Annotated in this window: 46 protein-coding genes and 1 tRNA gene (2 of these 47 running past the window's edge); 18 read left to right on the forward strand and 29 right to left on the reverse strand. The window is 61.6% G+C overall.

Annotated elements, in window-relative coordinates; translation table 11 throughout:
• The 6 genes in view from IEW17_RS03430 to IEW17_RS03455 are tightly spaced (at most 12 nt apart) and all read right to left on the reverse strand, a layout consistent with a single transcriptional unit that may run on beyond the window.
• Positions 1–293: the 5' portion of a hypothetical protein gene (locus tag IEW17_RS03430; protein WP_229748790.1), read on the reverse strand. 490 nt of this gene lie to the left of the window's left edge; 293 of the gene's 783 nt are visible here — the first part of the coding sequence; the start codon lies at positions 291–293; its stop codon lies beyond the left edge, outside the window.
• A complete protein-coding gene (locus IEW17_RS03435) occupies positions 178–1,248 on the reverse strand; it encodes a hypothetical protein (RefSeq protein WP_188560619.1) in 1,071 nt (356 codons plus the stop codon). The genes IEW17_RS03430 and IEW17_RS03435 overlap by 116 nt, the downstream gene beginning before the upstream one ends.
• A gap of 12 nt (positions 1,249–1,260) precedes the next feature.
• The gene (locus IEW17_RS03440; protein ID WP_188560620.1) at positions 1,261–1,944 is read right to left on the reverse strand and encodes a hypothetical protein; all 684 of its coding nucleotides are present in this window, start codon (positions 1,942–1,944) and stop codon (positions 1,261–1,263) included.
• Positions 1,941–2,570 carry a hypothetical protein gene (locus tag IEW17_RS03445; protein ID WP_188560621.1) on the reverse strand — a complete coding sequence of 210 codons (630 nt, stop codon included), beginning with the start codon at positions 2,568–2,570 and terminating at the stop codon, positions 1,941–1,943. Before IEW17_RS03445 ends, IEW17_RS03440 begins: the two co-directional genes overlap by 4 nt.
• Positions 2,567–2,854 (reverse strand): DNA-binding protein, encoded by a 288-nt coding sequence (locus tag IEW17_RS03450; RefSeq protein WP_188560622.1) that lies wholly within the window; start codon positions 2,852–2,854, stop codon positions 2,567–2,569. The genes IEW17_RS03445 and IEW17_RS03450 overlap by 4 nt, the downstream gene beginning before the upstream one ends.
• A gap of 2 nt (positions 2,855–2,856) precedes the next feature.
• Complete coding sequence (locus IEW17_RS03455) at positions 2,857–3,138, reverse strand: hypothetical protein (protein ID WP_188560623.1); 282 nt, start codon at positions 3,136–3,138, stop codon at positions 2,857–2,859.
• Positions 3,139–3,241: 103 nt separating this feature from the next.
• Here IEW17_RS03455 and IEW17_RS03460 point away from each other — a divergent pair, with 103 nt between their 5' ends.
• The 6 genes from IEW17_RS03460 to IEW17_RS03485 all read left to right on the forward strand — a co-directional run bounded on the left by IEW17_RS03460 (position 3,242) and on the right by IEW17_RS03485 (position 8,782).
• The gene (locus IEW17_RS03460) at positions 3,242–4,141 is read left to right on the forward strand and encodes a S24 family peptidase (protein WP_188560624.1); all 900 of its coding nucleotides are present in this window, start codon (positions 3,242–3,244) and stop codon (positions 4,139–4,141) included.
• 196 nt (positions 4,142–4,337) lie between these two features.
• A complete protein-coding gene (locus tag IEW17_RS03465) occupies positions 4,338–4,535 on the forward strand; it encodes a hypothetical protein (protein WP_229748785.1) in 198 nt (65 codons plus the stop codon).
• Positions 4,536–4,658: 123 nt separating this feature from the next.
• Complete coding sequence (gene fbp, locus IEW17_RS03470) at positions 4,659–5,666, forward strand: class 1 fructose-bisphosphatase (protein WP_188560626.1); 1,008 nt, start codon at positions 4,659–4,661, stop codon at positions 5,664–5,666.
• A gap of 189 nt (positions 5,667–5,855) precedes the next feature.
• Complete coding sequence (locus IEW17_RS03475) at positions 5,856–7,400, forward strand: aldehyde dehydrogenase family protein (RefSeq protein ID WP_188560627.1); 1,545 nt, start codon at positions 5,856–5,858, stop codon at positions 7,398–7,400.
• A gap of 102 nt (positions 7,401–7,502) precedes the next feature.
• Entirely contained in the window at positions 7,503–7,889 is a 387-nt protein-coding gene (locus IEW17_RS03480) for a hypothetical protein (protein ID WP_188560628.1), read from the forward strand.
• A 383-nt stretch (positions 7,890–8,272) separates the two neighbouring features.
• Positions 8,273–8,782, forward strand: a complete 510-nt coding sequence (locus IEW17_RS03485; RefSeq protein WP_229748791.1) for a fasciclin domain-containing protein — start codon at positions 8,273–8,275, stop codon at positions 8,780–8,782.
• 124 nt (positions 8,783–8,906) lie between these two features.
• On the opposite strand, the gene IEW17_RS03490 is transcribed toward IEW17_RS03485, so the two are convergent.
• From IEW17_RS03490 to IEW17_RS03500, 3 genes are all read right to left on the reverse strand, one after another.
• Complete coding sequence (locus IEW17_RS03490; protein WP_188560629.1) at positions 8,907–10,859, reverse strand: T9SS type A sorting domain-containing protein; 1,953 nt, start codon at positions 10,857–10,859, stop codon at positions 8,907–8,909.
• Between the two features lie 219 nt (positions 10,860–11,078).
• Positions 11,079–11,840, reverse strand: coding sequence for a PASTA domain-containing protein (locus tag IEW17_RS03495; RefSeq protein WP_188560630.1), 762 nt, complete (start codon positions 11,838–11,840; stop codon positions 11,079–11,081).
• 139 nt (positions 11,841–11,979) lie between these two features.
• On the reverse strand, positions 11,980–14,679 hold the full coding sequence (locus tag IEW17_RS03500) for a D-alanine--D-alanine ligase family protein (RefSeq protein ID WP_188560631.1): 2,700 nt from the start codon (positions 14,677–14,679) through the stop codon (positions 11,980–11,982).
• 167 nt (positions 14,680–14,846) lie between these two features.
• Here IEW17_RS03500 and IEW17_RS03505 point away from each other — a divergent pair, with 167 nt between their 5' ends.
• Complete coding sequence (locus IEW17_RS03505; RefSeq protein ID WP_188560632.1) at positions 14,847–16,037, forward strand: phosphoglycerate kinase; 1,191 nt, start codon at positions 14,847–14,849, stop codon at positions 16,035–16,037.
• A gap of 136 nt (positions 16,038–16,173) precedes the next feature.
• On the opposite strand, the gene IEW17_RS03510 is transcribed toward IEW17_RS03505, so the two are convergent.
• Entirely contained in the window at positions 16,174–16,989 is an 816-nt protein-coding gene (locus IEW17_RS03510; RefSeq protein WP_188560633.1) for an MbnP family protein, read from the reverse strand.
• A 487-nt stretch (positions 16,990–17,476) separates the two neighbouring features.
• On the opposite strand from IEW17_RS03510, the gene IEW17_RS03515 reads away from it, so the two are divergent.
• The gene (locus tag IEW17_RS03515; RefSeq protein ID WP_188560634.1) at positions 17,477–22,153 is read left to right on the forward strand and encodes a M4 family metallopeptidase; all 4,677 of its coding nucleotides are present in this window, start codon (positions 17,477–17,479) and stop codon (positions 22,151–22,153) included.
• A 248-nt stretch (positions 22,154–22,401) separates the two neighbouring features.
• On the opposite strand, the gene IEW17_RS03520 is transcribed toward IEW17_RS03515, so the two are convergent.
• The 4 genes from IEW17_RS03520 to IEW17_RS03535 all read right to left on the reverse strand — a co-directional run bounded on the left by IEW17_RS03520 (position 22,402) and on the right by IEW17_RS03535 (position 25,981).
• The gene (locus tag IEW17_RS03520) at positions 22,402–23,142 is read right to left on the reverse strand and encodes a TIGR04283 family arsenosugar biosynthesis glycosyltransferase (protein ID WP_229748786.1); all 741 of its coding nucleotides are present in this window, start codon (positions 23,140–23,142) and stop codon (positions 22,402–22,404) included.
• Between the two features lie 166 nt (positions 23,143–23,308).
• Positions 23,309–23,947 (reverse strand): hypothetical protein, encoded by a 639-nt coding sequence (locus IEW17_RS03525; RefSeq protein ID WP_188560635.1) that lies wholly within the window; start codon positions 23,945–23,947, stop codon positions 23,309–23,311.
• 104 nt (positions 23,948–24,051) lie between these two features.
• Positions 24,052–25,344: a site-2 protease family protein gene (locus IEW17_RS03530; RefSeq protein ID WP_308420594.1), complete on the reverse strand. Its 1,293-nt coding sequence runs from the start codon at positions 25,342–25,344 to the stop codon at positions 24,052–24,054.
• Complete coding sequence (locus IEW17_RS03535; protein ID WP_188560636.1) at positions 25,307–25,981, reverse strand: HAD family hydrolase; 675 nt, start codon at positions 25,979–25,981, stop codon at positions 25,307–25,309. The genes IEW17_RS03530 and IEW17_RS03535 overlap by 38 nt, the downstream gene beginning before the upstream one ends.
• Positions 25,982–26,214: 233 nt before the next feature.
• Between IEW17_RS03535 and IEW17_RS03540 the strand changes: the two genes are divergently transcribed.
• The gene (locus IEW17_RS03540; RefSeq protein WP_188560637.1) at positions 26,215–26,643 is read left to right on the forward strand and encodes a hypothetical protein; all 429 of its coding nucleotides are present in this window, start codon (positions 26,215–26,217) and stop codon (positions 26,641–26,643) included.
• Positions 26,644–27,032: 389 nt separating this feature from the next.
• Here IEW17_RS03540 and IEW17_RS03545 read toward each other — a convergent pair whose 3' ends face one another.
• Entirely contained in the window at positions 27,033–30,497 is a 3,465-nt protein-coding gene (locus tag IEW17_RS03545; RefSeq protein WP_188560638.1) for a class I SAM-dependent DNA methyltransferase, read from the reverse strand.
• Between the two features lie 274 nt (positions 30,498–30,771).
• Here IEW17_RS03545 and IEW17_RS03550 point away from each other — a divergent pair, with 274 nt between their 5' ends.
• The 3 genes from IEW17_RS03550 (at position 30,772) to IEW17_RS03560 (ending at position 34,487) form a co-directional block, all read left to right on the forward strand.
• On the forward strand, positions 30,772–30,927 hold the full coding sequence (locus IEW17_RS03550) for a hypothetical protein (RefSeq protein WP_188560639.1): 156 nt from the start codon (positions 30,772–30,774) through the stop codon (positions 30,925–30,927).
• A gap of 821 nt (positions 30,928–31,748) precedes the next feature.
• Positions 31,749–32,183: a VOC family protein gene (locus IEW17_RS03555; protein ID WP_188560640.1), complete on the forward strand. Its 435-nt coding sequence runs from the start codon at positions 31,749–31,751 to the stop codon at positions 32,181–32,183.
• 81 nt (positions 32,184–32,264) lie between these two features.
• Positions 32,265–34,487 (forward strand): tetratricopeptide repeat protein, encoded by a 2,223-nt coding sequence (locus IEW17_RS03560; protein WP_188560641.1) that lies wholly within the window; start codon positions 32,265–32,267, stop codon positions 34,485–34,487.
• A 13-nt stretch (positions 34,488–34,500) separates the two neighbouring features.
• Here the strand turns inward: IEW17_RS03560 and IEW17_RS03565 are convergent, their stop codons facing one another.
• The 11 genes from IEW17_RS03565 to IEW17_RS03615 all read right to left on the reverse strand — a co-directional run bounded on the left by IEW17_RS03565 (position 34,501) and on the right by IEW17_RS03615 (position 45,525).
• Complete coding sequence (locus IEW17_RS03565; protein ID WP_229748787.1) at positions 34,501–34,872, reverse strand: DMT family transporter; 372 nt, start codon at positions 34,870–34,872, stop codon at positions 34,501–34,503.
• Positions 34,869–35,867, reverse strand: coding sequence for a sterol desaturase family protein (locus tag IEW17_RS03570; protein ID WP_188560643.1), 999 nt, complete (start codon positions 35,865–35,867; stop codon positions 34,869–34,871). The genes IEW17_RS03565 and IEW17_RS03570 overlap by 4 nt, the downstream gene beginning before the upstream one ends.
• A 169-nt stretch (positions 35,868–36,036) precedes the next feature.
• Entirely contained in the window at positions 36,037–36,927 is an 891-nt protein-coding gene (locus IEW17_RS03575) for an N-acetylneuraminate synthase family protein (RefSeq protein ID WP_188560644.1), read from the reverse strand.
• 68 nt (positions 36,928–36,995) lie between these two features.
• Positions 36,996–37,802 (reverse strand): SDR family oxidoreductase, encoded by an 807-nt coding sequence (locus tag IEW17_RS03580; protein WP_188560645.1) that lies wholly within the window; start codon positions 37,800–37,802, stop codon positions 36,996–36,998.
• Between the two features lie 144 nt (positions 37,803–37,946).
• Positions 37,947–39,281, reverse strand: a complete 1,335-nt coding sequence (locus tag IEW17_RS03585) for an aminotransferase class III-fold pyridoxal phosphate-dependent enzyme (RefSeq protein WP_188560646.1) — start codon at positions 39,279–39,281, stop codon at positions 37,947–37,949.
• 34 nt (positions 39,282–39,315) lie between these two features.
• Positions 39,316–39,756: a hypothetical protein gene (locus tag IEW17_RS03590; protein ID WP_188560647.1), complete on the reverse strand. Its 441-nt coding sequence runs from the start codon at positions 39,754–39,756 to the stop codon at positions 39,316–39,318.
• A gap of 2 nt (positions 39,757–39,758) precedes the next feature.
• Complete coding sequence (locus tag IEW17_RS03595) at positions 39,759–40,712, reverse strand: transketolase family protein (protein WP_188560648.1); 954 nt, start codon at positions 40,710–40,712, stop codon at positions 39,759–39,761.
• 161 nt (positions 40,713–40,873) lie between these two features.
• Positions 40,874–41,731, reverse strand: coding sequence for a transketolase (locus tag IEW17_RS03600; RefSeq protein WP_188560649.1), 858 nt, complete (start codon positions 41,729–41,731; stop codon positions 40,874–40,876).
• Positions 41,728–42,555, reverse strand: coding sequence for a cytidylyltransferase domain-containing protein (locus tag IEW17_RS03605; RefSeq protein WP_188560650.1), 828 nt, complete (start codon positions 42,553–42,555; stop codon positions 41,728–41,730). Before IEW17_RS03605 ends, IEW17_RS03600 begins: the two co-directional genes overlap by 4 nt.
• 109 nt (positions 42,556–42,664) lie before the next feature.
• A complete protein-coding gene (locus IEW17_RS03610) occupies positions 42,665–43,741 on the reverse strand; it encodes a CDP-glycerol glycerophosphotransferase family protein (RefSeq protein WP_188560651.1) in 1,077 nt (358 codons plus the stop codon).
• A 260-nt stretch (positions 43,742–44,001) separates the two neighbouring features.
• Positions 44,002–45,525: an OmpA family protein gene (locus IEW17_RS03615; RefSeq protein ID WP_188560652.1), complete on the reverse strand. Its 1,524-nt coding sequence runs from the start codon at positions 45,523–45,525 to the stop codon at positions 44,002–44,004.
• Between the two features lie 230 nt (positions 45,526–45,755).
• Here IEW17_RS03615 and IEW17_RS03620 point away from each other — a divergent pair, with 230 nt between their 5' ends.
• Entirely contained in the window at positions 45,756–46,412 is a 657-nt protein-coding gene (locus tag IEW17_RS03620; RefSeq protein ID WP_188560653.1) for a sce7726 family protein, read from the forward strand.
• 323 nt (positions 46,413–46,735) lie between these two features.
• On the forward strand, positions 46,736–47,773 hold the full coding sequence (locus tag IEW17_RS03625; RefSeq protein WP_188560654.1) for a LacI family DNA-binding transcriptional regulator: 1,038 nt from the start codon (positions 46,736–46,738) through the stop codon (positions 47,771–47,773).
• Between the two features lie 92 nt (positions 47,774–47,865).
• Here IEW17_RS03625 and IEW17_RS03630 read toward each other — a convergent pair.
• Positions 47,866–47,941, reverse strand: a tRNA-Asp gene (locus tag IEW17_RS03630).
• Positions 47,942–48,147: 206 nt separating this feature from the next.
• On the opposite strand from IEW17_RS03630, the gene dinB reads away from it, so the two are divergent.
• The 4 genes from dinB (at position 48,148) to IEW17_RS03650 (ending at position 54,630) form a co-directional block, all read left to right on the forward strand.
• Entirely contained in the window at positions 48,148–49,227 is a 1,080-nt protein-coding gene (gene dinB / locus IEW17_RS03635) for a DNA polymerase IV (protein WP_188560655.1), read from the forward strand.
• A 189-nt stretch (positions 49,228–49,416) separates the two neighbouring features.
• A complete protein-coding gene (locus tag IEW17_RS03640; RefSeq protein WP_188560656.1) occupies positions 49,417–51,549 on the forward strand; it encodes a carboxy terminal-processing peptidase in 2,133 nt (710 codons plus the stop codon).
• Between the two features lie 190 nt (positions 51,550–51,739).
• A complete protein-coding gene (locus tag IEW17_RS03645) occupies positions 51,740–53,974 on the forward strand; it encodes an ATP-binding protein (RefSeq protein WP_188560657.1) in 2,235 nt (744 codons plus the stop codon).
• Between the two features lie 125 nt (positions 53,975–54,099).
• Entirely contained in the window at positions 54,100–54,630 is a 531-nt protein-coding gene (locus IEW17_RS03650) for a hypothetical protein (RefSeq protein WP_188560658.1), read from the forward strand.
• A gap of 39 nt (positions 54,631–54,669) precedes the next feature.
• Here IEW17_RS03650 and IEW17_RS03655 read toward each other — a convergent pair whose 3' ends face one another.
• Both IEW17_RS03655 and IEW17_RS03660 read right to left on the reverse strand, forming a co-directional pair.
• Positions 54,670–56,601, reverse strand: a complete 1,932-nt coding sequence (locus tag IEW17_RS03655) for a CocE/NonD family hydrolase (RefSeq protein WP_229748788.1) — start codon at positions 56,599–56,601, stop codon at positions 54,670–54,672.
• A gap of 156 nt (positions 56,602–56,757) precedes the next feature.
• Positions 56,758–57,671, reverse strand: the 3' end of a protein-coding gene (locus IEW17_RS03660) for an AsmA-like C-terminal region-containing protein (RefSeq protein WP_188560659.1). Its footprint extends 2,386 nt past the window's final position; only the last 914 of its 3,300 coding nucleotides appear in the window; the start codon falls outside the window, past its right edge; the stop codon is at positions 56,758–56,760.

Consider the following 57,671-nt stretch of genomic DNA (forward strand, 5'->3'; position numbering starts at 1 on the left):
CGCAGCGAGTCCACGAAGGCGCGTAGCACCAGCACCAGCAGGCCGACCAGGGCGCGGTCGCCGAGTTGGCGCTGTAGCTGGAACAGCTTGGGGGCAGCGGCAGCTTGGGCCAGGGTGAGACCTACCGACACCTCAGCCAATAGGGCACGGGCTTCGGGGTTGGGGGTGCGGGCCAGCTCACCTATCCCACTTGCTGACGTAACCAGAGCGAGCAGGCCCGCCTCCGGCGTTGTTGGGGCCTGGGTTAGCTGGGTCGTGGCGCTGGACGTTGGGAGCGAGTTTGAGGCGGTTATCTGTAGCATCGTTGAACATGAAGCGTTTGGCGGTGGCTACCCAGTCGGCGCGGCGGGGTGGTTCGCCAGTAATTTTGTCGCGCCAGAGGTTGACGGCCTCGTGGTAGTGGTTGAGGTCGGCCAGGGCGTAGTCGGTACCTTCGAAAGCGGCGATGAACTTGTCTTTGGGGTATATGGCCGATTCCTGGAAGGTGGTTTCGGGCCGGGTCTGTCGACCTCTGCTCTGTCGGCCCCTGCCGGGCACGGGTGGCTCGGTGGCTTGGGCGGTGGCAGCTGCGCGGATGGTTTCGGCCTGCACCCCCTTTTTCTTTGGCGCAACTTTCTTTTTGGGGGCTGCGCCTGGGTCCGGTACTGCACCGTGAGACGGGGCGGTAGCTGGCGCTGTCCTCCGGTTGTCATCGAGAACTTCCGCACTTGAAAGCCCGTCGTCGGAAAATACCCTCTCCCTTTTTTTTTCAGGTGCGGCGGCGCTGTTTACAGTACTGTTTACATCAACTGTTTTACTTAATAAGGAGTGTTGGCTCACTTGTGCGGCAACCTCGGGGCTGGGTTGCCCTTGTTGTGCGGCAACCGGTTGGCCCACCTGTGCGGCAACCTCGGGGGCGGCGGTTGCCTCATTTGTGGGGCAACCTTGGGCCTTTGGTTGGCTCACTTGTGCGGCAACCTCCCCGGTTAGTTCCGTCATCAGGACCCGGCTGCCATTGGTGCTATGGCTGGGTTGGTAGATGAGCAGGCCGAAGGTTTCGAGGGTTCGCAGCGCGGCCGTGTAGGTGTCGCGGTTGCCGATGCGGGCGGCGGCCATCAGCTCGTCCCGGTTCAGGGGGAGGGCAGCAGGAAACCGGGCGCTGTTCCAGGCGAAGAACAGCGCCCAATACAGGGTGAAGTGGTGTGGGCGGCTCTCGGGGTGGGTGAGCAGCTGCTCGTGAGCGGCGCGGGTGTGCTGGACGTAATTCAAGGCGCGGGCTCACTACTCGGCGGCTACACGTTTGGCTTTGCGCTTGGTTACCGGGCTTGGCAGGGTTGCGGGCTGCTCCGATTGCATGACCTCGCCCACTTCCATTTCGCCGATTTGGGGTTGCTGGAACATATCGAGCTGGCGGCCGGCCTCGCTGCACTTGCCACGTAGGGCGGCGTCAATCTCGACCAGGGCTTCATCCACCAGCGTTTTCAGGTCGTCGGTGTGCGGGTAGTGCCAGGCGTCGGATTCTTCGAACTCGTCGGACTGCCCGGCGAAACTGACGTACTGGCCGGTCAGGTTGAGCACTTTGCCGCTTTCGAGCTTGCGGAAACCCATGAGGGTCACGCCGTCTTTTTTGCCGATGATGAGGCCTGTTACGCCGTAGTTGTCGAATTGTGGAGCTGGCAGGTCGTTACCTCCCGCGTTGGGCCAATAGCCGAATTCGTATTCGGCATGCTCGTCAAGCTGCTCGGTCAGGAGGCAGAAATGGGGCACGAGTCGGGCAAAGCAGCGCTCGAGGTCGGGGTGTACCAACTCGGTGCCCTGCATGGTGAACTCGCGGGGCTTGCTCTGTAGGTCCAGCTGCTCGCTGAACTCGGCGGCCAGCAGTTGCTTTTTCACGGTGGCCTTCTGGATGGTGAGAAGGGACTTGTGGGCCTGGGGTCCGACAATGGGGGTAAGCGCGGTGCTCATAGGGTTGGGCTTGTTTGGTGATGGGTGGTGAATACCGCGGCGGCGAATCCTCGCGGGGTCAGGCTGCGGATATTGGCGCGGTTCTTTGAGCCGGGTACCTTGTCGACCATGGAGCCGTGAATGGGGAAAACGGGGCGCTTCTCCGGCATCTGGAAGCCGTGGCCGGTCCACAGGCAGGTGTGCTTGGTGTAGGCTTCGTCGGTGGGGTTGGCCAGCCAGCCAGCGTATTCGCAGGGGCTGAACCGGTGCTCGGGCTCGCGCCAGTAGTGGCGCAACTGGCCTTTGGGGTTTTCGATGAAGTAGGGCGCGCCCAAGCGTTCGCAGAGGTCGGCGGCGGTGCCCACCAGGTCGAGGGCGGCGGCCAGCGCCCGCAATCCTTTCACCCGGAACAGGTGCGCGCCGGCGTTGCTCAGGTCGGTACAGGGTGGGAAAGCGGCGACGAATGCGATGGGGCCGGGGGGCGGGGCGAAGTGGCGCACGTCGCCGCCGACCAGGCAGACGTTGCCCATCCACGTTTCGCCGGCGGGGTGCTGCACGTCGACGCAGTAGCAGGTGTAGCCGGCGGCTGCCCACGGTTCTACGAAGCGGCCGGAGTGGTCGAAAAGGGAGATAACGACCTGGCTCATGCGGCGGCGCGGTGGTAGCGGCGGGGGTACTTATCGAGGACGGAGCGGCGGAAACCCCAGTCCTTTTCGTTGAGGCGCACACCCCCAATCCGGCCGGCGCGGCGGGCGCGTAGCAGGGCATCAATGCTCAGGCCGATGTATTCGGCGGCGGCGCGGGTGCTCAGTACCTCGTCGGGGGGCGCGGTGCTGGCCACGGTGCGGGCCTGCTCGGCGGCTTCGAGGCGGGCAAGGCGGGCGGTGAGGGTGTCCCACTCGGCCGCCGGGACGATGTAGGCGGGCTGCATGGCTACGCTTCGGCTACGAGCTGGCGGGCGCGGTCCTCCACCTGGCGGCGGCGGGTAAACTCGGCTTCTGCCACTTCCAGAAACGTATCGACCAATTCCTTGCGATGGCTGCGGCCGGCAATGGCCTGGTACAAGGCGCTGCGGCTGGTTTTGATGCCGGCGGCCAGGAGACGGGCCAGCGTGTCTTGCACTACGGTGTTGTTGCCACCTAGTTTTTGTAGCACTAACTGTAGCGGGGTAGCCTCTTTTTCGGCCTGCACCCCACCTTTTCTGTTTCGTTCCATGTTCTTTCCCGTAATTGTTGTATCTTGTGGACCAAAGCACCTGCTTTGCTACACAAACATATCCCTAGTTCGGTGTAATTATTGCACCAAAGACGGAAATATTATGGAACGGCTTAGTAATGAAGTAGAAAAGCTCTCGCCGGTTACGGTGCGGGTACAAGAGCTGTTTGACCACTTAGGCTTGAATGCCAGCAGCGCAACGAAGGCCCTGGGCTACAATACCACGAGCAAGCTGTACAAAATCCTGCAAGGGTCGGAGCCGTCACTTCCTACTCTGGTAGACTTTCAGCGCAAATGGCCCGAGTTGTCGTTGGATTGGTTGGTGCTGGGGGAGGGGTCGATGTTGCGCGGGCGGACGGGCGGTGCTGCAGCCACGTCGGACCGGGCCGTGTCCGGTAGGACGGCATCAGCTAAGGGCCTGCCGGTAGTGAACGGCGGCAAGGTGCTGGCCATCACGGTGGACAAGGACGGTAACGACAACTTAGAATTGGTCCCTATCCACGCCCAGGCGGGCTACGCCGTGCAGCACAATGAGGCGGTGTTTGTGCAGGACCTGCCGCGCTACCGGGTGCCGGGATTTGAGCACGGAAAATACCGGGCGTTTGAGGTAGCGGGCGACTCCATGGAGCCCACGCTGAACCACCGCGATATCGTGTTGTGCTCCTACGTCGACAACTGGCGGTTGTTGGTACCCGACGACATGTACGTAGTGGTGACGACGCAAAGCGTCATGCTGAAGCGTATTCGGCAGCGGATTACCGACCTGGATTCGGAAGTGCTGCTGCACTCGGACAACGCGCACCGACGGCCTTACCCGCTGGACGTGGCTGACCTTACCGAGCTGTGGCAGGTGCGGGGCTACCTCTCGACTTACCTGCCCAGTGCGCCCGATGTGACGATAGAACGACTGTGGGAAGTGATTGAGGCGCTAGGCTTCGACAAAGGAGAGGTGCGGCGGCATCTGGACGAAAATGCCCCCAATGCTGCCCCCAACGCCCGATAGCCGGCTGTTAATTGATTGTAAATAAGGTGTTTTGGTTAGATGGTTCATTATCTAACGCGGCCACTTAAAACCCTTTCTACGTCATGTAGGAGGGGTTTTTGCCTTTTGGAAGCAGCCTAATGGCAAGACGGAGTACATCCGAAGCATTTGCGACGGCAAAAGCCCGTGCGACAAGATTGACGTGGAAACTTTGAACGTGCGCGAATACAACGACGGCAAAACGGCCGTTGTGAGTGGCGCCATCCTCATCATCCTGTCCAACCAGTCCGATGGCACCGCTAATCGGGCCCACCTCAAATACGTGGTGGCAGGTGAAAGACAAGAAAAAAAGCTGGCAGGTAGTGCTGTGGCAATCGCAGAAGCAAGCCGGCCGGGTAACTTTAGAGCGCTGTGATGAGCGCGGGCGAAGCATCTTTGCCGCAGTAGTGTTTCAATCGCTGCAATGAAGCGGTAGAGATGCTTCGACTCCGCTCAGCATGACCGTTCAATACTGCATACTCCACTCACTCGTCCACCCATGTCCCAGACCACCGAAAATACCCTGGCCACGCCCGTCGGCACCACCCTGGAGCGCTACATCATGCGCAAGCAGGCGGAATTTCCGTTCGCCACCGGCGAGTTGAGCCAGCTGCTGCGCGACATCGCGCTGGCCGGTAAAATTGTGAACCGCGACGTGAACCGGGCTGGCCTTTCGCGCATCACCGGGGCCATGGGCAACAATAACGTGCAGGGCGAGGCCCAGCAAAGGCTCGATGTGGAAGCCAACATCCGCTTCATTCGGGCGCTGACCAATGGCGGGGAGTGCTGCGCTATTCTCTCGGAGGAGAACGAGGAAATCGTTCAGACCGGCAATGAGCACGGCAAGTACGTGGTGGCGATGGACCCACTCGACGGCTCCTCGAACATTGACGTGAACGTGAGCATCGGCACCATTTTCAGCATTTACCGGCGGGTGTCGCGCATTGGCGGCCCGGCCCGGCTGGAGGACTTCCTGCAGGGTGGACGCGCCCAGATTGCCGCCGGCTACGTTCTGTACGGCTCCAGCACCATGCTCGTGTACACCACCGGGCACGGCGTGGTGGGCTTTACCTACGAAACGTCGCTGGGCGAATTCTTTCTCTCGCACCCGGCCATCGTCATTCCGCAGCAAGGACCGGTGTTCAGCTGCAACGAGGGTAACTGGTTCGACTACCCGGAGTTTGTGCGAACCTTCCTGATGCAGTGCAAAGAGCGCCGCCTCACGGCCCGCTACGTGGGCTCGCTGGTGGCCGACTACCACCGTAACCTCTTCACCGGCGGCATTTACCTGTACCCGCCCACCACGGCCAAGCCCGGCGGCAAGCTGCGCTTGCTCTACGAATGCTACCCGCTGGCCTACCTTATTGAGCAGGCCGGCGGCCTGGCCGTGACCGGGGCCGATGTAGTGCTCGATGTGCCGCCCACCGCTGACCTGCACCAGCGCGCCCCGCTCTTCGTGGGCTCGGCCGAGCTGGTGCGCGAGCTGCAGGCCGTGGCCGCGCGCTAAGTTGAGGGTAGTTACTTTGACCTCTTTATTGCTGGCGCAGACATACGGGTCGCCTGGCCGGTGTACATTGCCAAAACAACTTGCCGGGCTCGCCCTGTTAGTAATGCATCGCTTAGCGGCGGTGGGAACCTGCAGTACCGCGCCCCGCGCTAATCACCAACTGACTCTTTTTTTTAGCTCCCCCAAAATATGCCCAAAATCATTTCGCCCCAGGTTGAGTTTGCCACGCTGCTAGCGCAGGTAAAACAGGCCACTCCGGAGATATTCACGTCCGAAGGCGGCTTTCTTAATCTGCTGGAGGGCCGTTGGCAGGAGCCGGGCAAGCCCCGGGAGTTCCATTCATCAGTAGATGGTACGCTGCTCGGCAGCCTGCCCATGCTGGACCGCGCCATCGCCGTGCGCGCCGTGGTCGCGGCCAAGCAGGAAGCCCCGGCCTGGGCCGCCACCGCCCACGACGAGCGTCGGACCCGCGTGCAGGCCGCCATCGATGCGCTGCGCCCGCACGTCGACCTTATCGGTAAGCTGCTGATGTGGGAAATCGGCAAAACCTACAAGCTGGGTTTTACTGATATTGACCGCGCCGTGGACGGTGCGCAGTGGTACGTCGACAACATCGACTCGCTCCTGGGCAGTCGCACGCCCCTGGGCCTGGTGTCCAACATTGCGTCGTGGAACTACCCCATGTCGGTGCTGCTGCACGCGGTGCTGGTGCAGGCGCTGTGCGGCAATTCGGTCATCGCCAAAACGCCGACTGATGGCGGTTTCATCTCCTTGAGCCTGGCGTTTGCGCTGGTGCGGCGGGCGGGCGTGCCCGTGACGCTGGTGAGCGGGGCCGGGGCCGAACTCAGCGATGCCCTGGTGAAGCATCCGGCCATCGACTGCCTGAGCTTTGTGGGCGGCCGCCAGAATGCGCGCGACATCGCCGATGCCCTGGCCACCACCGACAAGCGCTATATGCTGGAAATGGAGGGCGTGAATGCCTACGGCATCTGGGACTACAGCGACTGGAACACCCTGGCCGACCAGCTCAAAAAGAGCTTCGACTACGGCAAGCAACGCTGCACCGCCTACGTGCGCTTCGTAGTGGAGCGCCGCCTGTTTCCGCAGTTTCTGGAAACCTACACCGAGGCCCTGCGCGGCCTTAAAGTAGGCAACCCCACGCTGGTAGACCACGCCGATGACAAACTGCCGGACCTGGCGTTCGGCCCCGTCATCAACGCCGCCCAGGCCCAGGACCTCGACCGCCTCTACGCCAATGCCCTCAAAACCGGGGCCACGCCCATTTACGAAGGTCGCCTCGATGACAGCCTTTTCCTGCCCGGCCAGGACCGCAGCGCCTACATAGCCCCCCGCGCCCTCGTAAATCTGCCTCGTCAGAGCGAGCTGTACTTCAAAGAGCCCTTCGGCCCGATTGACAGCATCGTACTGGTCGACCGCATCGAAGAATTGGTGGGGGAGATGAACATTTCCAACGGTGCCTTGGTAGCCGCCATCGCCTCCGACAACGAGCCATTGGCCCGGCGCACGGCCCGCGAAATCCGCTCCTTCAAGGTGGGTATCAACAAGCTGCGCTCACGTGGCGACCGCGAAGAAGTATTCGGCGGCCTGGGCGAGTCCTGGAAAGGCGCGTTTGTGGGCGGCAAGCTGCTGGTGGAAGCCGTGACCAACGGCTCGGCTGGCCAGCCCGTGCTAGGCAACTACCCCGAGGCCACGCTGCTGCCCGAAAAAGTGTAGCAGCCAGCGGAATAAGGCTTTAAACAAAGTAGAGACGCAGTAATTTGCGTCTCTACTTTGTTTAAAGCCTTTCTTGTTTCGCGTTAGAATTTTACTGCGCGCATGAATTATACGCTGACGCTGATGAAGCTGCGGTACTGGTTGCTGGTGCTCGCGCTAGTGCCGGGTGCCCCCGCGTGGTCGCAAAAGCCCATGGCTGTGCTCGACTGGCGGGCCCCAACCACGCTCATTACTTACCTGCTGCAACAGCTGCACGCGCAGTACGTGCCCCGGGCGGCCGAGCTAGCCACGGCAGTGCAGTCGGCGGCCGGTACCCGTGTGTATCAGGACAGCGTGCGGGCGTGGTTTCGGCGTTGGCTGCTGGCCGATGCCCAGTCTACTACCAAAGGCCAGTATTCATCGGTGCTGCCCGGTGTGCTGCGCACCTACGACCTGCCCGATTTACAGCGGGTGTTGGGTCGGCGGCTGTTGCTGGGAAGTGGCCGGTAGCTGTTCTGGGATTATTCTGCCGGGCATAATGCGAGGGCAATTGAATCGGCTGAAAGCGTAGCAAAGCTTACTTTCTCGATACCAGGCAGCACCAACTAATATCGCATTGTTGCGTTAGATGAAGATTAGAAGTTCTTTCACTAACACCTACACGTATGAAAACCAAGCCATTTCTCGCCACTTTCGTCCTCGCGGTGGCTCTAGCCACGCCGGTTTTTGCCCAGGATGGGATGAAGACCAAAAGCGACGACGAAAAGACTAAGACCAAAGCCGACGGCATGACCACCAAAACCAAAATGGCGGACGACGGCAAGATGAAAGTCAAAGGCAAGTCGCGAGCCGGCGACAAGATGAAGACCAAAACCCAGCCCCGCAAAGGCGACATGATGGGCAACGGCGGTAGCATGAGCACGACTACGAGCGGGAGTGAAGGCGTGATGGTGGGTGGTGCCATGATGACGGCCAATAAGGACATCGTGGATAACGCCGCCGGCAGTGCCGACCACACCACCCTGGTAGCCGCCGTGAAAGCTGCCGGCTTGGTTGAAACGCTGAAAGGCACGGGTCCCTTCACCGTATTTGCCCCCACCAACGGTGCATTTGATAAGTTGCCCGCCGGTACAGTGGCCTCGCTGCTTACGCCCGAGATGAAGCCTACGCTCACCAAAATCCTGACCTACCACGTGGTACCCGGCCGCCTCATGGCCGCCGACCTTAAAAACGGCCAGATGCTGACCACCGTGGAAGGCGAAACGCTGACAGTGATGGTGGATGGCTCCGGCGTGATGCTGAAAGACGCCAAGGGTGGAATGTCGAAAGTGACCATCGCGAACGCGGTGTCGAGCAACGGCGTAACCCACGTAATTGACACAGTGTTAATGCCCGCTAAATAATAAGCGGGACATTTGATGAGCTCCCAAGCCATTTGGGGCTTTGGAATTGCCTTTCGCTCGTCAAGTATCAATCACAAAAAAGCCCTTCAGGTAATTCTGAAGGGCTTTTTTGTGATTGAAGAAACTACAGAATGGCTAAGCGCCGGCCTATGGTGCGGCCATTAGCTAAGGTCAGGCGCACGGTGTAGATGCCGGCCGCCAGCGCGGGCAGTGGCAGCGTGGGCTGGCCGGCCTGCGCGGCGGGCTGCTCCCATACCACGCGGCCCAGTGCGTCGAGCACGGCGGCGCGGGCAAAGGCCGGCCCGGTGATGGAAACGGTGCCGTGCGCAGGATTAGGGTACACGCTGAAGGCTTCGGTTTCGCGGGTCGCGGCCGAAGCGGTAGCCACGTTGTTGGTCATCACGGGGCGCATCATGGGCGCGCCCCGGTTCAGAGAAGCGGGGTTGGCCAGCCAGGTGCCGAAGTTATCGCGCCGCCAGAAGTAGCCCGCTGGGATAGAACTGTTCAGGTCGAGGCCATACTGCAGGTTGCGGCTCTGCGAGGGCTGGGTGAAGCCCACGTAGAAGGTGCCGGATACGGGCACGGGCTGGTCGAAGGTGACTTCGAAATATTGCCAACCCGCCGGAAACGCCGCCGCGGCCGGGATGGTAACAGTTTTGCTGGCGCGGGCGGCGGTAGCGGGCTGCCCGCTCACATCGTCCCACACGCTGATGGTAACGGACCGGGCCAGCTGGTCGGAGGCCGAAAACACCGGATACAGGCGTAGCGACCGCACGTAGTCGGGCCGGTTGAGGTCGAACCGATACGCCAGGGCCCCCGCCTGCCCCGTCACGTAGGGCACCAGCTGAATAAAATTTTCGGCCGTGCCATCGTCGTAGGCGTAATACGTGCCCAGCTCCACATCGCGGGAAATGGTGTCGTTGGCCAGCGTGCGCGGCGTGGTTTCCTGCGAATTAAGCGCCAGCGTGTAGCGCAGAATCTTGGGGGTGGCCGTGGCAGGCAGCACCGCCCGGTTGGCCGCACCGGTCACGCTGTCCAGGCGCGGGTTCACGGGCGGGAGGTTGCGGGTGTCCTGCAGCCACGTGCCGATTGGGGCAGCCGCAGGCAATGCGCGCACGGTGCCCAGCACGCCGGTGCGCAGGGCCAGCGGCCCGGAATTCAGGTTGGTCACGTTCACGCCGAGCTTGGTGTTGAGCTCACTCGTGGGCGAGGCCGCCGCATTGAACTGCCACACCGGCATGGAGGTGAACCGGCGCAACGGGCTGCGCAACCCACCCGAGGGCGTGTCGCCCCGCAGACCCGCGCTGGTGGCCACGTCCACAAACGTAGTGTCGGCCAGGCCCCGGGTGCGGCCTCTGTCGAGCAGCACGTAATCCACGCTCCAGTTGTCGCTATTGTCCGAGTTATTGCCGCTGGCAATGAACATGAACTGGAAGTTGCCGTGCAGGTATTTGGCCTGATTAAGCAGAATCACCTGCTGCCGGAAGCCGGTGCGCGCCCGCTGGCTGGTGTACACCCACACCGATTCCCAGCGGTCCAGGTTCGTTTTCACAAATAGCTCCAGGCTAACGGTGTTGTTGTTCACGTTCGCGCTCGGAGCCCCCACAATGCTGCCGGCCTGCCAGGCAAAGCTCAGCGCTACCTGGTTGCCGGTGCTGAGTCCACCCAAGTCGATGGGCTGCGACACCAGCGAATCGATAGGGCCATAGGAGCTGGCCACCATGTTGCTGTAGGTGCGGCCGTTGGCTCGCAGGCCGTCGAGGGTGGCGGCTCCGCGCGTGAGGGGGGCCAGGGCCAGGCGGTTGCTCACGATGGCCCCGCCCGTGGGCTTCCAGTTCAGCACTTTTGGCGCGCCTTCGAGCGGTGAGGTAAAATCGTCGAAGAAAGGCAGCGCCAGCGCTGTAGTGCCAGCAGTGCCGCGCAGCTGGGGGCGCACCGCCGCCGCCGGGATAAACTGAGCGCGCCCTGGGTCGGCCGCCAGCGGCCCCGTAATAACAGCCTGGGCCGAGGCCGCACCGGCCGCTGCCAGCAACACCAGCAGCAGCAGTTGGCGCGACGCGTGGAAAAGTGTCATCATGTAGAAGGATTTTGAGAGCCTAACGACGCTGGCGAATTAAAAAGTGCGTTGACAAAGAACAGTACGAATGCAGCACATCCTAAGGAATAAAAGCACGTCATGCTGAGCGCAGCCGAAGCATCTTGCGTGTGGTAGTAAACCAATTGATTGAATTACTGACACACGCAAGATGCTTCGGCTGCGCTCAGCATGACGTGCTTTTTCTAATTGGCGATGAGCTTATTTCGCCACCCAGATATCTACCAGCTGGCCCATGCGGATGGTGGCATCGGGGCCGGGCACGGGGCGCTGGCGCACCACGGTGCCCGGCGTCTGGCCTTCTTCGGCGGGCTGCTCAAATACCTCGCCTTTTTGCAGGCCCTGGCCTACGAGCAGCGTCAGGGCTTCATCCTCGGGCATGTTCACGAGGTTGGGCACGGCGAAAGTCTGGTTGCCCTGGCCGTCGCCCACTACCAAATCTACTTGGGTGCCTTTGGCGATGGATGCGCCAGGCGCGATTTCCTTGCCATTGACGAGCTGCTTGAGCACCGCGCCCGAAGCTAAATCGGGCACCAGCTGCACTTGTCCCGCCACCAGGTCGTAGCTTTTCAGGATGAGCATGGCCGCTTTTGAGGAGTTACCGGTCAGCTTTGGCATCTTGATTACCGGTGGGTTTTTCATGCTCACCTGAATGTAGATTTTGCGGCCTTGCTTCACCTTTTCGCCCGGGGCGGGGTCCTGCACCAGCACCGTGAACGGGCGTAGGCTGGGGCTGTAGCTGGAGTCGTCCACGAAGTAGGCTAGCTTGCGCTCGTCGAGGTAATTTTCCAGGTCGGCCACGTTCATGCCCGTCACCTTGGGCACCGTAATGGTTTCGCCGTGGTGCGTACTCATGGGCAGGTACACATAGAAGAAGCCCAGTACGAGCAGCAGGCCCGCCACGGCGATGAGCACGAGGTGCTTCACGACATCGAGCGGGGTATTAGAGGTAAGGAAAGCCATTGGGAAAGCGTAGGTATTATTTGGGATAATGAAAGCATGTCATGCCGAGCATAGTCGAAGCATCGCTACCGCAATAGTAAACCCAATCAATTGGATTAGTTACGCGGTAGCGATGCTTCGACTACGCTCAGCATGACGGCTATGTGGCTGGTACTGCCCGCGCCGCCCGCGCCTTGCCAAACTCCAGAATCCGGTCGATAAACGCGTAGGGCGTGTAGCCGGCCAGCGCCGTTTGGTGGAAAATGCAGGTGGCGGGCGTCATGCCGGGCAGCGAGTTGACCTCGATAATCAGCACCTCGACCTCGCCTTCCTGGCGCACCCGCACGAAGGCATCAATCCGGGCGTAGCCCTGAATGTCAAGCACCTCGGCCACGCGGCGCAGCACGGCCTTCACCTCGTTGGAGATGCGCTGGCGTTCCGCGGCATCCACATCGTAGCGGGCGGGGGTGATGTTCTGGCCTTCGCCGGCCAGGAATTTCTCTTCCAAACTCAGCACCTCGCCGGTGGCCAGGGCCTCGCTGGCCTCGAATACTTCGATGACGAGCAGGCCGTCTTCATCATAAGAAGTGAGCAGGCCGCCGGTAACTTCCAGAAAATGCGCGGCCCCGTCGCGGCTGATGAGGGTTTCGACTAGAAAAGCATCCTTGCGCGGAAATTCCTCCTTGAACCCCAGGTTCAGGGTTTCGGCTGGGGCGGGCAGCAGGTCTTCCTCGGTGCGGAATATGAGCTGGCTGAAGGCTTCCAGCTCGGCCCGGGTCTTTATTTTCTTCACGGCCGAGGAGCAGCCATCGTCGGCGGGCTTGGCGATGAAAGGGTAGGGGAACTGCGTTTCGAGGCCGCGGTAGAAGCTTTCGGCATCGGCCTGCCACTCCACCTTAGCGGCCATGCGGTGCTCGGCCACGCGCAGGCCGGCATCGCGCAGGCGCTTGTTGGTCTCGAACTTGTTGATTGTGACGCTGCTGCTGGCTACGCCCGAGCCGTTGTAGGGCAGGTTAAATTTCTCCAGCTCCTGTTGCAGGGCGCCGTCCTCGCCAGGGCGGCCGTGCAGGGCGATAAATACTTCATCGGCCAGCTGGGCCAACTCCTCGAATGAGATGCGGCGCGGCTGGGCCAGTGCCTGTCCGGCGTAAGTGCTGGTGATGGTGCCGGCCTCGCGGCGGATGCGCGCCAGGATGGGGTGCGGGGCCTCGCCGGCCTCGGCGTGCTCGATTTTCTCACGGATGTCGTCGGCGTTGTCCTTCAGCATCACGTTCACGGGCAGCACGTAGAGGCGGTGCTCCTGGGCCGAGCCGGTGAGGAACACCGGCACTGGCGCGTACTTGGCCGAGGAGCTGAGCTTCTCGAAGATATTGCGCCCGCTTTCCACCGAAATATGGCGCTCGGAGGAGTAGCCGCCCATTATCACGGCCACGCGGATGCGCTCGGTGGTCTCGTGATGACGGCCGGCTACGGCCTCATCCAGCTTGGCCAATAGCTGCCCGAGCTTCACGGGGCGCAGGCCGGCGCGGCGGCGGGCCGCCAGCGACGTGCGAATGAGGAACGTGAGAAACTGCGAGGGATTGAGCCCGATTTCGGCCGCTTGGTGGAAGAAGAACGAGGCCGGCAGCATGCCTGAAGTCGTGTTCGGGTCATTCAAAAATAGCTTCCCGTCGTGGCCCACAAACCCATCCAAACGGGCGTAGACCTGGAAGCCGAACGTGCGGAACATCTCTTCGCAAGCCTCGCGGATTTCCTGGATTTTATCCTCCGGTAAGTCAATCGGCGTGACTTTGCGGGCCAGGCCAGGTAGGTATTTCGAGCGGTAGTCGAACATCTCCTCGCCCTTCACAATCTCGGTAGGCGGCAGGGCCAGGGGCACGCCGTTGGGGTCTTCCACCACAATGCAGCTGAACTCGCGGCCCGCTACAAAGCTCTCTACCAACACCTGCATTTCGCCGTCGATGTTGGTCAGGCGCACTTCCTCAGCCGTTTCCAACCGCTCATTCAGGGTGAAAAGCAGGGTTTCGGGGTGATAGATGGGGTCGGTTTCGTCGTCGAGCACTACGGGCAGGCCGATGCCTTCGCGGATGTCGGTGAGGTGCTGCACCCAAGCCAGTCGGTCCTGCTCGCCCAGGCGCTGCCAATCGGTGCGGGTCAGGGTTTTGCGGAACAGGCTGCGCTCGATGGCCGCCTCGAATTTGGCCAGGTCGTCGGTTTTCAGAATGCTCACGCCGATGCTCGAGCCCTGGCGCGGGGCTTTCAGTACCAGCGGCAGGCCTATTTCGCGCACCAGGTAGGCGAGCGTGGCGGCGTGGTCAGTCGTGTCCCATTCCTCAGCCCTGATGACGCGGAAGTCTGGCGTGGGCTGTCCTGTCGCCTTCAACAGGTTTTTCTGCGCGATTTTATCGATGCCAAACGCTGAGGGCAGAATGCCGGAACCCGAATACGGAATGCCCAGCCACTCCAGCAGGCCCTGAATGGCCCCGTCCTCGCCGCCCGGCCCGTGCAGGGCCAGAAAGGCAAAGTCCATGAGCAGGGGCAGTTCTTCCATTTGAATTTGCCGGCCCACCTTGGCAATGGCGCGGAACCGGTCCTCGTGGCTCAATTCGCCCAGGCTTTCGATGTAAACCTGCAAATGGTGCAGCGACGGCGGCTGCGACGACACCGGCGGGTAGAAATCCCGGATGGTGCCTTTGTAAATAAACTGCCAGTCGAGTAGAATGAACTGCCCCAGGCTATCCACAAAGATGGGGACGGGCTGAAACAGCGCCTTGTCCAGATTATCAAAGACGGTGCGGCCGCCGGCGAAGGAAATTTCCCGCTCGCGCGAAGTGCCCCCGAAAAAAATGCCGATTTTCATAAGTGGAGCAAAGGTAAGGGGAGAGTGTAGAGCACGCTTTGGCTTGCCCGGTCGAAAAATCGCCGGCCAGCAGCGGGGCGCGGGGCAACCCCAAACAAAATTTGACCGTTGGCCAGGGGCAAGCTAACGCATGCCCTACTTTCGCATCATCAACTTATCTCCATTGCATGAACACCCTCGATACCTACAATTTCGCCGGCAAGCGCGCCGTGATGCGCGTCGATTTCAACGTGCCCCTCGACAAGGACTTGCACATCACCGACGATACCCGCATCCGCATGGCCACGCCTTCGGTAATGAAAATCCTGAACGATGGCGGCTCGGTGGTGCTGCTCTCGCACCTGGGCCGGCCCAAGGGCGGCGCCGAAAAGAAGTTTTCGCTCGAAAGCCTGCTGCTGCATCTGCAGAAGGAGTACGGCCGCGACGTGCAATGGGGCGGCGATGTGCTCAGCGACGAAGCGGCCCAGAAAGCAGCGGCGCTGCAGCCCGGCCAGGTGCTGCTGCTCGATAACCTGCGCTTTCACAAGGAAGAAGAAGCCGGCGACCCGGCTTTCGCCGCCCAGCTGGCGGCCCTGGGCACGGTGTACGTGAACGATGCCTTCGGCACCGCGCACCGCGCCCACGCCTCCACGGCCGTGATGGCCAGCTCCTTTGCGCCGCAGGACCGGGTGGGCGGCTACCTGCTCCAGTCCGAAATCGACAACGCCAAAAAAGTGCTGGAGCACGCCGACCGGCCCTTCACGGCCATTATGGGTGGGGCCAAGATTTCAGATAAGATTCTTATCATCGAGAAGCTGCTCGATAAGGTGGACAACCTGCTCATCGGCGGGGGCATGGCTTACACCTTTGCCGTGGCGCAGGGCGGGCACGTGGGCAGCTCGCTGCTGGAAGCCGACAAAGTGGACCTGGCCCGGCAGCTCATTCAGAAAGCCAAGGACAAGGGCGTGAACCTGATGCTGCCCGCCGACTCGCTCATCGCCGACCGGTTTGCCAACGACGCCAACGTGGACATCGCCGCCAATACCAGCATCCCCGACGGCTGGATGGGCCTCGACCTGGGCCCTGACAGCCGCGAAGCCTTCGCCGACGTCATCCGCGACAGCAAAACCATCCTCTGGAACGGCCCAATGGGCGTGTTCGAAATGAGCAACTTCTCGCTCGGTACCGAGTACGTGGCCCGCGCCATTGCCGAGGCCACGGCCGCCGGAGCCTACTCGCTCATCGGCGGCGGCGACTCGGCCGCGGCGGTGCAGCAAATGGGCTTCGGCGAGCAGGTGAGCTACATTTCGACCGGCGGCGGCGCGCTGTTGGAGTACATGGAAGGCAAGGAGCTGCCCGGCGTAGCAGCCTTGGGCTAACCTGCAATTATACCCGTCACAAAGTGGTTTGCGACGAGTATAACGGATAAGAGAAACCCCGGCTGCGCAAGCGGCCGGGGTTTCTCTTATGGGTGCAATACTGTGTCTGGGCTCCTAAGAGTGGTTTCTACTACTATCAGTTGGCGTGAATGTGTCCCACTGAGAACATGCCGGCCGCGATGTTGTCGGCAATTTTCACGGCGGGCACACCACCCATGACGCTGTACGTATCGGCGAACTTGATGAGGTTGGGGCCGCTAAACATCCTGGCGATGTCGACGTGCATGTGGATTTCGGGCGAGTGATTGGCGCGCACCAGCATGGGCGATTTATTGGCCGGGAATGGGACCGTCACCGTCCGGATGGTGTTGGTGCTGGCCTGCTTGTAGCCGGCGATGTGGAACGTAAGTCCGCCCGAGCGCGCCTTCGATGAGTAGCCCCCCAGGTTCAGGTTGATGAATTCATCCACACCATTCATAGTCCAGAGCATGCCGTTGTTGGAACTGAGGGCCACTTCGGTAAAGTTGCCCGCTTTGGTGCGGGCACTGTCCACACCCACCAGGAAGCTGATGCTGGTATAGTCGCCCACCGGCACCTCGCTAAAAACCAAATCCTGCGTGTTAGGCTTGGTTTGGTCCACCAAATAATAGGTTTTTGGCAAAGTGAAGGTCGAATTATCGGCCTTCAGCAGCTTCACGTTGGAAACGTAGTATTTGAACGTGCTCACGGTGAAGTCATCGCCGTTGGCATTGGTGTAAGCCCCGGTGCCGAGCACGAGCGAACCGAACGTGGGGGCGCCAGTAGTCGGATTGGGCATGGTTACGCCATTATCCATGTGCAGCGTGACCGTGCCCGTGGCGGCGGGTACTGCCGCGTCCTGCTTGCAACCCGTGAGGGCAAGAGCGGTCAAGGCGCAGACCCCGGCAGGAGTGGAAAGCGAAAAACGTTTCATCGAAAAAGGCGAAGGCAAATGCTAACGAATGATTGAAAGCGTCGCGTTGATGCGCGGGCAGACCCTGCTGTAATTAGGGCACAGTGGGGTGGGAATAAGCACATTGCTTTCGGTAGGTTGAAAGCAACGCACTTGCAATCAGGCGGGTAGGAGGGGCGGCAGCACCAGGGCGACGAGGAAAAGAGCTGGAAAGCGAGTCACGGACGAAACCGGGGGCAGTGGCCACTCAAGGTAAAAGTAAGCGGGGAAGGGAACGCCGGAATCAGGAAAAGACGAAGACTTAATGACCAGCAAGCGTCTAAATTGACAGCAATCCGGGCGCAAAATAGTGCCGTGACAAGCCTTTTGCTGAAGTGAGCCAGTGCTGTATTCAGCTTCGCTGATGCGGGAAGTAGGACGCAACAGCCTTGGCTTGAGAGGTTCCGTGCAAGTGCGCCGGTTCGGAATGTATCTTTAGCCACTGCTTTTCTTTACTTCCTTACATTTTATGATTCAACCTCTACGTATTGGGCTACTGTGCGCCCTGCCACTGCTAGCCGCGGCTGCCGTTTCGGGTCAAGCGCTACCTGCCGATGGCACACCTCAGTTGCGGCTACTCCCGGCCCCAAACGGGGCCGCTCTGCGCCAGCTCCCGCTCGATAGCCGCGCGCTGCTCCGCCAGGAGCTGGCCCTGCGCCCCACCGACGACCTGCGCGCCCTGCGCGTGGAAACCGACGAGCTGGGCCAGCGCCACGAGCGGTTTCAGCAATACTTCAATGGGGTGAAAGTGGAGCACGGCCAGTATACCGTGCACCGCACGGCCGGCGTGCTCAGCGGCGAGTTTAAGCCCGTGTCCGCCACCCTCAGCACCAAGCCCGCCCTGAGCGCTGCCGCCGCCTTGCAGCGCGCCCTAGCCACTATAGGAGCCAGCCGCTACATGTGGGACGATGCCGCCGAAGAAGCCGGCCTCAAGCGCGAGCAGGGTAACTCCGCCGCTACTTACCGCCCTACCGGCGAGCTGGTGGTGGTGGAGGATTACCGCCAGCCCAACGCCGCTCAGCGCCCGCTGGTGCTGGCCTGGAAATTCAACGTGTATGCCCAGGAGCCGCGCAGCCGCGCCTACGTATATGTGGAGGCCCGCACCGGCGACGTGGTGCTGCGCGACGATATCATCAAGCACGCCGCCGGGCTGCTGCCAGCGGGCGCGCAGGCCGCCAAAGCTGGTGCTACCCGGCCCGCTGGGGTGCGGGGCACGCAGGTGGCCGCCACCGGCACGTTTGCCACGCGCTACATGGGCAGCCGGCAAGTGGCTACCGACTTGCTCGGCGGCAGTTACCGGCTGCGCGACTACACCCGCGCCGCCGGCATCGAAACCTACAACCTGCGCACCAGCACCAGCCTGGCCGGGGCCATTGACTTCACCGATACCGACAATAACTGGACGGCCGCCGAGTTCAACAACGCCGCCAAGGACAATGCCGCGCTCGACGCGCACTTTGGCTCGACCCAGGTATATGACTACTGGCAGACCGTGCACGGCCGCAACTCCTGGGACGGCCTGGGTGGCAAGCTGGTGAACTACGTGCACTACCGCGCCGCTTACGACAACGCCAGCTGGAACGGCACGGCCATGCAGTACGGCGACGGGGCCACGGCCTTCAGCCCCCTTACTGCCCTGGACGTGTGCGCGCACGAAACCGGCCACGGCATCTGCCAGGCCACGGCCGGCCTGGTGTACCGGAACGAATCGGGAGCCCTCAACGAAGGCTTCTCCGATATTTGGGGCGCGGCCGTGGAGTTCGCCACCGACCCCACCAAGCAAACCTGGATTGTGGGCGAAGACATCAGCCTGACTTCGGGCGGCCTGCGCTCGATGAGCAACCCGCTGAGCACGGCCGTGCTCTCGACCTGCCCGGCCAACTACCGGGGCCGCCGCTGGAACTTCGGCACAACGGATAACGGCGGGGTACATACCAATTCGGGCGTGCTCAACCATTGGTTTTATATTCTGAGCGTGGGCAAAACCGGCGTGAACGAACAGCAGCAGGCCTACGCCGTCACGGGCATCGGCATCAGCAAGGCCGCGCGTATTGCTTACCGCGCCGAGCGCCTCTACCTCACGCCGAATTCCGACTACCGTTCGGCGCGGGTATTTACCATTCAGGCCGCTACGGATTTGTTCGGAGCCAATTCGGCCGAAGTAACGGCCGTGATTGATGCCTGGTACGCCGTGGGCCTGGGTACCAGCAGCTCGGCCCCGGCTGGTGCGCAGGCCCAGTGCCTCGCCGACGACGCCGCCGTGCTTACGGCGGTGGCTTCCTCCACGGCTATCTGCGCTGGCAGCCCGCTCACCCTCACGGCCACGGCCGCTTTCCCGAGCACCCGCCGCATGCGCAACACCACGGCCACGGCCTTGCCCGACGGCGCTACCGCCTTCACGGCCCTGCCCGTGTACAGCACGGCCGTAACGTTCGGCTCCACGCTGCAGCGTGGGCTCGAAAATGCTTATCGCAACTACTCCGACCTGACCGGCGTGCGGGTGCGCCTCGCGCACGCCCAGCCCGGCCAGGTGGCCCTGCGGCTGGCTGTGCGTGGCACCGACGGCACCACCAGTTACCTGAATCTGGCCCCGGCACTGCCTACCGCCAGCGGCTCCGCGCCGGTGGCGCTCGACCTCACCTTTGCCACCAGCGCTACAACCGCTCTGCCCGCTACGGTGGCCGGCAGCACGCTCACGGGCACGTTCCAGGCGGCGGCGGCTTTCGGCAGCATCACGCCGGGCACGTTGGCCAACATCAGCCTCGAAGCCCAGGATAGCCAGGCTGGCAGCACCGGCACCATCGAGCTGGTGGAGCTGCTCTTTACCCGTATTGCCACTGATGCGCCCTCGGTGCGCTGGGTGGGCCCGGGCCTGGAGGCCATCAGCCTGACCACGACCACCACGCCGGCCGGCCCGGTGGGCGGCGGCACCGCCACTTACCGCTACACCGTGCTGGCCTCCGACCCGTTCTTCGGCTGCACCAGCGCCCAAGCCGTGACGGTGACGGTGAGCCAGCCGGTATTAACCGCTACGGCGCTGCAAACGGCCCTGTGCGCCGGGCGCGGCCAGGCATTCGGCCCCATCGACCTGCGCGTGACGGCCGACGATAGCGTGGCCGGGCAGACGTATTCCTGGACCGGCCCCGCCGGCTACTCGGCCGTGGGTAAGAACCGCCGCACCACGCCCACCCTGGCCGGCCGCTTGCGCTACATCGTGAACACCGCCACGCCGGGCTCGAACTGCGCCGTGCAGCAAACCGTGACGGTGATAGCCCGCCGTCCGGTGGCCGCCGCCCCAGCGGGCCTCGATTCGGTGTCCTGCGCCAGCGCCACCACCCGTCTGCGGAGCCGTCCTTTTGAAAACCAGCTCACCGGTCCGTATCAGTTCGCCGGGAGCAGGCAGATTCCGGACAACAACCCCGTGGGAGTGCGCATTCCGCTCACCGTGGCGGGTTCGGCTGAGGGTTTTTTCGACCTGCGCGGCGTCCGCGTCAGCATCACCCACCCCTACACCGGCGACCTCATTCTGTATGTGGAAGCGCCCGATGGCACCCGCGTGCTGCTGAGCCGCTTGAACGGTGGCGCGGGCGGCAACTACCAGAACACCCTGTTTGTGGACTCGGTGGGTGCCCGCGCCCTGGGCACGGGTGCCGCGCCCTTCCTGGGCAGCTGGAAAGTTGACGAGCCCACGGGCTTCGCCAAGCTGCGCAATGCGTCCCAGACCGGTACCTGGAACCTGTTTGTGGTGGATGCCGGCCCCTCCGACGTGGGCCCCGTAACGGCCTGGAGCCTGGTAACCCGCGACAACAGCGTGACTTGGAGCGGCCCCAACGGCATCACGGCCACGGGCAGCAACGTGCTGGCGGCTACTCCGGCTACCCCCGGCCGCTACCGCTACATCGGTGTCACTACCACGGCGGGCGGCTGCACTTTCCGCGATACCGTGGACGTGCGCGTGGCCCCCAGCCCCGAATGGCACTTGCGCCAGAACACTGACCTGGCCTTAGCTGCCAACTGGACCTGCCTGCCCACGCCCACCACCGATGCCGAAGTACGCGGCATGGCTAACGGCCAGCCTGTTCTGACAGCCGGTCTGGTGCAAGTGCGCAACCTCACCCTGCGTACTGGCACGGCGCTGGCTCTCAATGGCGGCACGCTGGAAGTGTACGGCAGCCTGACCCTGGAGCCCGGGGCTACCATTGCCGGCACCAACGGCACACTTAGTTTACGCGGTGCCGCCGTCACGCTCACCGCTCCCGCGGCCACTGCTTTCCAGGTCCCGCGCCTGCTCGTGAACCTGCCCGCCGCCACCGATACTGCCCGCCTGGCCCAGGCTCTCACCGTGGGCACGGCCGTCGTTATGCAGCGTGGTGTTTTGAAAACTCAGGCTTCGACCCTGGCCCTGCTTGCGGGCGCTACCATTGCTGAAACCGTCGATTCTTATGTGTCGGGCCGGTTGGTGACTTCGGGGGCATTGGCGGTGAACAGCAGCCAGGATTTTGGCGGCGTCGGCCTCACCGTTTCCCAGGTTTCGGGTAGCCTGGGTTCCGTCAACCTCACGCGTAGCACTGACCAGGCCATTGGCCGGGCCCCGGCCCGCACCAGCATTCGCCGCTATTTCACCCTGAGCTTCCTGCCTACCGTTGCTATCAGTGGCACCATGCGGCTTAACTACCGCGATGCCGAGCTGAACGGCCTGGCCGAAGCCGACCTGCAGCCCTTCTACACCGGTGCGGTGGGACCACCCACGGGGCCGTGGTCGCCCCTCGCCCGCACGGCTCAAAGCAGCACGCAGAACTACGTGGAATGGAGTTCGGCCCTCGCCGGCACTTTCACCCTTAGCACGCCCAGCGCCATGCTGCCTACCCGCAACGCGGCCAATGCCAGCTTTGTGGTGCAGGCGCAGCCGGTGCCGTTTGGCGCGGCCGGTTTCTCGCTTTCGGTGCAGGCTGCCCGGCCGCAGGCCGCCGCCTCGGTGGCCGTATACGACCTGGCTGGTCGCCTGCTGGTGCAGCGTTCGGTGGCCGTGCCCGTTGGGCTGAGCGCTGTGGCCCTTCCCGAAACCGGTCGCCTGGCCGCCGGCGTGTACGTGGTGCGCGTGCTGCTGAATAACGAAATTCAGACCCTGCGCGTGACCCGGGAATAACCCACTGCCGCTCGTTTAGAAACGGCGCTTCGGCCCCATCACAGGAGCATGGCTTCAACTGGATGGGGGCCCGAAGCGCCGTTTTTGCGTTGGGGCTTCTGCGCCAGCTCGGTGCATAATCTGCGTAACTTTCCTTCGTTACCAACCCATTGTTGAGCCCACTTTAGATGAGGTCCGATTTCGATAATTCGCTGCCCCCGAGCCGGACCACGACTAACCGTGATGTAGCGCGAACTACAGAGTTCGCGCTACAGTTTGTCCTGCCGAATGAGGGCGCGGTAGATGCGCAATAGCATCGGCTGCGGCACGCGTAGGCGATAGAGTAAGGTGAGTAGATAGAAAACTCCCTGCAGCCGGAAAATGCCGTTTTCCCGATACTTGCGGGCCGAGGTGGTGATTTTAGCTGGCAATACTCGGAGCTTGGTGTGCTGCTTGAGCCGCCGCGTAATCTCCTGGTCCTCCATCACAATGAAGTCCTCGCGGTAGCCGCCAGCTTGCTCAAACACGGCTTTGAGCGCGAACAAACTCTGGTCGCCGAAGCGGGCTGCTTCCACATCGAAGCGCGTAAACCAGGCGTTGGCCCGCAAAAACCAGTGGGACATGTCGAAGGCCAGGCGGTAGCAGCCGCAGCCGTAGCCCGCGCCCACCGCCCGCCGAATATCATCCGGGAAGCCAACGGGCGGGTACGTGTCGGCGTGCAGAAAATACAGGATGCTGCCCGCCGCGTGCCGGGCCCCGTAGTTAAGTTGCGCGGCGCGGCCTTTGGTGGGGCAGGCCAGCACGCGGGCTCCGGCTTCCCGGGCCAGGGCGGCGGTAGCATCGGTGCTTTGCCCGTCGGCGATAATGATTTCAACGTTTGCCTCAGGGTGCGCCCCGGCCTGGCGCAGGTGCCGTAGCAAAGCCGGCAGAGCGGCCGCCTCGTTGTAGGTGGGGATGATGATGCTTATCAGCTCCGGCGCGGTTGGGGCAGAAGGAGGCTGGGTTGGCATCAGTGAGTTGAGTGGAGAGTTGTTAATCAAAAGAACGTCATGCTGAGCGCAGCCGAAGCATCTTGCTCGCATCGTTGAACGATTGAGTTAGTACCACACGCGAGATGCTTCGACTACGCTCAGCATGACGTTCTTTCGATTACCGATTACCGATTACCGATTACCATTAGTTCAAGTAAGGCGACTCCAACTCCTGGCCCATGCTGGTGAGCGTGTCGGGGCTGTGGCGGCCGGTGAGGCGGGTGCTCAGGGCGCGGGCTTCGGGCGCGCTCAGCACGTCGAGCTCGTGCAGCCACGCTACGCGGCGCAGCTGCGGCTCGATGAAGCCCAGCGGGTTAATCTGGCCGTATTCATCGCGCAGGTAGGTTTTGGTGCGGCGTTCCAGCTCGGCCACCAATGCCCGGAACTGCTTGCGCTGCCAGGGCCGGCCCGCCAGCGTGAGGGCGAGGTGAGCCGTTTGCAGCCGAAACGTGCACCACTGCTGCTCGAAGCGCAGCCACATGGCCAGCGCGTTGATTCCCAGAATCAGCCACCACCAGTACAGCGCCGACGTAGCCTGGCCGGTAGCCAGCCACTCGCGCCAGGGGCCGCTGCCCAGCACCACCAGTATCAAGACCGTCATCAGCACTTGGTTGGTAGGAATTTGGCGATGCTCGCCCGACTGCATGGGCAGAATTTCCTCGTACGGAACTTCGGTTTCGAGCGTGGCCACTCCTTGGGGGTTGCGCTTGCACACGTACAGGCTTTCGGCCCGCAAGGCAATGTGCGTGGTACCCAGGAAAAGCTGTTTTTGGATGAAAATCATTCAGAGAAAGGCGAACAGCAGCGCAGGCTTACGCAGGCACCGCCCGGAATAATGTTGATAGAAATACTGCTGGTAACCAGCCGAATGGCAAGCGAAAGTTTGCGCTACTTAAATGGACTTGGCGTAAAGCACACCACAAAAATAGCCACCATAACCCAACCCAGAAGGTGCCGGCCGCGGCTAAGCGGCCGCTCATCGGGCGCGGGCGGATGGTAGATGCCCGTGAGCCGCCCCAGCAGCAGGCCAAACACCAGCCAGCCCGGGTTGCCGGTAGCCGCCGGCCAGACTGCCGCGCACGCCACCTGCGCCCCCCAGATGCCCGCCGCCAGCAGCAGTCCCTGGCGCGGCCGGGGCAGCACCCGCCAGAATATCAGGGCCAGGTAGCCGGCGTAGACGGGCGCCCCGTAAGCCCAGGTTTGCCAGTCGTTGCGCGGGGAGAATATCCCCAGGCCGGCATAAAAAATGAAGGCCACGAATAGCACCAGCACCAGCCGGTTGAAGCGCCCCGGCCCCAGCAAGCCGTAGAGAATGTGGCCGCCGTCGAGCTGGCCCAGGGGTAGTAGGTTGAGGGCCGTGAAGAACAGGCTGAGCGCGCCGGCCAGCAGCACGGGGTAGTGCAGCAGCTCGTTGACGTGCGGCAGCCGGGCGGGGTCGGCCAGGGCGGTTTCGAGCCAGCGGTAGATGAGCGGCCGGGCCAGCGTGTAGCCGCCCGAGGTGCCCGGCGGGTACACGTGGCGGGCATAATCGGCCCCGTACTGCGCGTAATCGGGGTGAATGGCAAACAGGTAGTCCAGCGGCGGCAGGTGCGTGAAGCCGTACACCAGCACCGCTATCGCCACCACAAAGCCCGCCAGTGGCCCGGCTAGTCCGATGTCGAAGAACTCGCGCCGCGAAAAAATCCGCTCCCGAATGCGAATAATGGCCCCGAACGTACCCAACCCCATCGGAAAGGGAATGAAGTAGGGCAGCGACGTGCGTACCCGGTTATAGCGCGCCGTGAAGTAGTGCCCAAACTCATGCACCGTGAGCACCCCCAGAAACGGCACCGCAAACCACAGCCCCCGCTCCAGCTCGGCCCACAGTGCCGGCCCGCGCAGCAAAAACACCCGCCACGGGAGCCAGTTGAGCGGTTCTTCCTGGGCCTGGGTGAGCTGGATGCCCGCCAGCGTGGTGGTCACGAGCGTAAGCAGAAACAGGCCGCCGTGCAGCGCCGCCGTGCGCCTGGGCGAAGGCGCGGGCTCGTACCCGGCAAACCGCTCGAAGCGGCGGAATAAGTGGCGGGCCCAGCGGGTGCGGGTTAGGGGGCGGCCGTCGGCCGGGGGAGCGGCCACATCGGCCGGAAAACCCGCAAATTCTGGTTCAGACGGTGGCGGGGGCGTATTCTCGGGGAAAGGCACGGAGAGCTTCGGGCAGGGCGGTGAGGAGGGTGAGGGGCGGGGCTAGGTGCAGCACCCGCAAGCCCAGGCGGCGGGCGGTGGCCACGTGCTGCGGACTGTCTTCGATAAATAACACGTCGGCGGCCTGCCAGTTCATTTCGGCCAGCGCGTGGCGGAAGATTTCCTCGCCCGGCTTGCGCAAGCCCACCTCCTGGGAGTAGAAGACGCGGTCGAGTACGTCGGCAATGCCGTTTTTGAAGCCGTACTTGGTGGCCAGCCGCTGGTTGATTTCGGCAATGTGCAGCGCATTGGTGTTGCTGAGCAGCGCCGTTTGGTGGCCCTGCCGGCGCAGCTCGCCGATGAGGGCGAGGCGCTCGGCGGGCACGTCGAGCAGCATGGCGTGCCAGGCGGCATCCAGCTCGGCGTCGGTGGCGTCGAGGTCGTAGGCTTCGCGCAGGCCGGTTCGGAATTCGGCGGGGGAGAGGTGGCCGGTTTCAAACTTATCAAACAGTTCGGCCTGCTGGGCCTGACTGAAGGCAATGGTACTGCCGGCCCTACCGGGTACGACCCGGCTCAGCCGGCGGATGGCGGTGGGGGTGGCGTCGTAATCGATGTCGATGATGACGCCGCCGAAATCAAATAGCAAATGAGGAAGCATGAGGTGGGTTTTGCTCGGGGTTGGTTCTGGATTGCGGATGCTTCTGCGGGCGTGTGAAAAAATAAGAAAGCAGCAACCCGTAACTATCTGACGAAGGTCGTACATTTGTACCGTCGAAGGGCCAGCAATGGCAAGCGTTTAACGGTTAAACAGTTAAGCACTGCCTTCGGCAACGGGCCTATAGCTCAATCGGTTAGAGCAGCTGACTCATCAAGTAGGCGTTCTTTGAATTTATGAAGCAGTGCGTTGTTTGTGAACAACCGATAGCTGGTCAGAAGCAGAAGTATTGCAGCAATGCATGCAAGCAGAAGGACCATTACCATCGGGTGAAAACCCAAACAAACACCTACCATTCGCAAACACTCCGGTCGTTGAAGCGCAAGCTCCAACTAATCGAGCTGTTTGGGGGTGGTTGCCGGAATTGCGGCTACGATGCCAACGTAGCTGCGTTGCATTTCCATCATTCCGACCCGACCATGAAAAGCATGAAGCTCGACATGCGGGTACTTTCCAATCGGAGCTGGGAAGCAATTATGGCCGAAGCAGGCAAATGCGAGCTACTCTGCTCCAATTGTCACGCCGAAGAACATCATCCGGAATTGGCGCTTCATACTATTCAGCGAATACTTAGCGGTGCCTCCCGGCGGGAAACCACGGGATGAGCAGGGGGTTAATTCAGGGAAACCTGTTCGTGGCAATCGTGCCACGATGGCAATCCTGAGCCAAGTCGGGGAACGGTCATAAAAGTACCCGGAAGGTGCAGAGACTAGGAAGTGAGCAGACCATGCAATACGCTTCCACCAACGCCCCCCACCTACGTTCGCCTCGGCGAATACGGTGATGAGATAGTCCAACTACTCCGGGAAACCGGAGGAAAGTGAATCAGCAGGTCCTTGGTTCGATTCCAAGTGGGCCCACGAAAAAGCCTCTCACGGTAGCGTGAGGGGCTTTTTTATGGTGGTTGGGTTGTGATTCGCTTTGGGCGTCATGCCTCGGCTGCGCCCGGTATGACAACGTGCTGCCGGAGGTGTCCCCTGATTCAGCCTCGCCGCTACGCCGCGTAGGCATCTTCCGGCTCCAGGTGGCGCAGCAGGGACAGGGCCGCGAGGGTGGCCAGCAGCGGCTGCACCTGCGCGGCGCGGGTGCGGCGGAACCGGGCCGCCACCTGCGCGGCCGTGACGGGGGCGGCGGCTTGCGCTACCACGGCCCGCACGGCTTGCATTTGGTGGGCCAGCTCGGTGGGCCAGGGCTGGGCGGCGGTGGCATCGGCGGCGGCTACGGCGGCGGGGCCGGTGGTGGGCAGGCGCAGGGCGGCTTGCTGCTGGCCGGGGGCCTGGTAGGCGGGGCGCAGGTAGCGCACGGTGCCGGCCAGCTCCTCGGCGGCGCGGGCGTGGTTGAGGGCCACCAGGCGGGCCAGTAGCTCGGCATCGGGCAGGGCGAGGGGCCAGCCGTAGGCATCGGCCACGGCGGCGTCGAGGTCCTGGTGCAGCGAGAGCAGCACGGAGGCCAGGCCCAGCTGGTTGGTGGCCTGCTCCTTGGCCGTGAGGGGCTGGCCGGCGCGGAGCTGCTCTACCACGTTGTAGAGGGTGGTGAGGGTGAGGCCGGGGTGCTGGGCCTGCTGGCGTTTGCGGTGCGCGTCAATGGTTTCGGCCAGCTCGCGGATACGGGCCTGCTGGGCGGGCGTGGCATCGGGGAAGGGGAACGGGTCGAAACAGCGGGTTTTTGAATAAATTAAGTCGTTGCCTACTCCCATTCTAGCACCTGTTGCAGAAGCCCAACAAGTATGAGTGTGGCTAGAAAGCACCCCTAAGAAATAAGCATTACTCAATGAGAAAGCAATCAGCCTGTTGTCAGGAAGTATGTCAGCATCCAAAAATTGAAAAGTGCGAAACTTAGCTGTTTCTACAGTTGCAATGTATCTAGGTAGCCCTTGTAATGCTGGGCGAAAACTTCCCCTTGCTTCGCCAAAAATCCACCAGTTATCCCTATAAGTTGCGCGGTTATTTTGGTCGCGCTCAGGCTTTACCGTCTCCATTACGTGTTGATAAACAGCTGGAAATTTAGCTAGAACGTCAGCAGAACCCAATCCAAACAAATCAATCACCATTGACCCACGGGGCCGGTCTGTTAGGTCTTTGCCGTTGCGATAGGAGCGAATATAGGTTTCTAGGCCCGGTATATCTCCTAGTCCTAACTGCTTGGCTTTTTCTGGCTCTACAATGAAGCCAGCTCCGTGCAATTTTACACCTGGGCTACTAAGGCCTGCGTTCGCCTTCAGTGGTCGGGCACTATCCAAATCAGCTCCGATACTCAAATCAGGCTGAATACGCCCCTGTTGCTCCTTGAAAGTTACATCAGCTGCTTCGTCACCTTCAGGTACGTTTTCCGATTGCACCAACAACAGCCGGCCGGGTACTGCTACTGTGCTGGTCGGCTCGGCTACGGTTATGGCAATCCGCACGGCGGCCCCATCGCCACTGTCTACCCACGGATGGTCGGGGATGGCAAAGGTGAGGGCGAGCGGGGGCGTGTCGCCTTCCAGAAACGGCTGCATGACGCGCCGGTTAAACGTCTGTTTCAGGCTGTTGGTGGTGATGAAGCCGAACCGTTCCGTAGCGCCGGCTTGCGTGGCCTGGGCGGCGTGGTGCCACCAGTACATCACGAAATCAGCCGATTCGGGCACTTGCCCTTTGTAGGCTTTGCGGAGCGCCTCGGCGTACCCGTCACCCAGCACGTCGCGGAGGCGGCTGGCCCCGATAAACGGCGGATTCCCCACGATAAAATCAGCCTGGGGCCACTCGGCGGGGCGGGGGTTGGGGTAGTCGAGCACCACGGCGCGGGCGGTTTCGTCGGGCACGGGCAGGCCCGTGACGGGGTGCGGGCGGGTGGCGCCGTCCCAGCGGGTCACGGGCTGGCCGTGGGCATCGAGGCGGGTCACGGGCTGGCCGTGGTGCAGGGCCGCGTCCTGCTGCCGGATGTTGTGGTCGTCGGTGAGCAGCGGCTCCGGCATCTGGGTGAGGCCGTGGGTGCGGATGTGCCACTGCAGGTAGCCGATGCGCAGCACCACGTCGGCGATGGCGGCCGCGCGGGGGTTGAGTTCCAGGCCCAGCAGCTGGCGCGGGCCCACGGTGGTGGTGCCGGCCAAATCGAGCAGGCCCGTTTGCCCGAAGCTGTTGATGGCGGCCAGCACTTCGCCCTCCAGCCGCTTGAGGTGCTCCAGCGTCACGTACAGGAAGTTGCCCGACCCGCAGGCGGGGTCCAGGATTTTGACCGACGTGAGGCGGGCGAGGAACTTCAGCAGCTCGGCGCGGGCGTCTTTGTCCTTGCCCTCGGTTTGGCGCTGGGCGCTGGCGGCCTGGGCGGCGGCCCACTCGCGGCGCAGGGGTTCGAGCACGGTGGGCAGCACCAGGCGCTCCACGTAGCGGCGCGGGGTGTAGTGGGCGCCCAGCCGGTGCCGCTCGCGGGGGTTGAGGGCGCGTTCGAGCAGGGTGCCGAAAATGGCGGGCTCCACGGTGGTCCAGTCGGCGGCGGCGGCGGCGCGCAGCAGCGTGAGCTGCGCCGCCGACAGGGCCAGGGCCGTGGCCCCGTGAAAGAGCTGGCCGTTGAAGCGGGGCAGCCGGGCGGCTAGCGTGGGCGCAAAGCCCCCGGTGTCCATGGTGGCCCACAGGCTCGTTAGCGCGTCGGACAGGTGCGGGCGTAGCGCGTTGGTATCATACTGTTTCAGCAGGCCGGTGAAGGACTCCTTGGGAATGAGCTGCACGTCTTCCGAAAACATGGTGAACAGGCAGCGCATCAGGAACGCGGCCACCACTTCCGACGCGTGCCCGGCCTGCTCCAGCTGCGCCGAGAGGGCGGCCAATTGGGCGGCCAGCTGGCGGGTTACCTGGGCGGCGCGGCGGCTGGGGTCCAGCGCGCGCGGGTCGAGGAAGAGCTGCCGGAGCTGGGCGCGGGTGTCCTCACTGGCCAGCGCGGCCAGCGGCAGCCGGAACCGTTGCGAGTCGGGAAAGGGCACGAAGGAATCGCCCACCCCGGCAAAGTTGCTGTACAGGTCGAGGCAGTAGCCCACGTCGGCTACCACCACAAACAGGGGCCGGGGCTCGGTGGCGGGCAGGGCGCGCACGTAGCCCAAGGCCTGCTGGCGGGCGGCTTCCATCATGAGCCGCCACTTGGGGGTGTTGCGTTGGGCGTGGCCCTTGCGGCGTTTTTCGGAGGGCAGGCCCAGCTGGGCCAGCTCGGTGCGGGCGGCCGTGTCGGGCGAGTCGGTGCCCTGCTTGGTTTCGAGCACGAAGCAGCCGCGCTTGTAGAGGTCGATGCGGCCGGTGCTCTTTTTGGTGGCCCCGTCGTCGAAGGTCACGGCGCGTTCCAGCACGTAGGCGTCCTGGGCGGGGCTGTCGGTAGTGGCGTCGGGGCGGGGCACGCCCAGCAGGTCGCAGAGGTCGGTGAGAAACAGGCCGTAGTTGGCGCGTTCGGCCCCGCCGGACGGTTGCCAGCGGGCTTCAAATTCGGAGTACGTCACAAAGGAAAAATGGAGCCGCGAGCTGTCGGTAGATACGGTGGGCCGAAGGTAATTGAAATCGGTAGGGCGCATTCCTGCGGCGGTCTGGCTAAGAAGCTGTTTGAGTTAATAAAACGGTCATGCTCATCTGGCGTCCGCTTGTCGAAGCATCTCTACCGCTTCGTTGCCCCGGCTTAAGCGAAGCGGTAGAGATGCCTCGACAAGCGGAAGCCAGATGAGCATGACCGTTTCAGAATGATTTTAGCTAACTCAAACAGCTTCTTAGCCGGACACAATGCAGAAGCTTGATACCTCAAAAGAAATCCCCGGTCATCTTCGGCCCGCCGACCCGATGAGCGCTTACCAGCACATTACCCAGCGTCAGGGCCAGGTGCTGGTACGCTGGCTCTGCCATGCCTTGCGGGCAGCCCCCGAGCCAGCGTGGCGCTGATAAACAGGAAAGCTCCGGCTGCCTGAGCAGCCGGAGCTTTTTGATGTCTCTGGTGTTTTCTCAGCTTCGCCAGCAGCTGGTTTTCACACGGGCAAGATAGGTGAAGGAAAGTACCGGTGCAAGCACGAAACAGAAAAGTAACGACACAGTTCGCTGCCTGCAAAGCATAGGGACCGAAAAGCCGGCTGAGTGAGTTGAAGCGTTGAAAATGTCAGCGAGTTGCGCCGGCCCTTGGCTCGTATTTCGGCGTGGCGCAAGGGTTGGGCGGCACGTTGGGGAGACGCCAAGGGGCGTGCTTCCATACCGTGCTGCCCAATTCAATTCAAAGCTGTTTGAGTTAGCTAAAATCATTGTGAAACGGTCATGCTCATCTGGCGTCCGCGCAGTCGAAGCATCTCTACCGCTTCGTTTGAGCCGGTGCAACGAAGCGGTGGAGATGCTTCGACAAGCTCAGTATGACCGTTTTATTAACTCAAACAGCTTCTTAGTGATTTGTCAGTCGGTATGACGGTCACTCCGTTCTCTGAATTCCTGAACAGCTTCTTCATTAAAATGAAGTATAATTCATAATAAGCAAATATTTATACTTTTTATTATTGTTTATTGATAAAAAATTTGCACTTTTATGTTAGATTATATTGAATTACAGTCGCAACTACGCTGCTTCAGCGGGCCGTAGATACCGTCAGCAAACGTCAGCATACTCAAAATTCCCAGGCATGAAAAATCAAGAGCAGGTTCCGAAAATAATTGCTGCATTGGTTACCCGTGCTGCCAGCATTGAGCTTCGGTTCATAAGTAAAAACGGAGTTGCCAACTCGGTGGGACTCTATTCGGACTTAATTGTGGGCGTCGAGGCCCCCAATTCGACTACGCCGCCCGTTTCGATGAGGCTGGGCGATATGCAGGAACTGCGCTTTGTGGAAGCCGCCGCTTACAGCAACTGCACGGTCATCTACTGGCAGGTGACGGTCAATTCCGAAGACGCCATCCAGGCGGCCTGCGAGGCCTTGGAAGGCGAGGGCTGCAAGACCGTAGTAGGCATACACCATCGGCCCGACCAGCCTAAAACGTTATGCTGCCTCATGCAGGACCCGGGCGGTAATCTGTTTGGCCTGATTATCAACCCGCCCTATCCATTTATGCGTCAGCCACTGGGTCGCTACCTCGCCCCGCTAGCTGCCCTGGTCGCTGGCATTGCCCTGTTACCGATACTGAAGGCGTTGAAGCGCCGCCCCGATGGCCCGGCCCGTTAGGCTGAGCTGCGCGTTCACAATTCTTACTGGCGCACAGAAGGCCGGCCCGTTCCGGTCACGTTTCGGCGCGTCTTTCTGCTTATGAAATGCTGGCTTACCCTGTGCGTAACGGTTGGAACGCTGCTGCTGCTGCTGCTGTCCGGCTCCGGCCTGCGGGCGCAGGCCCAGTCGCGCACCGCCGATAGCCTGCGGGCGCTGCTAAGTACCCAGCCGCGGGCTGATACGCTCCGCATGCGCCGGCTGCAGGCGCTGAGTGCGGAGTTATTGCTCAAGGATTTGCCAAAAGCCATTGTGGCGCAGGAGGCCGCCCTGAAACTGTGCCGCCGCCTGCACGAGGAGAAAAGCGAAGGCAGTATTCTTATGCGCCTGGCCACCCTCTACCGGCGCCAGGCCAGCTACCGGCAGGCCCGGCGCTATACCAAGCAGGCCCAGGAGCTGTATGCCCGGCGCGGCGACCGCGCGGGCATGGGAGTGACGTACCTGCAGCTGAGCTTTATTGAATCGGAGCAGAGCAACCTGACCGGGGCCTTGCGGGCGGCTATGCAAGGCCTGCAGTACGCCGGGCAGGCGGGCGATAAGGTGACCCAAGTCCGCCTGCAAGTGGCCCTGGGCATCGTGTACTTGCAGCTCGGCAACTACACGGATGCCCTGCCCGCGCTGCGGGCCACCCTCAAAAATGCGGAGGCGCTGGACGACAAGCACATGGTGGCCTCTGCCCTCAACCTGCTGGGCAACACGCACCAGAAGCTCAAGAACTGGAGTCAGGCTCAGACCTATTTTCTGCGCTCGGTGCAGCTGAACCGCAAGCTGGGCGACCTGCAAAGTGCCACCATCGACGAAATCAACCTTTCGGACCTGTACGGGCAGCAAAACAACCACGCCCAGGCGCTGGCCTACGGCTTGCAGGCGCGGACCTCCGCCCGCGCCAACCACGACGCCTATAACCTGCCGCCCGCCGAGCTGGCCTTGGCTCGGGCCTACCTCAATACCCAGCAGCTCGACAGTGCCATTGAGCTGGCCCAACGCGGCTTCCGGCTGAGCCAGGCCTTGCACAACAACGAAAACCTGCGCAACGGGAGCGATATTCTGGCCCAGGCCTACGCCCGGCGCGGGCAGTTTGCCCAGGCCTACGAGTACCAGCGGCTGTGGGCCGCCTACCAGGATTCGCTCTCGGGCGAGGATATCCAGCGCCGCACCAGCGCACTGCGCTACGGTTTCGAGCTGGAAAAAAAGCAGGACCAGATTGCCCTGCTCACGCAAGGCCGGCAGCTGGCCGCCCAGAACGCCTACCGGCAGCGGCAGGAGATGCGCGGCCTGCTGGCGGGGCTGCTGGGCGTGCTGCTGCTGGCCGCGCTGCTGGCGCGCAACATTTACCTCAAGCACCGCGCCAACCGTGTACTGAAGCTGAAAAGTGACCTGATTGTTGAGCAGCGCGACAACCTGGACCGTACCCTCACGGAGCTGAAATCGACGCAAGGCCAGCTGGTGCAGAGCGAGAAAATGGTGGCCCTGGCCGCCCTGATGGCCGGGGTGGCCCACGAGATTCAGAACCCGCTCAATTTCGTCAACAACTTTTCGGAAGTGAGCCTGGAGCTGCTGGCCGAGCTGAAGCAGGAGCACGGCCAGCCCAACCGCGACCCAGAATTTGAGGCCAGCCTGCTCGATGACCTGGGCCAGAATGTCAGCAAGATTCACCAGCACGGCTCCCGCGCCAGCGCCATTGTGAAGGGCATGCTGGAACACTCGCACGTGCACACCGGCGAGCGCCAGCCCGTCGACCTCAATGCCCTGATGCGCGACTACCTGCGCTTGGCTTACCACAGCCTGCAGGCCAAGTACCGCGACTTTACCGTGGCCCACAGCTTCGAGCTGGACCACAACCTGGGCCTGCTGCATCTGGAGCCCCAGGAGGTGGGCCGGGTGCTGCTCAACTTGTTCACCAACGCCTATTATGCGATGCACCAAAAAGCCACGCTGCTGGGCGCGGCCTACCAGCCCACGCTGAGCGTGAGCACCCGCCGCCGCGGCCCGAATGTGGAGCTGCACGTGCGCGACAACGGTACGGGCATTGCCCCGGCCGTGCTGGAAAAGGTGTTTGACCCGTTCTTCACCACCAAGCCGCCCGGCGACGGTACCGGCCTGGGCCTTTCGCTCAGCTACGACACCGTGACCAAAGGCTACGGCGGTCAGCTCACCGTGCAATCCAAAGAATCAGAATTTACTGAATTCACCGTCAGGCTGCCCATAACGCGGCCGTTGCTGGTTGAAAGCTACGACGATGGCGAGCTAGCCACGGATGGCTAACGGCGGCCATGCCCTAAGGCAGCCGCCGCAGCCCCAGCACTCCCGCAATAATCAGGCTGGTGTAAAACACGCTCAGCCAGGAAAATGGCTGCTTGAGGTAGAGCACATCGACGAGCTTGATGCCGACCACGGCCAGCGCCATCCAGGCGGCATAGGCGGTGGCGGTAGGCAGCTCGCGCATGGCCAGCGACAGGAACATCACATTCGCCAGCCCAAAAGCCACGTAGGCTACCAGCGGCACCAGCGGCAGCAGTAGCACCGGCTGCGAAATAGTATGCGCCCAGTCTACCTCGCGGATACGCTGCATGTTGAGCGCTTTGAGGCTATACGTCCAGCAGACCTCCATAAAAGAGGCCAGAAATAAGGCAAACCAGGGATTAATCAACGGGGCAGGGCGGCAGTAGGGGTGAGGTGCGCGGGGGCAGCCGGCGGGGCCGGCGCAACGGTGAAATTACCGCCCGGCCGCTGCGCGGGCACCGTGCTGGTGTGGGTTTCGGGCACGGGCCAGCCTTGTAGCGGGCGCAGGGCCGGCACGCGGTTGGTCAGGCGCGTGAGCAGGCGCCCGCGCAGGCCATGGTAGGCTCGGAACCAGCCTGAGCGTTGGGCCAACGCCGCTTCATCGAACCGGGCCACGGAGAATACGTGCTGGCTGAAATAGTCCTTCGGGAAAGCATAGGGCAAGCCCCACTTCTGGGGCTTGTGGTCGGGCAGGTAAGCCGTGCCGAATAGCCAATCCCAAAAAGCGAATTTGGTCGAAAAGTTGGCGTAAAACACCTCCTCGTGGTCGGCGTGGTGCCAGAGGTGCATTTCGGGACCGTTGATGAAGTACTGCAGCCGCCCCGATTTGACGTTGATGTTGCAATGAATCCAGATGCCCCACACGGCATCAATGCAGGCCTTGATGGGCACCACCATGGGGTCGGCCCCCAGCAGGATAATGGGCGCAAACTCAATGGTTTGGTTGATGATGATTTCCAGCGCGTGGGAGCGTGAGCCCGCCAGCCAGTCTACCTGCTTGCCGGAGTGGTGCGCCTCGTGGGTGCGCCAAAACAGCGGGCTGCTGTGTTGAAACCGATGAAACCAGTAGATGTAAAAGTCATGGGTAATCACGAAAAATAGCACCTGCACCCACACCGGCCAGCCGGTCACAAAATGCAGCTTTGAAAAGCCGTAATGCTGGTCGAGCGGCAGAATAATGAAATCGAAGATGATGATTTTCAGGGCATAGCTCTGAACCAAGGTGTAGAGCACCAGGTCCGTCCAGAAGCCTTCCCGAAAAAACGGCAGCCCCTTGCGGTACGGGAAGTACCGCTCCAGCGTGATAACCACGGCCACCCAGCTCAGCAGAATCGCCGTAGTGATGATTTCAACCTGTTGCATGGCGTGTAAAGGTGAAACTGATGTCTGTCATCCTGAGTGCAGCGAAGGACCTTATCACGTCCAAACGGCTTGTTCTAATGTGATAAGGTCCTTCGTCTCTGCTTTAGTCGCAGAATGCTCAGGATGACAAACGGAAGTGGAAATAATACGCGGTTTCAACCCAAACCCTTTACTCGTTGTTCGGCGTGAGCTCGCGGCGCAGGCGGGCGCGGGGCTCCCGCTCGCTTTCATACACAACCTTGATACCGTCGCCCAGGCCGGTCTCCACGTCGCGGATGTCGCGCACGAGCTTGCCCATGCCACCGGGCTCTACGCTGGCGGCGTGGTCGGAGCCCCACATGGCGCGGTCCAGGGTGAAGTGGCGCTCCACGAAGTTGGCACCCAATGCCACGGCGGCTACGGTGGTCGTCAGGCCGGTTTCGTGGCCCGAGTAGCCGATGGGTGTTGCTGGGAACATGGCTTGCAGGGCGGGTACCATGCGCAGGTTCAGCTCCTGCGGTGGGCAGGGGTAGGAGGAGGTGGAATGGGCCACCATTAGCTTATCGAGCCCCACCCATTTCACGGCCTGCGTAATTTCGTCCAGCGTGCTCATGCCGGTGCTCAGCATCAGCGGCCGGCCGGTGGCGCGCACACGGTTTAGCAAGGGCCGGTCGGTGAGGGAGGCGGAGGCCATTTTGTAGAGTACGGGCGAGAATTGCTCCATGAAATCAACCGAGGGCTCGTCCCAGCACGAGGCAAACCAGTCGATGCCCAAGGCGCGGCAGTAGTCGTCGATGGCCGTGTATTCGGTCTGCCCAAACTCGGTTTTGCGTTTGTAATCGATGTAGCTCATGCGGCCCCAGGGGGTATCGCGCTGCTTTTCCCACTGGTCTTTGGGCACGCACAGCTCGGGCGTGCGCTTCTGAAACTTCACGGCATCGCAGCCCGCCTTGGCGGCCTCCGAAATGAGTTGCTTAGCCAAATCGAGGGAGCCGTTGTGGTTAATGCCGATTTCGGCAATGATGTAGGCCGGATGACCCGCGCCAATGAATCGGTTTTTCCGGATTTCAACTGCGTTCATAAAGCAAGTAGTTACGGTTTGGGAAAGAGTGAGGTGACCGAATCAATCGGTAAGTTGCGGAGTAAGAATTAGATGGCGGTCCAGCCGCCGTCCACCACCAAATTGGCCCCGGTCATGTAAGCGGAGGCGTCGGAGGCCAGGAACACCACGGCCCCTTGGTAATCGGTGGCGGTAGCCATGCGGCCCAAGGGCGTTTTGGCGCTGTACTGTTTCACAAAAAAAGCGTCCTGGCTGTTCTCTACGCCGCCCGGCGAGAGCGTGTTTACGCGCACGCCCGCCTGGCCCCAATAAGCAGCCAGGTAGCGCGTGAAATTCACCACCGCGCCCTTGGTCATGGGATAGGAAGGGGATTTGTAGAAGGTTTGCTCGCCGGCTTCGTTGCGGTAAATGCTCTGGTCGGGGCCCACCATGCCGTAGGTACTGGCCACGTTGATGATGGAGCCGTGGCCCTGTTGCGCCATGGGCGTGCCGAACACCTGCGCCGCCAGAAATACGCCCGTCACGTTCACTTCCAGCACCTGCTGAAAGGTGGCCAGCGGGAAGTTTTCAAACTTGCTCAGGTCGGCCGCCAGGGCCGGGTTCTCAAACATGTCGTTGATGGCGGCATTATTCACCAGCACATCAATGTGGCCGAAACGGGCCAGAATCTGGTCGCGTGCCGCCGCTAATGACTCCGGGTTGGTCACGTTCACAATCAGTGCTAGGTGCGGACCGCCGGGCAGCCCGGCTACCACAGCCGCGCAGGCTTCGGCATTGAGGTCGGCCACTATCACGTTGGCCCCGGCTTTTGCCAAAGCTTCGCAATGCTGCCGGCCAATGAGCCCGCAAGCACCGGTGACGATGGCCGTTTTATTGGTGAGGTCGAAAAGGTCCAAGTTGAAGCTGTTTAGTAATTTGTCAGTCGGTCATGCCGAGCGCAGCCGAGGCATCTCGCTCGGGCCGTCCGGGCCGTTCAACGAGGCGAGCGAGATGCCTCGGTCCCTGGCTTGATGCGCCACATGCTCGGCATGACGTTCTTTTTACTTCGCTTTCACCGGCGCGGCGTTCGTCACTTTGCGGAACACGGCTTCCACCGGCTCGCCAAGTAGGCGGCCCGTTACGTCACCAGCCTCGATGGCGGCTTTGAGCAGCGGCAGTACCTCGCGGTAGGTGGCCAGAGTGTGGGCCACGTCGGCATCGGTGTGCGAGAAGCACATGTTGTGGAAACCGCCCCACATGATGCCGCGCTTGAACAGCTCCTGCTGCATGAAGGCCTTTATTTCCATCGGGTTGCCGGCCGAAGCATCGAAGGTTACTATCGTGCGGCAGTCGTAGCCGTAGCATTTGGTGTGCTGGCTCAGGCCCAGCTCAGCGGCGATTTCGTTGTAACCGTCCTTCAGCTTTTTGCCCTGTTCGGCAAGGCGGGCAGGCACGTTCTGCTCGCGCATTTCGGCGATGGTGGCCATGGCGGCGGCCATGCTCAGGGCCTCGCCCCCAAACGTGGTGAAGAAGAAAACGTCCTGCTCGAACAGCTCCATCACGTCGCGCCGGCCGGTGAGCAGGGCAATGGGCATGCCGTTGGCGAAAGCCTTGGAATACACCGCCAAATCGGGCGTGATGCCGAAGTATTCCTGCGCGCCGCCCACCGCGATGCGGAAGCCGGTCCACATCTCATCGAAAATCAGCAGCGTGCCGTTCTCCTTGCACAGCCGGGCCACTTCGTGCAGGAAATTATCCTTGGGCGCGTCGAAAATAAACGGCTCCAGAATCACGCAGGCCACGTCCTCATCGAGCAGGGCGCGTAGCGAATCGAGGTTGTTGTATTCAAAAGCCGTTGTCAGTCCCTTGATTTCTGCCGGGATGCCCTTGTCACGGCTGGTGGTGCCGATGTACCAATCGTGCCAGCCGTGGTAGCCGCAGCACAGCACCTTATCGCGCCCCGTGAAGGCGCGGGACACCCGCACCGCCGCCGAGCACACGTCCGCACCGGTCTTGCTGATGCGGATGCTTTCGGCGTTGGGAATAATCTCATGAATCAGTTCCGACAACTCCACTTCCAGCTCGTGCATCATCGAGAACGTGATGCCGTCCTGCAGCTGCGCTCGAATGGCGTCATCGACCCGCGGATAAGCGTAACCGAGCGAAATCGGCCCGATACCCATCTGAAAGTCGATGTACTCGTTGCCGTCCACGTCCCAGATGTGGGAGCCGGCAGCGCGCTTCACGTACTTTGGGCTCACGCCTTTGGTGTACTGACCGGGGCCTTTGGCCAAGGTCTGGGTCACGGGCGTCATGATTTTCTGAGCGCGGGCGTAGAGCTCGTCCGACTTGGTGATGTCGGGGTAGTTTTCGTTGGAAGAAACGGTGTTGGGCATGGCTGATTTGAGATTGACGAAGTCAGGGTGGCGTTTACATTTTGAGGCGAAGTGCACGTCTTCTCGTCCAATAGCCCAGCAAGTAAGCCGCAGACACAGAAGAAATTATTGATGCAATGCCCAGGTACAAATCATGAAAAAACAGGTTCCAGGCGAATAGCTTGGCTGCAAAGGCCGAAGCTAGAACGAAAAGACCCGTTTGAACGACTACAAAGTGAGAGACCGACTCGTTAATGGGAATTGGTAAAAAACGATGCCCAATCCAATAGGGAAGGAGATGAAATACTGCTTTAATCGAAGCGTAAATAAGAAGTCCTTCCCACAGTATTTTAAACAAGGAAGTCGAATTGTATTCTGAGAAATAGCCCCAAGTTGCGAAAGCAACGGCACCAAAGACGGTTTCAACAGCCCATATCAGCAGCACTTTGCTGGTGAATCCCAATAATGTTCTCTCGGATGAAGCATAAAAGCGCATCCCTACTCAGCAAACTGGTTTTCCAGCACCGTCGGACCGGCGGCAATGGCGGCCCCCGACTCACCCAGTGCCGCCGCGATGCGCCGGGCAATGTGCTGGCCAGTGAAGCCCTCGTACTCCAGCACCGCGCTCAGGCGGCCGGGGCGGTACCACCGCTCCTCCAGCGCCAGCGGCAGCACGCGGGCCGTGAGCTGGTTGCGCAGCAGCACTTCAGCCAGAATGGAATACAAGCCGCCGGTGATGAAATGGTCTTCCACCGTGACGATAAGGGAGCCGCGCCGCACCACATCGAGCAAGGCCGCTTCGTCGATGGGCTTGAGGCTGCGCAGGTTGACGAGGCCCACCGATTTTCCCTGAGCCTGCAGTAGCTCGCGGGCCACCAGCGTCTGCTCGAAAAGCATGCCGTAGGTGAGGATGGTGACGTCGGTGCCTGCGGCCACTATTTCGGCCTTGCCCATCTCAAATGGGGCGTGCTCGTAGGTGGCGGGGCGGGTGTTGATACGCACGTAAGCCGGGGCGGGCGAGGCCCAGATGGCGGGCAGCATGGCGAGCATGTCGGCCTCGTCGGCAGGGGCGAAAACGGTCATGCCGGGGATGCCGCGCATCAGGCTCACGTCCTCGATGGCCTGGTGGGTGGGGCCGTTGCCGTCGGAGAGAAAGCCGGGCACGAAGCCGCTCAGCTTCACCGGCAGCTGGCCGATGCCCACGTCGGTGCGGATGAATTCGAACGCCCGCAGCGTGAGGAAGGTGGCCAGTGCGTGCACCACCGGAATGCGCCCGCGCAGGGCCAGGCCGGCCGCCGCGCCAATAAGGGTTTGCTCCGTGATGCCGGTATCGATGAAGCGCGGGCCGAGCACGGCGGGCAGATTGCGAATGAGGGCCCGGTTTTCGGCCGTCATCACCACCAGGCGCTCATCGGCCAGGGCAGTTTCCTTGATAAGTTCTTCGTAGGTCATACGTTTTAGTTTTCTCAGTTCAATGGACGTCATGCTCATCTGGCGTCCGCGCAGCCGAAGCATCTCTACCTCGGAAGTAATCAATGCTACCACAACGAAGCGAGCGAGATGCTTCGGCTGCGCGGACGCCAGATGAGCATGACGTTCTTTTTGATGTTTAGCTACCGTACCGTCAGCGTTTCGCTGGTGAGCGTGGTGGCTTCCTGGCTGTGCAGCTCGCGCAGCAATTCCGCTACCTCATCGGCCGAGAAGTTGCAGAACCAGCGGTCGGCCCGCGCCTCGATGCTGGGCAGGCCGCGCCCGCGCACCGTGTCGCAGATGATGACCGACGGCTTGGTATCCGAGAAAGGTAGGGCCGAAAAAGCTTCTTCGAGTTGCGCGAAATCGTGACCGTCAATCCGGCGCACCTCGCAACCGAAGGCTTCGAACTTAGGCGCCAGCGGCTCCAGCGGAATCAGGTCCTCGGTAGCCACGTTGGCCTGGAAATGGTTGCGGTCGACGACCAGCGTGAGATTGTTGACCTTGTGCGCGCTGGCCACCAGCAGGCTTTCCCACACCGTGCCCTCGTTCAGTTCGCCGTCGCCGGTGATGACGATGACCTTGTTGTCCTGGCTGCGCATGCGGCAGTCCAGGGCCACGCCCAGGGCCACGCTGGGCAAGTGGCCGAGCGAGCCCGAGTGGAACTCCACGCCGGGCACGTGCCGGTTAGGATGCCAGTAAATGTGGTCGTCGGTGCTCAGGTGCTGGGCCAGGCGGTCCTTGTCGAGAAAGCCCAACTCGACGAACGTGCCGTACAGCGCCGGCACGTCGTGGCCTTTGCTCAAGAACAGGTAGTCGCGGGTGGGGTCCGTGAGGTTGTCGGGGCGCACGTTCAGGCAGTCGGCGTAGAGGTACACCAGCAGGTCGGCGCAACTCAGGGAAGCGCCGGTGAAGCAGCCGCCGTCGGTGCTCAGGCGCACGATGTGCTCGCGCACGCGCAGGGCCAGGGCTGCCAGCTCGTGGCGTTTTTGGTCGGTCATGGGGAAGTGGGAGAGGAGCTAAGCTGTTTGGTTTGCGACGAGTCCACGGTTTTGAGCTCGTCGAGGTGGTTGCGGTACCAGTTCACGCCCGCTAAGTGGGCATTGAGCTGGGTAATATCGGGGCGTTTTTCGAGTAAGCTGAGGATGTCATCAAGTCCAAAAGCGGGTTTAGACGGATGCAGCGCCTCGTAAACGGCCTTGATGAATTCGTAGTCTTCCGGGTAGTCAATCGTCCAGCGGTGGCTCATCGAAAAATCCTGGCCCGTGGCCCAGCCTACGTTGGCCAGCCGGAACCGGTCGGGGTTTTCCCAGAAATAAGGCGTGGTGTGCTCGCGTTCCAACGGCCGCCGGGCCTCGTGCCAGGCAGTTTCCAATGCTTTGAAGCGCATGATTTCCACATCGTTGCCATCGGGAAAAGTGGCGGGGTGCAGGTTGCTCACGAAATCGTATTGGTCGGGATTTTCCAGGTACACGCCCAGCACCTGGTCAATCACGGCCGGGTCGATGAGCGGGCAATCGGAGGGTATTTTCAGCACCACGTCGGCCCGGTACTGGCGGGCGGCCTGGTAGTGGCGGTCGAGCAAATCCAGCGCATCGCCCCGGAAGCATGCTAACCCGTGAGCAGCGCAGCAGGCGGCCACGGCATCATCGGCGGCCTCGGTGGTGGTGGCTACTACCACGGTGCCGGCCAACCGGGACCGCTGCACCCGCTCCACCATGCGCACCAGCAGCGGCTGGCCGGCCAGCGGCAGCAGCACCTTGCCCGGCAGGCGCGACGACCCCATGCGGGCTTGCACAACGGTGAGAATATTCGGGACAGGCATAAGCAGGTGAGTAGTCGGAAAGCAGCGGGAAATACGCTAAAATTTGCCAGGCAATGCTGCCGCGAAATGATAATTACTTGATAGAAAGTAGCTTATTATTACGAAATTGCTAATGCATCTTCAGTGATGCAGCGGTGGTTTCGGCCGGCGCAAACGCCTCGGCCTCGTACTGCCGCAGAAATGCCGGCCCGCTGCCCTCAAACCGGCTGAAGGCCCGGCAAATGGCCGCAATGCGTCGCGACGACGTGCCGCTGTTCTGCCAGGGCAACTTGCGCTTCAGGTCCTCCACATCGAAATAAGAGTGCACGGGCTTGCCCAGGGCCAGGCCCACGTACACCACCGTTGAGTATTGGGTGATGAGCTCGGCGCTGTTGGCAATCAGGTGGTCGGTATTGCCATCCGTGAAAACAAGGGTGCCGGGTGGGGCGTGCTGCTTGATTTCGTTCTCGGCGCGCGGTAATTCTTCGTTGGGGTGCAGCTTGAAAACAAGGGGCCGGCCCGCCGCGATGCGGGCGCACTCGCGGATGAATTTGGGCCGGTTTTCGGGCGTGAAGGTTTCGCGCAGGTCGGAGGTGGCCACCAGCACGTAATCGCGGTGCGGAAAATCGTTGTGACGCACCCGCTCAATGTGGTCGAAATTGGGAATACCCGTCACGATGAGCTTATCGCGGTCAACCCCCACGTAGTTGAAATGCTCCCTGTAGCCTTCCGAGGCCACGCAGTAAATGTCGCAGCAGTTGGCCAGGCCATTGAGGGCCGTGCCGATGGCCAGAATGGGCATCCAGTTGAGCTGGCGCACGAGGCGCGACCACCAGTTGAGCGGGTCGGTCATGCCCTCCTGCACAAACACGGTCTTGGTGGTGCGCACCAGTGGCCAGGGCACAATCACGTCGGAGCAGCACACGATGAGGTCGTAGGTGTTGCCGAATACGCGGGCTTCAAAATCGTTGTTCAGGCCGTGCTCAGCCAGGTATTTGTCGGCCTTGGCTTTGATTTTGCCGGTGACAATGGTTCTGTCCAGTCCACCCGTCCAAAGCAGAAACCGGTAGAAGGGGCGTTGCCAGCCGTCGTAGTACAGCTGGCTAAAATAGGGCTCAAATTCGTCTTCCAGCAGCTGTGCAATCTGGTGCATCTGCGTGGTCTGATTGGGGGAACCGACGAGAAACAGAACCTTTTTTCGGGACATGCAGGGGAAACGATGAAGAAACCGGGCCACGGATTTGCCGCCTTGTTTCATCGCAAACTACGCAGGGCGCGGCTGGTTTTTGCCGCGCATTCAAGAGCAGGAAGAAGAATAAGGCTCTCGGCCAAGGTACAGCACAAAGAATAAAAATAACGAAACCGTTATTACGTCTTTGGCGCGGTAAGATGAAGGAACTGATACCATTCTTATCACTTTGCCCAGCCGTGGGCGTTACCTGCCAACGCTGCTTGAATTCGGGCCAGCTACTTGTGTACCACCCGAATGCTGACGCGCCGGTTCAGGGCGCGGCCGGTGGGCGTGGTGTTGGGCCGCACGAAGTACTTGGGGCCGTAGCCCTTGGCTTGCAGCCGGTCGGCGCTCACGCCCATGCCGGCCAGGGTGAGCATGGCCGCGCGGGCCCGGTCCTCGCTGAGCTGGTAGTTGACCAGCGCTTCGCCGGTGCTATCGGTGTAGCCGCCAATCTTGACTATGGTCCGGGGAAACGTGTTGAGAATGCTGGCAATGTTGCCTAGCTGCAGCGCCGACTCGGGCGTGAGCATTGCCTTGCCGGTTTCGAAGTTGATGCGGTCGAAATTAATCCAGCCCTTGGTCCGGTTCACCGAATCGACTTGCACCGTGGGCGAGGCCAGAAAGGTGTACAAGCGGTTTTCAGTGGAGTTGGCCCCCACTTTTTGAGTCGTGCCATCGGCCAGGGTCAGGATAATCGGCTGGCCGGTATCGTAGATGTACGTATCCCGGTCCTGGTCGTAGCGGCCCGCCGACTCCCCGCTGGCTGCTGGCCACATGCGAGCCGGCCGGAGGGCTGCCGGAGTGGCCGGGGCTGCCGCTGCCCTGGCTGCCCGCACCGCTTTCGTGGGTTCGGCGCTGGGGCCGGTTGCGGGCGTAGCAGGGGGCGCGGGCGCAGCCGCAACGGGCGTGGGCTCGAAAGCCAGGCGTTCCGGGGTTGGGGCGGCATCAGGCGCTAGTAGGCTGGCCTCCAGGCTGGTGGTTCGGGCGGGGCTACTCATAACCAGGGGCCTGGATGATGCCGGCCGGGAGCTGCCGCCGAGCAGGCCGCGGCCAAAAAAATACCCCAGGCACATGGCTGCCAGCAACATGGCCCCCCATTGCCAGCGCAGCCCCAGCAGCCTGCCCGGCCCAGAAGACACATAATCTGGGTCGGCCCAGGATGCCACGGCGGGTAGCGTGGTCAGCTGCGTGGCAGCACCAGGGTACTGGCCCAGGTAGCCTTCAGGGTTGGTTGCCCGGCTCGCGCTGGCCCCGGGCTGCGGCAGCATGGCCGCTCCAATACTGCCCTTCTGGACCCGTAGCCAGTACACGAAGTCGGTCGCCGTAAAGTCGTTTTCGGCCGCAAATTTACCGAGCACGCCCACCACAGCCGTAGTGGCTACCTGCAGCAGGGTGCTGCTGGCCTTGGGCCGAATGGCGGCTTGCACGGCAATCTGATTCACGGTGCTGCGGTAGCTGGTGCCTAGCAGGTCGAGCAGCAGGTTGGTGTTCCAGTCGGGGGCGTTGACTCCGGTTAGGTTGCTGTCGGACAGCTGCTTTAATACATTTGCTTGTTCGGCTTCGCGCACTATATCGAGCAGGCCCTGGGCGGTAAGGTCCTGGCCCACTCGTGCGGCCAGGCCATTCAGGACCAGGGGCACGGCCATGCTCAGGGCCTTTTCTACGCCGGGCTCAGTTTCATCCACCAAGGTGCTAAGCTGGGCAACAACATCGCCGGTAAAACGGAAATCTACGGATTCGACTAACTGACTTTTCATAGCGATAAGTGAAAAGATGATTTATTCATATGCTGGCTTTCAGTGGAAAACCAAACCAAAATGGAGACTATGCCATCGGCCTCAGCCCAGCGTCCGCAACTGCAGATAATAAATCAGGCCCCAAACAGCCGTAACATATTTATTAATGAAATTAAATATATAAATAAAATATTTAAAATTAGTATTTAGCAACTATGTTTGCCCGTTATGTCCTTATTTTTGGGGTTGCTATGAATGACCCAGCCATCCGCGCTTTGCTCTACCCACTGCTCACGGGCGGTGTACGCATCGATGAGCTGCCCACCGGCACCACCCGCGCCGATGTGGTGCACATCACCGAGCACTTCATGCACGGCTACGAGGTGAAGGGCGACGGCGACACCCTGCAACGCGTGGCCAACCAGCTGCGCTGCTACGGCGAGGTGTATGACTTCGTGACCTTTATCGTGACCGAAAAACACCTGCCCAAACTGCTGCCGCTGCTGCCCGAATGGGTAGGCATTCTCATAGCGTCGGAAAGTGGGTTGAGTACCCACCGGGCCGCCGGCTACAACGCCACCGTGGAGCGTGCGCCCCTGTCCCGGCTGCTGCTGCTGGACGAAGTGAAGCAGTACCTGCTGGCGCGGGGCCTGACGGGTGTGAGCACGCTGCGGAGCCGCGAAATCAGTCATTTCCTGCGCACCACGCAGCTGGTGCCGCTTTCCGGCTTGGCGCAGTACGTGCGCGAGCGCCTTATTGCCCGCCTGCCCGAGCGCCTGCTGCTACGGGCCGAGCGTAAAGCGGAGCGCGAGCGCCTGCCGCCGCGCCGCAAACCCAAAGGGAAGCCCAAGCCCAAAGCGAAAAAGAAAAAGCCCGCCGTCCAGAAAAAAGTCCGCGTTGTCGCTTAGCAAGCGGAAACTCCGTCGTCATATTCAGTGGGCTGGTTCCGGTGCCAAAAGGGACAGGAGGGAGGCATAACGGCAGGTGAAACCGGGGACTACCGCGTGGTGGCAGGCGGTAGTAACAAACAGATAATATGCTCCAGGACGCGACTGCCGTCGAGTCGGCTATTCTCGGCTGCGCCGTTGCAATGAAATTAGGGCCCTGCTCGTATCTTGGCCGGGCAGGGTGCTGGCGCAGTGCGCCCCCTATGGCAGGCCAGGTTTAGCTACCGAACGGGTGTTGTGAGACCGGCCGCTGCCCTACCTGCTTACCTATAATAACTTACCAGATGCAAAACCGTCGGGCCTCCCTTTCTGATGTAGCCAAGGCGCTACAGCTCTCGCCCTCCACGGTATCGCGCGCGCTGGCCGGCCACAAGGACGTGAGCGAGGCCACCAAGGCGCGGGTGCGCCAGCTGGCCGACGAGCTGCACTACCAGCCCAACCAATTGGCCGCCGCCCTGCGCCGGGGCCGCAGCTACACGCTGGGCGTGCTGGTGCCGCACATCACCGGCCATTTCTTCCCCAAGGTACTCGATGGTATTGCCATGGAAGCCAGTAAATTGGGATTCAGCGTGATGATATTTCAGTCGAACGAAAACGCGGAGCAGGAGAAGAAGAATATCAACCTGCTGATGAACTCGCAGGTGGAAGGTATTTTGGTGTCATTGGCTAACACCACCATCGATTTCAGCCACTTCGAGCTGGCCCGCCAGCAAAACGTGCCGCTGGTGTTTTTCGACCGCGTAATGGAGGACTTCCGGGGCAGCAACGTGAGCGCCGTGATTCTCGATGACTACCTCGGGGCCTACCAGCTGGTCTCGCACCTCATTGAGCAGGGCTGCACCCGCATTGCCCACCTCACCGGCCTGCGCCACCTCAACATTCACCGCAACCGCCACCAGGGCTACCGCGACGCCCTCACGGCCCACGGCCTGGAAATCAACGAGGATTACGTGGCGCAGTGCGAAATGAATCAGTACGGCGGGGCTCAGGCCATCACCGAGATGCTGAAGCTGCCCGCCCCGCCCGATGCCGTCTTTGCCTCCAACGACCTGGCCGCGGCTGGGGCCATGCAGGTTCTCAAAGCCCACGGTCTGCGCGTGCCGCACGATGTGGCCGTGGCCGGTTTCAGCAACGAGGCCTTCACCACCCTCACCGAGCCCATGCTCACTTCCGTGGACCAGGGCTGCGAAACCATGGGTATTTCGGCCGTGCGCCTGCTCCAGAAAATGCTGGACCCCAACCCCAACCGCCTCGCCCAGCCCCGCAACGTGGTGCTGAAACCCAAGCTGATAATTCGGGAATCGTCGATGCGCCGCCCGTAATGGCACGGTGCTGGCGCGCGTCACCGACGCGCGCCAGCACCGTTGCGCTAAAACGCAAAAAGTCCCGGCCGCGAATGCGACCGGGACCGTTGCTGTAGAGAGAGGACTCGAACCTCTAATTGTACTAGCGAGATAGGCTAGCGCGTCTGCCAGTTCCGCCACCCCACAAGGTGATTGAAACAAACCTACACCACGATTTATGAACAAGCAAATATTTAATAAGATTATTTTCGTATTAACATTTGCTTTACACGTAGTAAAGACTGCTCAAGCGGAGGCCTTGATTAACTAATAACTCCCGTAGTGAGCTGTAGGCAATGATTATGCCCGGCGCGATGCCGGATTTATCTTTGTCGTAATAAACAGATAAGATAGTGAGTGATAGTCTCGTCCGTAAAATCATCCATCTGGACATGGATGCGTTTTACGCCTCTGTGGAGCAGCGCGACCAGCCCGAGCTGCGCGGCCGGCCGGTGGCGGTGGGCGGAGCTAAGGAGCGGGGCGTGGTGGCGGCGGCCAGCTACGAGGCCCGGCAGTTTGGCGTGCGCTCGGCCATGCCCTCGACTACGGCGCTGCGCAAGTGCCCGGAGCTGGTGTTTGTGCCGCCGCGCTTTGCCGTCTACAAGGAAATATCGCGGCAGATTCGGGCTATTTTTGCTGAATACACGGCCCTGATTGAGCCCGTAGCCCTCGACGAGGCCTACCTCGACGTCACCCATAATTTGCAGCAGCTGACCTCGGCCACCCAGATTGCCCGGGAAATCAGGGCTAAAATCCTTGCCGAAACTGGCCTGACGGCCTCGGCGGGTATTTCCTACAATAAATTTCTGGCCAAGCTGGCCTCCGACTACCGCAAGCCCAACGGGCAGTTTGTGGTGCGGCCGGAGCAGGGGCTGGATTTTGTGGCCGGGCTGGCGGTGGGGCAGTTTCACGGGGTGGGGCCAGTCACGGCGGCGCGGATGAACCAGCTGGGCATCTTCACCGGGGCCGATTTGCGGCTGCAACCCGTGGCGTTTTTGCAGCAGCAGTTTGGCAAGGCGGGGCGCTACTACCACGCCATTGCCCGGGCCGAGGACCTGCGCCCCGTGGTGGCCGACCGCCAGCGCAAATCAGTGGGCTCGGAAACCACCTTCGCCCAGGACTTAACCGAGTTCACCGACTTGCTCGACGGCCTGCGCCCCGCCATTGAGGATGTGTGGGAGTACTGCCAGCGCACCGGCATACTGGCCCGCACCGTGACGCTGAAGGTGAAATTCTCCGATTTTCAGCAGATAACCCGGAGCCGTAGCAGCGCCGGGCCCGTGGGTAGCGCGCCGGTGCTGGAGCGCATTTGCCGGGAGCTGGTGGAGGGCCTGTTTCCGCTGCCCAAGGGCGTGCGGCTGCTGGGCGTCACGCTCTCCAACCTGAGCACGACCGGGCTGGCGGCGGGGCGGCAGCTCACGCTCAGCTTGTGAATGCTGGTGCGGTTAGAGAGGGCCGCGCGGTGCAACCATTTCGCAACCCCGCGGATTCTTTTTCGACCTTGGGAGCAATTACTGGTGCGATTCTGGTTAATACAGCAGCAACTTTACCGCCCGGCCCGTAGATAGGGTTGTATGCTGGCCAAAAGGTCTTTTCTCACGTTTCAATTAGCCTTCATCCGCATGCCATTTCCGCGATTTAAACTAGGTGTCTACTCCACTTCCGTGCTGGCCCTGCTGGGGCTGGCTTCGTACTCGGTGTACCAGGGTACGCCCCCGCGCGACCAAGTGGTGCTCGGCGTGATGCTGCAGGGCCTGACTCAGCTGCACTACCGGCCCGAGAAGCTGGATGACCAATTCTCGCAGCGCGTGTTCGACCTCTACCTGAAGCGGGTGGACGTGAACAAGCAGCTGCTGCTGGCCCCCGAAGTGGCCGCCCTGCGCCAATACCAGACCAAGATTGACGACGAGCTGCGCGGCAGCAGCCACGAGTTTCTGGATGCTACCAGCCAGCTGCTGAGCAAGCGCATGCTGGAGGTGCAGGCCATCTACCGCCAGATTTTGGCCAAGCCGTTTGACTTCACGGTGCAGGAAAACTGGGAAACCGACCCCGCCAAAGCTGTGTATGCCGCCAGCGCCGCCGCCCAGCGCGAGCAGTGGCGCAAAATGCTGAAGTACCAGACCCTGGCCCGCCTTTCGGAAATGATGGACGACGAGGTGAACAAAAAAGACAAGCCGTTGGCTGCCGCCAAGGTATCGGCTTCGCCGGGCACCATCAGCAGCCGCCCGCGCACGGCCGTGGAAATGGAGGCCGAAGCCCGCAAGCGCGTGCTGAAGTACTACGATGACGCCTTTGCCGACCAGCTGAAAAATGACTCCAATGACCGGCTGGCCGATTTTGCCGACGTCATCGCCAACAGCTACGACCCCCACACGAACTACTTCGCACCCATTGCCCGCGACAACTTTGACATTCAGATGTCGGGCCGCCTGGAGGGCACCGGCGCGCAGCTGATTGAAGACGAAGGCCACCTCAAGGTGACGGACATTGTGGCCGGTTCGGCTTCGTCGCGGCAGGGCGAGCTGAAAGTGGGCGACATTATTTTGCGCGTAGCCCAGGGTGCCGCCGAGCCCGTGAGCGTGGAAGGCATGCGCTTCGACAAAGCCGTGAAGCTGATTCGGGGGCCCAAGGGCACGGAGGTGCGCCTCACGGTGCGCAAGCCCGACGGGGCCACGTTGGTCATTCCCATCATCCGCGACGTGGTGGTGATTGAGGAAACCTACGCCCAGTCGGCCCTGGTGAAGCAGAGCGGCCGCACCTACGGTTATATCCATTTGCCCGGCTTCTACGCCGACTTCAGCGGCAAAGGCGGCCGCAGCAGCGCGGTTGATGTGAAAAATGAGTTAGCCAAGCTCTCGAAAGAAAACGTGGCCGGCGTGGTCCTCGACCTGCGCTACAACGGCGGCGGCTCGCTGCGCGACGCCGTGGACATGGGCGGCCTGTTTGTGCCCACCGGCCCCATGGTGCAGGTGAAAACCAGCCGTGGCCCCGCCGAGCCCGTGGCCGATACCGACCCGCAGGTGCAGTACGCTGGCCCGCTGGTGGTGCTCGTGAACAAGTACAGCGCTTCGGCCTCCGAGATTCTGGCCGCCGCCATGCAGGACTACCGGCGCGCCGTGGTGATGGGCAGCACCACCTACGGCAAAGGCACGGTGCAGCAGGTGTTTGACCTCGACAACGCGGTGTCGCCGCAGGCCAACGCCCTCAAGCCCCTGGGCTCCCTCAAGCTCACCATCCAGAAATTTTACCGCGTGAATGGTGGCTCGACGCAGTTCAAAGGCGTGGTGCCGGACATCACGCTGCCCGATGCGCTCACCGCTTTTGCCAAGGGCGAACAGGAGTCGGAGTATCCGCTGCCTTGGGATGAAATTATGCCCGCCGTGTACCAGCCCGCCAATACGCTGCCCGCCAGCATTGCCAAGCTGCGGGCCGCCAGTGCGGCCCGGGTAGCCATCAGCCCCAGCTTTCGCCTGATTACGGATGGGGCCGCGCGGGCCACCGAGCGCCGCAAGCAAACTGCCCTCTCGCTAAACCTGGCTGCCTACCGCACCCTGCAACAGCAGGCCCGCACCGCCAACAAGCAGCAAACTGCCGCCCAGAATGCCATTGCCGTGCTCGACGTGACGGCCCTGGCGGCCGATGCCCGCCCGGCCGCCGACTCGGTAGCGGCCAAGCGCGCCGCCCGCTTCCTCAAGCCCCTGCGCCGGGATGCCGCCCTGGCCGAAGCCGTGGCCGTGATTGGCGACGAGCTGTAGCTCGGAGAAGGGAATAATGCGTGAAAAAAGCCCCGTCGCGACTGTCGCGACGGGGCTTTCTGTTGGGGCCTGAAATGGGGTTGCGGGGACAGTGTTGCCGGGCTGCTTCCCGTGTTTTGGTAATTTCTATTACCAATATTTGCGTAGGTTAGGGCGGGCTTAGGTACCGGGCTCGCTTTACCATGTGCTTATGCCCGATTCCAACCACGCTCCGCTGGCGCTACCCGCCGGTATTTTGGATGATTCCTCCCCGGAAGAGCTGCTGGCCGGGGTGTTTGCTACTTCCATCACGGCGCTGGTGCTGCTGAGACCTATACGGGCGGCTGAAGGCGGGGAGATTATCGACTTTAACTTTTTGCTGCTTAGCGCGGCGGCGCAACGCATGCTGAAACTGCCCGCCTGCCCCAGCGCCACGCACTTGCAGGTGGCGCCCGGCACGGTGGCCAACGGTATTTTTGACTTCTACCGCGAGGTATTCGAGTTGGGCCAGCCGTCACGTCGCGATTTCAACTACCAGCTCGACGGCTTTGACGCCTACTACCGGTTGGCGGCCCGCCGGGTAGGCGCCGGGTTGCTGATAAGCTTTACCGACACGGCCGACGAGTCGCGCACACACGTGGAGCAGGCCCTGCGCGCCAGCCAGGCCCGCGAGCAGGCCGCCCTCGCCGAGGCCGAGCGCCAACGCGCCAGCCTGCACGACACGTTTATGCAGGCCCCGGCCATGATTTGCATTTTCTCCGGCCCCGAGCACGTGTTTGAGCTGGTGAACCCGCCGTACCAGGCGCTAGTGGGCGACCGGCCGCTGCTGGGCCGCTCCATTCGGGAAGCCATGCCCGAACTGGCTGGCCAGCCCATCTTCGGCCTGCTCGACGAGGTGTACCGCACCGGCGAACCCTTCCGGGCCAATGAGATGCTGGTGCAGCTCGACCACGACAACTCCGGGGGGCGCGAGTTGGAAAAACGGTATTATAACTTTGTTTACCAGGCCCGGTTCGACGGGCGCAAACGGCCCGACGGCATCATGGTATTCGCCTACGATGTAACGTTGCAGGTGGTGGCCCGGCAGCGAATTGAGGCGAGCGAGCGGTACGCCGCCAACGCCAACGAAGAGCTGGCTGCCGCCAACGAGGAGCTCCAGGCTGCCAACGAGGAAATTCGGGCCAACAACGACGACCTGTTCCATGCTCAGCTGGGCGTGCGCGAGCTAAATATGCAGCTGGAAATGCGGGTGTCGCAGCGCACCGTGGAGCTACAAGTAGCCCAGGCTGAGGCTGAACGCCAGCGGGCCCGCCTCCACCATTTGTTTATGCAAGCACCGGCCGCCATCTGCATTCTGGATGGGCCGGACCTGGTGTGTGAGCTGGTGAATCCCAGTTGCCAGCAGTTGTTTCCGGGCCGGCAGTTGGTCGGCCGGCCCCTGTTCGAAGCCCTGCCCGAGTTGGCCGGCCACGCCGTGTGGCACTCCTTCCGGTGGGTTTACGAAACGGGCAAAACCCACCAGGAAAACAGCATCCTGATTCCTGTAGCGCGGTACGATGGAGCTCCCCTGGAAGATGCTTACTTCGATTACATTCAGCAGGCCCGTTTCGACAAGCAGGGCAACGTGGACGGGGTGCTGGTGTTTGCCTTTGAAGTGACCGAGCAGGCGCGGGTGCGTCAGCAGCTGCACCGCGCCAACGAGGAGCTGACCTTGGTCAACGAGCAGGCCAGCGCCCACATTCGGGAACTGGCCACCACCAACCGCCAGCTGCAACGCACCAACCAGGACCTCGACAACTTCGTGTACGCGGCCAGCCACGACCTCAAGCAGCCCATCAACAACCTGGTGGGCCTGTTCGACGAGCTGCGCCACGTCATCCGCTTTGCCGACCCCGAGGAAGAGCTGCTGCTGCCGATGGTCGACGACTCCCTGCACCAGCTCAGCAACACGGTCGATGATTTGGCCCTGGTGGGGCAGGTGCAGCAAAATGTGCAGCTTCCTACCGAAACCGTGGCCCTGCGCGAGCTGACCCTGGAGGTGCTGCAAACCCTGCAGCCGCAAGTGCATGCTGCCCGCGCCCGCATCACCACCGACTTCGCCGCCGCCCCCACGGTGCAGTACTCCCGGGCCAACCTGCGCACCATTTTGCTCAACCTGCTCAGCAACGCCATCAAGTACAACGACCCGGCCCGGCCCTGCCGCATCCACCTGTCGCTCTGGAAGCAGGCCGGGGCGCCCGTGCTGCTGGTGGAAGACAACGGCCTGGGCTTCGACGTGCAGCGCCATCAGGACGAGCTGTTTCAACTATTCCGCCGCTTTCATACCCACACCGAGGGCACGGGCGTGGGCCTCTACCTCGTCCATCGCATCGTGCAGGGCAACGGCGGCCGTATCGAAGTGGAAAGCGAAGTGGGGGAGGGCTCCACGTTTCGGGTGTACTTGTAGCGGTACGATGGGTAATTTAGAATATCGCCAAGTGTAAGTCTGTTTCGATAGATTGACTTGGTGTTGGTATTAACCCATAACTTGCTTGGAAAACTGTATTGGTGCACCGAATATTCCCCGACTTTATGAATTTAACTACTACGCCTGACCAACTTTATTCGCAACCCGTTTTGCTTGAGGAAAAGGAGATGCTGAATGATGTAAAATTCATTATTCTATGCGTAGCTACGTTTGGTCTGTACAGCGTTTGGTGGCAATACAAAGCCTGGCGATTCTTTAAACAGCGGCAGCAATCCGATATCTGGCCAGCGGTACGGGCTATTTTCAGTCTATTTACCGTGTATGATTTGATGAAGAATATTAACCGGTTTTCTCAGAACAACGATTTTGCGCCTGTTTATAATGCTAAAAACTCGGCAGCAGGTTATATTATTCTAAGCTTACTTGTCCGGCTCCCCGACCCTTTTTGGCTGGTTAGTCTCTTGGCTTTTGCGTTTCTGGTTGCCCCCTATAACGAACTAAGGTTTGCATTATTGAAATCAGCGGAATACGCCGGAAAAGATAAAAAGCGGTTTAGTGGATATCACTTTGCAATCATAGGGTTTGGTGTCCTGGTATGGCCTTTGCTAATTTATGGCCTCACTTTACCTGACTAATCGCATAAACCATTAACTGTCAGTTTAGCAGGCCCGTTGTTACCGAGCCACCACCTGCACCCGCACGGCCGAGGCGTGGCCGGCATCGTGGTACAGCTTTATCGTGGCTTTCTTGAAGTCCTTGGCTTCGGCCGTGGCGATGGACACGAAGGTCTGCGGGTTGCGGTCGACCAAGGGAAACCAGGTACTTTGCACCTGGACCATCAGCCGGTGGCCTTTCTTGAAAGTGTGCAGCACGTCGGGCAGCTCGTATTTCACTTCGGTGGGCTCATTCGGTTTGAAGGCCTCCGGCTTGTTGAAGCTGTTGCGGAAGCGGCCGCGCATCACCTCGGCGCGCACGAGGCGCTGGTAACCGGCCATTTGCAGCTTTTTGGGGTTGGGCACTGGCGCGGGCGCATCGGCGGGCAGCACGTCGATGACTTTCACGATGAAGTCGGCATCGGTGCCGGTGGTGCTCACGAACAGGTCGGCGGTGAGGGGGCCGGCCAGGGTCAGGTCCCCGGTCAGGATTTCGGTTTGGAAGGTGAGTACGTCGGCCCGTTTGGCGGCGAAGCGCTGGTCCTCGGTCATGTACTCGTTGTTGCGGCCCGCGTGCACGCCGTCGGTGTAAGGCACCGGGTTGGCCGGGTCGCTTATGTATTCGGTGGGTTTTTGGTCGGCAGTGGGGGCGCTGAAGGCGAGATTGTTGGCTTTCTGAAAGTACAATACTCGCGTTTCCGTGGCAGCCGGTGGCCAGGCCGGGTAGGTTTTCCACTCGTTGGTGCCGGTGTTGAATACCGTGGCTTCGGCCGGATTAAACGTGCCTTTATCTTTCAGATAGAAGTTGAAAAATGGTGTTTCCAGCGTTTCACGGTAGGTTTGGGCCGTGTTCGAGCCAAAGCTGAGGGGGCCGAAGCTGCTCCAGTCTGGCCGGGCCCAGGCGCCGTGAGTCCAGGGGCCCATCACGAGGCGGTTGGTAGCGCCGGGGTTTTGCTTCTCAATGGTCTTATACGTGTTCAGGGCTCCGTACAAGTCCTCGGCATCGAACCAGCCGCCAACAACCAGCACGGCCGGTTTCACACCGGTGAGGGCCGGGCGAATGTTGCGGGCCTGCCAGTAGGCGTCGTAGGTGTCGTGCTGCTGGTATTCGTTCCAGATGCGGGCGCGGTTGTTAAAATACTTCGGGCCATTGGCGTTTTTGATGGGCCCCAGCGCCAGGAAAAACTTGTAAGCGTCCTTGGGTTCGAACTTGAACAGCTCCTGGTATTCAGCCACTGGCTTGGGGCGCGGCACGTCAAAATAATTGGTGAACTCGAAGTTATCGAGCAAGAAAAATGCGCCCTTGTGCCGGGCGTCATCGCCCAGAAACTCATCCGTAACCGGAGCCTGGGGCGACACCGCTTTCAGCGCCGGGTGGGCGTTGGGCAGCGCCGCCGAGGCGTAGAAGCCGGGGTAGGAAATGCCCAGCATGCCCACGCGGCCGTTGTGGCCGGGCACGTTCTTCAGCAGCCACTCAATGGTGTCGAAGGTGTCGGTGCTCTCGTCGTGCGGGGTGGCCGGGGTTGGGTTATTTCCAGCCTGAGTGGCCGTCAGGGCCGGGGTCATTTCCTCAAACTGGCCCTCGCTCAGGTACCGGCCGCGCACGTCCTGGTACACGAAAATGTACTTCTCGCCCGAAAGCTCCCGGCTGGGCCCGGGGCCGCGCGTGCGGTACTTGTCTTCCCCGTACGGCCCGGCTGAGTAGGGCGTGCGTGTCATCAGAAACGGGTAGGGCGTGGCTGCGGCGGCATCTTTGGGCACGTAGATAACGGTGTAGAGCTTCACCCCATCGCGCATGGGTATCTGGCGGTCGAGCTTGGTGTAGTGCTGCCGCACGAAGGTGGAATCCTGGGCGCGGGTCTGGGCCTGGGCCGGGACTGCGACAGAAAAGATGAGGAGAGCGGCGAAGAAATAGCGGGTCATGCGGGCGGCTTGGGGCTGGTTGGTGGGCAAAGAACGGCAGGCAGGAGTTGTGTATTGGGCGAATAGAAGAACGGCGCAACCTGAGAAAAAAGAACGTCATGCTCATCTGGCTTCGGCTGCGCGGACGCCAGATGAGCATGACGTTCTTTTTGATTAGTGGGACGGTTCCTCTCGTTCGATTCACAACTACCGCAGCATGCGCACCGTGGTGTCCAGCCGCTGGGTGCGCAGGTAGCCGCGGTATTGCTCCAGCAGCTTGGCCTGGGCGGCGCGCCGCTCGTCGCGCTGAAACAAGCGCACTTTGTATTTTTCGCCGGGAGCCGTGCGCCGCAGGTTGAGATAGGTGAGTTTGTTCTTGGAATTGCTCATCGGCTCGCCGTTCTGAATGCGCTCGACCCGCTTGTCGTTATTGCCAAATAGGGCCTGCAAGGGTTTGAGACCCACATACAGGTTGGTGGCTCCGTCGAGGCCGTAATGGCCACTAACTTCGAGGTTGCTCAGGTTGCTGTTCAGCTTCAGGCCGGGGATGATGAGCTGGCCTTGGGCAAGCACGAATTCGCCGCTCACGGGCTCAAAGTAGAGGTGGCCGGTGCGCTCGGCTTTCATGAATTTAAGCGCCTCCATCAGCACCTCCACGTTCAGCAGCTCCAGGTCGCGAAATTCGGTTTTGAGGTAGCCCGCCGTCTGGGGCAGGGCCGGCAGAAAGGTGCGGCCCAGGTCGGTGTGCACATCGGCCACGCCGCGCAGGGAGCCCCGAATATTGTCGCCGCTCAGCACATTCAGGCCCATGCCGGTGATGGTGGCGAAGAGCGGCTGCAATTGCACATCCTGAAGCCGCAACTGCAGCTGCGTCGGATGATGCGCCCGGTTGGCGCTGCTGCGCATGTAGCCGCTCAGGTTGATGTGGCCCTGCAGGGCATCGAGCGAGCAGTTGTCGAGCCGGGCCTCGCCATCGAGCAGGTGCGAAAGCAACCGAAAGTTGCGGCCGTCTACGGTGCCGTAGTTCACGTGGTCGGCCTCCACGCGCAGTACGGCGCTCAGCACCCCATTGGAAAACAGCGAAGGGTTGCCGCCGGGCTGGCGCAGACGCTGGGCGCGGC

It is taken from the genome of Hymenobacter frigidus, assembly GCF_014640435.1.
Lineage (GTDB): Bacteria > Bacteroidota > Bacteroidia > Cytophagales > Hymenobacteraceae > Hymenobacter > Hymenobacter frigidus.

Coding starts and splice junctions, on each gene's coding strand:
- IEW17_RS03440 (WP_188560620.1), bottom strand. CDS start 1,944: ATGAGCACCGCGCTTACCCCCATTGTCGGACCCCAGGCCCACAAGTCC.
- IEW17_RS03445 (WP_188560621.1), bottom strand. CDS start 2,570: ATGAGCCAGGTCGTTATCTCCCTTTTCGACCACTCCGGCCGCTTCGTA.
- IEW17_RS03450 (WP_188560622.1), bottom strand. CDS start 2,854: ATGCAGCCCGCCTACATCGTCCCGGCGGCCGAGTGGGACACCCTCACC.
- IEW17_RS03455 (WP_188560623.1), bottom strand. CDS start 3,138: ATGGAACGAAACAGAAAAGGTGGGGTGCAGGCCGAAAAAGAGGCTACC.
- IEW17_RS03460 (WP_188560624.1), top strand. CDS start 3,242: ATGGAACGGCTTAGTAATGAAGTAGAAAAGCTCTCGCCGGTTACGGTG.
- fbp (WP_188560626.1), top strand. CDS start 4,659: ATGTCCCAGACCACCGAAAATACCCTGGCCACGCCCGTCGGCACCACC.
- IEW17_RS03475 (WP_188560627.1), top strand. CDS start 5,856: ATGCCCAAAATCATTTCGCCCCAGGTTGAGTTTGCCACGCTGCTAGCG.
- IEW17_RS03480 (WP_188560628.1), top strand. CDS start 7,503: ATGAATTATACGCTGACGCTGATGAAGCTGCGGTACTGGTTGCTGGTG.
- IEW17_RS03485 (WP_229748791.1), top strand. CDS start 8,273: ATGATGGGCAACGGCGGTAGCATGAGCACGACTACGAGCGGGAGTGAA.
- IEW17_RS03490 (WP_188560629.1), bottom strand. CDS start 10,859: ATGATGACACTTTTCCACGCGTCGCGCCAACTGCTGCTGCTGGTGTTG.
- IEW17_RS03495 (WP_188560630.1), bottom strand. CDS start 11,840: ATGGCTTTCCTTACCTCTAATACCCCGCTCGATGTCGTGAAGCACCTC.
- IEW17_RS03500 (WP_188560631.1), bottom strand. CDS start 14,679: ATGAAAATCGGCATTTTTTTCGGGGGCACTTCGCGCGAGCGGGAAATT.
- IEW17_RS03505 (WP_188560632.1), top strand. CDS start 14,847: ATGAACACCCTCGATACCTACAATTTCGCCGGCAAGCGCGCCGTGATG.
- IEW17_RS03510 (WP_188560633.1), bottom strand. CDS start 16,989: ATGAAACGTTTTTCGCTTTCCACTCCTGCCGGGGTCTGCGCCTTGACC.
- IEW17_RS03515 (WP_188560634.1), top strand. CDS start 17,477: ATGATTCAACCTCTACGTATTGGGCTACTGTGCGCCCTGCCACTGCTA.
- IEW17_RS03520 (WP_229748786.1), bottom strand. CDS start 23,142: ATGCCAACCCAGCCTCCTTCTGCCCCAACCGCGCCGGAGCTGATAAGC.
- IEW17_RS03525 (WP_188560635.1), bottom strand. CDS start 23,947: ATGATTTTCATCCAAAAACAGCTTTTCCTGGGTACCACGCACATTGCC.
- IEW17_RS03535 (WP_188560636.1), bottom strand. CDS start 25,981: ATGCTTCCTCATTTGCTATTTGATTTCGGCGGCGTCATCATCGACATC.
- IEW17_RS03540 (WP_188560637.1), top strand. CDS start 26,215: ATGAAGCAGTGCGTTGTTTGTGAACAACCGATAGCTGGTCAGAAGCAG.
- IEW17_RS03550 (WP_188560639.1), top strand. CDS start 30,772: ATGCAGAAGCTTGATACCTCAAAAGAAATCCCCGGTCATCTTCGGCCC.
- IEW17_RS03560 (WP_188560641.1), top strand. CDS start 32,265: ATGAAATGCTGGCTTACCCTGTGCGTAACGGTTGGAACGCTGCTGCTG.
- IEW17_RS03570 (WP_188560643.1), bottom strand. CDS start 35,867: ATGCAACAGGTTGAAATCATCACTACGGCGATTCTGCTGAGCTGGGTG.
- IEW17_RS03575 (WP_188560644.1), bottom strand. CDS start 36,927: ATGAACGCAGTTGAAATCCGGAAAAACCGATTCATTGGCGCGGGTCAT.
- IEW17_RS03585 (WP_188560646.1), bottom strand. CDS start 39,281: ATGCCCAACACCGTTTCTTCCAACGAAAACTACCCCGACATCACCAAG.
- IEW17_RS03590 (WP_188560647.1), bottom strand. CDS start 39,756: ATGCGCTTTTATGCTTCATCCGAGAGAACATTATTGGGATTCACCAGC.
- IEW17_RS03595 (WP_188560648.1), bottom strand. CDS start 40,712: ATGACCTACGAAGAACTTATCAAGGAAACTGCCCTGGCCGATGAGCGC.
- IEW17_RS03600 (WP_188560649.1), bottom strand. CDS start 41,731: ATGACCGACCAAAAACGCCACGAGCTGGCAGCCCTGGCCCTGCGCGTG.
- IEW17_RS03605 (WP_188560650.1), bottom strand. CDS start 42,555: ATGCCTGTCCCGAATATTCTCACCGTTGTGCAAGCCCGCATGGGGTCG.
- IEW17_RS03610 (WP_188560651.1), bottom strand. CDS start 43,741: ATGTCCCGAAAAAAGGTTCTGTTTCTCGTCGGTTCCCCCAATCAGACC.
- IEW17_RS03615 (WP_188560652.1), bottom strand. CDS start 45,525: ATGAAAAGTCAGTTAGTCGAATCCGTAGATTTCCGTTTTACCGGCGAT.
- IEW17_RS03620 (WP_188560653.1), top strand. CDS start 45,756: ATGAATGACCCAGCCATCCGCGCTTTGCTCTACCCACTGCTCACGGGC.
- IEW17_RS03625 (WP_188560654.1), top strand. CDS start 46,736: ATGCAAAACCGTCGGGCCTCCCTTTCTGATGTAGCCAAGGCGCTACAG.
- IEW17_RS03640 (WP_188560656.1), top strand. CDS start 49,417: ATGCCATTTCCGCGATTTAAACTAGGTGTCTACTCCACTTCCGTGCTG.
- IEW17_RS03645 (WP_188560657.1), top strand. CDS start 51,740: ATGCCCGATTCCAACCACGCTCCGCTGGCGCTACCCGCCGGTATTTTG.
- IEW17_RS03650 (WP_188560658.1), top strand. CDS start 54,100: ATGAATTTAACTACTACGCCTGACCAACTTTATTCGCAACCCGTTTTG.